The organism is Lactobacillus sp. YT155 (assembly GCF_030504545.1).
Classification (GTDB): domain Bacteria; phylum Bacillota; class Bacilli; order Lactobacillales; family Lactobacillaceae; genus BQUT01.
Map to the genome: position 1 here is coordinate 57,672 of NZ_JAUKWP010000003.1, position 57,671 is coordinate 115,342.

Sequence of the window (57,671 nt, forward strand, 5' to 3'; positions counted from 1 at the left end):
AAGGACCGTATTCAAATGGCAAAAAAAACAGTTGTCGATTTTGCGGCAATCAAAAAAGGATTAGCAGATAATCCAGAACCAATTCAGGTTTTAAACTCAAAATCTGAAGTTGTAAATAAAGAGGTTTTTGAAAGTTTTTCCGATGATCAACTTGTTGAATTCATGGAAAAAATGGTTTGGGAACGTGCATTACATGAACAAACCATGAACTTCTCTCGTCAAGGTAGAATGGGATTCTATGCCCCAACTGCTGGTGAGGAAGCTTCTGAAATGGGAACTGTTTTAGCAATGGAAGCACAAGATTACTTACTTCCTGCCTATCGTGATGTACCTCAATTGATCCAACACGGTGCAACAGTTTCTGAAGCATTTTTGTGGTCAAGAGGGCATGTTGAAGGGAATAAATTCAAAGCTCGTTCATTAATGCCACAAATCATCATTGGTGCTGCTTTTGTTGAAGCTGCTGGTGTTGGTTTAGGACTTAAGATGAACAAAGAAGATGCAATTGCCTTCACTTATACAGGTGATGGTGGTTCATCTCAGGGTGATTCATATGAAGGAATGAACTTTGCTGGAGCTTATCAAGCACCTGTATTGTTCATTATTCAAAATAATGGTTACGCTATTTCTACACCTCGTATCAAGCAAACAGCTGCTCCAACTTTGGCTCAAAAGGGTGTAGCCGCAGGTATTCCTAGTGTGCAAGTTGATGGTATGGATATCTTAGCTTGCTACGCAGTAGCTAAAGCTGCTCGTGAATACATGCTTGCCGGTAATGGACCAGTCTTAATTGAAACTTTGACTTACCGTTACGGCGCTCATTCATCAGCTGGTGACGATCCAAAACGTTACAGAAGTGAAAAAGAAGAAAAACCATGGTTTGATGTAGACCCACTTATTAGAATGAGAAAACTTTTGACTGATAAAGGACTTTGGTCAGAAGAAAAAGAAGAAAAACTTATTGAAGAGTACAAGAACTCTTTCAAGGAAGCTATTAAAGAAGCCGACCAAGTAGCACCTGAAAAAGTTTCTGATATGCTAAAACGTACATTTGAAGTACCAACTCCAAGTATACAAGAGCAAATTAAAGAATTTGAAGCAAAGGAGTCTAACTAATCATGGCAAAGATGACTTATATTCAAGCAATTACAAATGCTTTAGATATTAAATTACAAGAAGATCCCAAGACATTAGTTTTTGGTGAAGATGTTGGTAAAAACGGTGGTGTTTTTAGAACAACTCAAGGACTTCAAGAAAAATATGGTGAAGAACGAGTTTTCGATACTCCACTAGCAGAATCAGGAATTCTAGGTTTAGCAATCGGACTTGGATTGACTGACTGGCGTCCAATTCCTGAAATCCAATTTATGGGATTCAGTTTCGAAGCAGTAGACTCAATCGTTGCTCAAATGGCTAGAATGCGTTCACGTTTTGACGGAACTAAGATTCAACCAATTACAATTAGAACTCCTTATGGTGGTGGAACTCATACTGCCGAAATGCACGCTGATAACTTGGAAAACTACTATGCAAGTACTCCAGGACTACGTGTTGTTATGCCAAGTAACCCTTATGATGCTAAAGGATTGTTAATTTCTTCTATTGAAAATAATGACCCAGTATTATTCATGGAAAACTTGAAGTTATACCGTTCAATGAAGGATGATATTCCTGAAGAAAAATACAGTGTTCCTTTAGATAAAGCTAACGTTGTTACTGAAGGAAATGACATAACTGTCGTTGCCTATGGTGCTGAAGTTAATGAAGCTAAGAAAGTTGCCGAAAAACTTGCTGAAGAAAACATTTCTGTTGAAGTTATCGATTTAAGAACAGTTTCACCAATTGATACTGATACAATTTTCAAATCAATCGAAAAGACACATCGTGTTGTGATTGTTCAAGAAGCTCAAAAAATTGCCGGTGTTGGAGCAACAGTTGCTTCAGAAATCTCTGAGCATGCAGTCTTGAATCTTGATGCACCTATCGGACGAGTAGCAGCTCCAAACTCTGTTTATCCTTTCTCATTAGCTGAAGAAGTATGGATTCCAGGAGCTGACGAAATTGAAGCTAAGGTTCGCGAAATCTTAAATTTCTAAAAAATGAAACCTAAAAGGAAGGACTTTTTAAAATGGCATTTAAATTTAAATTACCCGAATTGGGTGAAGGTATGGCCGAAGGTGAAATTGCTCGTTGGTTAGTAAAAGAAGGCGATACAGTTAAAGAAGACGATTCGATTGTTGAAATTCAAAACGATAAATCGGTTGAAGAATTACCTACACCAGTTTCTGGAACAGTTAAACAAATTGTTGCAGATGAAGGCCAGACCGTTGAAATTGGTGACACCTTAATCGTAATTGATGATGGTTCAGCTGATGATGGCGAAGATGAAGCACCTGCAGCTGCAGAAAAACCAGCTGAAAAAGCTGAAGCTCCTAAAGAAGAAGCAAAAGCTGCTCCAGCTGCTAAGGCAGAAGCAACAGGTAGTGCAAATAGCAACTACTTGGCAATGCCTTCAGTTCGTCAATATGCTCGTGATAAAGGTGTTGATTTGAGCCAAGTAACTCCATCAGGAAAACATGGTCAAATCACTAAAACTGACGTTGATAACTTTGATGGTTCAGCAGCACCTCAAGCTGCAACAACCGAAGCTGCACCCGCAGCTAAGACAGCAAGTGCTGCTCCAATTGCACCATTTAAGTCAGCAACTCCAGAACTAGAAACAAGAGAAAAGATGTCTCTTACAAGAAAAGCTATTGCTAAAGCAATGCGTAACAGTAAAGACATTGCGCCTCACGTTACAAGTTTTGATGATGTTGAAGTATCAGCACTTATGGCTAACCGTAAGAAGTATAAAGAAATTGCTGCTGGTAAAGATATTAAACTTACATTCCTACCATATATCGTTAAAGCCTTGGTAGCGGTAATGAAAGAATATCCAGAATTGAACGCATCAATTGATGATACAACTGAAGAAGTTGTTTACAAGCACTACTACAACGTTGGTATTGCTACAAATACAGAACATGGACTATATGTTCCAAACATCAAGAATGCTGATTCTAAAGGTATGTTCCAAATTGCTAAAGAAATCACTGAAAACTCACAAGCTGCTTATGACAACAAGCTAAGTGGTGACGCTATGAGTGGTGGATCAATTACAATTAGTAACGTTGGTTCAATCGGTGGTGGCTGGTTTACACCAGTTATTAACTACCCTGAAGTGGCTATTTTAGGTGTTGGTAAGATTGCTAAAGAGCCATATGTTGATGAAAATGGAGCTATTCAAGTTGGTAATATGCTCAAACTTTCATTGAGTTATGATCACCGTTTAATTGATGGTGCCTTAGCTCAAAATGCATTAAACAAACTAAAAGAATTATTACATGATCCAGACATGTTACTAATGGAGGGCTAATTTAAGATGGCAGATAATGTAGTAGAAAAAGATACAGTGATTATTGGTTCAGGACCCGGAGGGTATGTAGCTGCCATTAGAGCTGCTGAATTAGGACAAACTGTTACTGTGATTGAAAAATCAGAAACTGTTGGTGGTGTATGTTTGAACGTTGGTTGTGTGCCATCAAAAGCTTTGATTACAGCTGGTCACAGATTACGTGAAGTAAGAGACTCATCAACTTATGGAATTCCTACAAATGATTCCAAGATTGATTTTAAAAAGACTCAACAATGGAAAGACGAACAAGTTGTTGCTCGTATGACTAGTGGAGTTAAGATGTTACTTCAAAAGCACAAAATTGAATTAATTCAAGGTGAAGCTTTTATTGATAACAATACTCAACTAAGAGTTATGCCAACAGGACCAAAACAATTCATGGATAATGGTGGTGGTCAAACAATCAAGTTCAAGAATTTGATTGTGGCAACTGGCAGTCGTCCTATTGAAATTAAAGGATTCAAGTTTAACAAACGTATTATCGATTCAACTGGTGGATTAAATCTAACCGAAGTTCCTAAGGAATTTGTTGTTATCGGTGGAGGATACGTTGGTACTGAATTAGCTGGTGCATATGCTGATTTAGGAGCTCATGTAACAATCCTTGAAGGCTCAGGACAAATCGTTCCTAACTTTGAAAAAGACATGGTAGACATCGTTAAGAAGAGCCTTGAAGCTAAAGGTGTAAAGATTATTACTAATGCCATGGCTAAAGAAGGAAAAGAAACTGATAAAGACGTTACCGTTACTTATGAAGTTGACGGCAAAGAAGAATCAGTTAAAGCTGATTACTGTATGGTAACAGTTGGACGTCGTCCAAATACTGATGACTTTGGTCTAGAAATGACAGATGTTAAGATGACAGACCGTGGATTAGTTGAAGTTGACAAACAAGGTCGTACATCAGTTGATAACATCTGGGCAATTGGTGATATCGTTGCTGGAGCTGCACTAGCTCATAAGGCATTCTTCGAAGCTAAAACTGTTGCCGGTGCAATTTCAGGTAAGAATACTGAAAATGATTATATCGGTATTCCAGCAGTTTGCTTTACCGATCCAGAATTAGCATCTGTAGGATTGACTCAAGCAGAAGCTAAAGAAAAAGGAATTGAAGTTAGTGTAGCTAAATTCCCATTTGCTGGTAACGCACGTGCGGTTACTTTGGATCAACCAGAAGGATTCGTTCGCTTAGTAGCAGAAAAAGACACTAATACATTAATTGGTGCTCAAATTGTTGGACCAGGAGCAAGTGATTTGATTTCAGAATTAAGTTTGGCTATTAACAGTCAAATGAACGCTGAAGATATTTCACTTACAATTCATCCACATCCAACATTAGGAGAACCAATCCAAGAAGCAGCAGATACATTGATGGGATTCCCAACACATATCTAGAGCGTGAGAAGTTGCGTTCAGCAATTGAGTATTAAATAAAAAAAGAGAGCGAATATTAAATTCGACTCTCTTTTTTGTTTAAACGGAAATTGTTGCAACTTCAAACGCGTTTTAGATGTACCGAAGATGCACCCGTTTTAAAAATTTATTCTAGTCAAAATGCAAGAAAAAAAGCGATGCATAGCATCGTTTTTTTGTTACACTTAAATTATTATGAAAAATGAAAAGAACTATCAATACCCATTAGACGAAACATGGTCGAATGAGGAAATAACAACCGTTATTAAATTTTATAACTTAATTGAAGCCGCCTATGAAGTCGGAGTTGATAGAGAAGAGCTATTAGACGGATATCGAGCTTTTCAAAAAATTGTTCCGATGAAGATGGATCAAAATTCATTGTCCAAAGAGTTTGAAAAAGAGTCTGGATATGTTATCTATCAAGTCATTAAGCAGGCCAGAAAAAGTGATAAAACAGTTATAAAAATGTAAAAAAAAACCACGGTTGGGGTCCGTGGTTTCACATTTACTTGGGAGTAAATGTATAAAATGGGATGTTCGTCTTTGGGGAAGACGGTTGATATGAAAAATATCAATGTAGCTAAACTTAAATTGTTTAACTAACAACAATATAATGCACCATATTATTGTTAGTGTCAACCACTTTATGCAAAAAAAAGTTAAAATATTTATAAATAATAACAACTCCATTAAGATTAATATAAATATTTAATTATCATACGAAAAGTAAAAGATTTTTAACTAAAATCTAAACAAACTAGGTGAAAAAATGAATATTGAAAAACTAGCAAATGAAATTGAATGGACTTTAAAAGAAGTTGCCGAAAAATTAAAAAAGAGCTTTTCGACAGAACTATCAATTGATACTAAAAGTGGAAAGAATGATTTAGTGACCAATATGGATCGAGAGATAGAACAATTTATCATCAATCATTTAAAATCAATTTATCCAACTGCACAGTTCATAAGTGAAGAAGGATACGGTGATACAGTCACTGATTTAGGAAAATTAACTTTTTTTATTGATCCAATTGACGGCACCTTAAATTACGTTAAAGAACGAAAAGATTTTGCATCAATGATAGGAGTTTATTATGAGGGTAAACCGGTAATAGGTGCAATCATGAATGTTATGGCCGGTAAAATTTATATCGGTGGACCAGAATTAGGAGTGTTTTGTGGCAAGAATAAGTTGATGACTATTCCTAATCAAGGACTTGATGAATCATTAATCACGGTTAGTTCGCGATTATTACTTCAAGGTGAACCTAAGATGCAAGAAATAATCAAAAAAAGCAGTGGTTTACGAATGTTCGGGAGTGCCGGCATAGTATTTACTAGACTCATAGAAAATCGCCAGAGTGCTTATATAAGCCACTTAAAACCATGGGATTTAGTTGCCGGCAAAATTTTGACTGAGTCACTAGGAATGGAAACGAAGAGCATTGACGAAAGCCCCATAAATGTGCTAAAATCACAATCTGTAATTATTGGAACAAAGCATTTAACCCAAGAGGTTCTAAATATCTTGAATTAGAGCCAATTGAGCTGTGATTTTCCAGATAGATATCACAGCTTTTTTATTGCCTAAGATTAAATAAATCAGGAAAAATTGAAAGGAAGAAAAACCTTGAATTTAAGAGACGATATTAGAAATATTGCAATCATTGCTCACGTTGACCACGGTAAAACAACATTAGTTAATGAAATGCTTAAACAATCAGATACATTAGATAGCCACACTGAAATTGGTGATCGTGCTATGGATACTAATGATATTGAAAAAGAACGTGGAATCACAATTCTTTCAAAAAACACTGCTGTTAAAGTAGGAGACAAACAAATCAACATCTTGGACACACCAGGACATGCTGACTTCGGTGGAGAAGTTGAACGCATCATGACTATGGTTGATGGTGTCTTGTTGGTTGTTGATGCCTATGAAGGAACAATGCCACAAACACGTTTTGTGTTGAAGAAGGCCTTCGAACAACACTTAACACCAATCGTTGTGATTAACAAAATTGACCGTGACGGAGCTCGTCCAGAAGAAGTTGTGGATGAAGTTCTTGAATTATTTATCGAATTAGGTGCAGATGATGATCAATTGGAATTCCCAGTTGTTTACGCTTCAGCTATGAATGGTACTACAAGTATGGATCCTGCTATTGATACTCAAGAACATACAATGCAACCATTATTCGATACAATTTTAAAAACAATTCCTGCACCAATTGATAACTCTGATGAACCATTACAATTCCAAGTTTCAATGCTTGATTATAATGACTTCGTTGGTCGTATTGGTATTGGACGTGTTTTCCGTGGAAAAATTAAAATCGGTGATCAAGTTACTGTTATGAAGCTTGATGGCTCAACGAAGAACTTCCGTGTTACCAAGATGTTTGGTTTCATTGGTTTACAAAAAGTTGAAATCAATGAAGCTAAAGCCGGTGACTTGATTGCATTATCTGGAATGGATGATATTTTTGTTGGGGAAACTGTTACACCAGTTGACCATCAAGAAGCACTTCCAGTTCTTAGAATCGATGAACCAACACTTCAAATGATGTTCTTAGCAAATGATTCTCCATTTGTTGGTCGTGAAGGTGACTTAGTTACTGGTCGTCAAATCGAAGATCGTCTTAAATCACAACTTCACACTGATGTTTCTCTAAAAGTTGAAGATACTGATCAACCAAGTGCTTGGATGGTTTCAGGTCGTGGTGAGTTGCATTTGTCAATCTTAGTTGAAGAAATGCGTCGTGAAGGATTTGAATTACAATTATCACGTCCAGAAGTTATCTACAAAGAAGTAGATGGCAAAGTTTGCGAACCTTTTGAAGATGTTCAAATTGATACACCTGATGAATATGTAGGATCAGTTATTGATTCTATGTCACAAAGAAAAGGTGAAATGAAGAATATGGAAAGTACCGGAAACGGTCAGACCAGATTACAATTCCTTGCACCTTCTCGTGGATTGATTGGTTACTCAAATGAGTTCTTATCAATGACTGGTGGATACGGAATCATGAACCACACCTTTGATTCATACTTGCCAGTTGTTAAGAACTGGGAACCAGGACGTCGTAATGGTGCCTTAGTTTCAATTAACCAAGGACCTACAACAACTTATTCACTTCAATCAGTTGAAGACCGTGGACAATTGTTCCTTGGTGCTCAAGTGGAAGTATATGAAGGAATGATTGTTGGTCAAAGTTCACGTGATCAAGATATTGCTGTTAATGTTACTAAGGGTAAGAACTTAACTAATACTCGTGCCTCAGGTAAAGATCACTCAGCTGCTATTAAGACACCTAAGTCAATGTCACTAGAAGAATCAATTGAATTCTTGAACGAAGACGAATTGTGTGAAGTAACACCAAAGAATGTTCGTTTAAGAAAGAAAATTCTTAACACAGGTGAAAGACAAAAAGCTGATAAGAAAAAGAAAATGGCTGAAAAAGATAACTAATTAGAAAAGTCGATAATATCGGCTTTTTTTATATTCTCGAAGGTTCTTTTTTTAAAAGTAGCTAGGTGCTATAATTATTATTATCAAATTAGGAGTGTGCTAACGTGCCGTCAAAGTTCAAATATCTCGACTATTGGATTTTGATTCCTTACTTGTTACTGATGGGGATTGGAATTGTAATGGTGTATTCAGCCAGTTTTGATACAGTTTTAGTTCATGGGGGTTCGGCTTCCACGTACTTTATTAAACAAGCAGTTTTTGCAACTGTTGGATTATTATTCTGTGTTCTGGTATTCATGTTAAAAATAAGAGTTCTAAAGAATCCTCGAGTGATTCAAGTGTTATTAGTTATTACGATTGGATTGCTTCTTTATCTCTTGGTTAGAAAAATTATCAATCCTAGTTCAGCAATTAATGGGGCGTCAGCTTGGATTTCCTTAAAATTCTTCAATGTGCAACCACTTGAGATTGCTAAATTAACATTAATCATTTATTTTGCGTTTATCTTCAATCGCCGCCAAGAAAGATTAGTACCAGGGAATATCTTGACGGAGCTTTCGGGACCTTTAATTATTGGATTTATCATTTTAATTTTAGTAATTTTACAACCTGATTTTGGTGGAACTGGAATCCTATTTTTTATTGGAATCGTGATGATTTCAACTTCAGGAATTCCTAAGAAGAGTATCGCTTTAATGAACTCAATCTGGATAATTCCCATGAGTATCGTTTACTATATTTTGACTCACAATAACTTTGCTTTTCTAGAAAAATATTATCAATATCGTCGGTTCATGGCGTTCCAAAATCCGTTTAAGTATGAGTCAGGAATTGGTTCGCAATTAGTAAACTCTCTTTATGCAATCAACAACGGAGGCTGGTTTGGGGTTGGACTTGGTAACAGTATTCAAAAACGTGGCTACTTGCCAGAACCTTATACTGACTTTATCTTAGCTATTACTAGTGAAGAATTAGGTTTTGTTGGTGTACTAGTAATTTTGAGTTTGATTTTTATTATCATTTTCCGTTGTGTTCAAATCGGTATTCGTTCAACTGATACTTTCCAATCTTTATTAGTCTTTGGAATTGCAGCCATGATTTTTGCACAGACATTTCTTAATGTCGGTGGATTGTTAGGGTTAATTCCTCTAACGGGTGTTACACTTCCATTCATCAGTTATGGTGGATCAAGTATAATTATCCTATCCATTGCTATTGGAATTATATTAAACGTTGTAGCAACTGAGAAGTATCAAGCAACTCAACAAAATAGGTGATTATTATGATGTTAAATCTTCGAAAAGGTCTAATTGTTTGGATGTATTCCTTACGTGGCCAAAAAGAGTTAAAAAAATTTGGAAATATTTATTACATTTCTAAGCGTATGAAATATGCGGTTATGTATGTCGACATGAAAGATCTCGACAAAGCCGTTGATAAAATTTCACGAATGAAATTTGTCAAAAAAGTGGAATTTTCTTATCGTGATGAAATTGATATGGACTTCGAAGCTCGTATTGGTGCTTCATCAATCAAAGATACTGTATACAGTGAATAGGAGTATTTTATGCGAGTTGTTTCAGGTGAGTTTGGTGGGTTAAATTTAAAACCAGTTCCTGGTGTTAATACTCGACCAACCGCAGCGAAGGTTAAAGAGTCCATTTTTAATATCATTAATCCTTATATGAGCGGTGGCAATTGTTTAGACTTGTTTGCTGGAACTGGCTCTCTGGGGATTGAAGCTGTTTCTCGTGGCTATAATAAGAGCTATTTGGTTGATAAAGATTTCAAGGCAATTGATGTCATTAAGGAAAATATTGCTAAAACGCATATATCAGAGAAGTTTGAAGTCATTGCTGGAAAAGCAACTGATGCCTTGAAGAAACTGCAGGCTGAAGAAGTTAAGTTAGATCTTGTTTTTTTAGATCCACCATATCGAATGCATATTACCGAAGAAATTGTTGAAAACATGATAGCTGACAAATTGTTAAATAATGGCTGCTTAATTGTTATTGAAACTGATTACGAAGTAACTAAGTCGGATTTAGCTAGTTTAAGTGTTCTTCAAGAAAAATCATATGGTGAAACGAAAATTTTGATTTACAAGTATAAGGAGTAATTCCATGTCAGAAAAAATTGCTTTATATGCAGGAAGTTTTGATCCAATTACTAATGGTCACTTAGAAATTATTAAACGAGCTGCTCAAATCTTTGACAAAGTAATTGTGGCGGTTATGACTAATACATCTAAGCACTACTTATTCAGCTATGAAGAAAAACAAGCTTTGATTCTTAATCAAGTACAAGAGTTGAAGAATGTTGAAGTAATTGATGGCAAGAACAAATTAACCGTTGATTTGGCAAAAGAATTAGATGTTCATGTATTAGTGAGATCAATGCGAAATACCAATGACTTCATTTATGAATCAGGAGTGGAACAGATTAATCGTTTGCAGGCAGACGATATTGAAACAGTCTTTCTACTATCTGATCCACAATACAGCAATGTATCTTCTAGCATGATTAAAGAAGTGGCTTCATTTGGCGGTGACATTTCAAAATTAGTAGACCCAGAAGTTGCAAAAAAATTAATTGAAAAATTATCGAAGAATCCATTATCATAATGGATTCTTTTTTCGTAATTTCACTTGGAAGGTGAGATTATGATTGAAACAATTAAAGAGAAATTTTTAGAACGAAAAATTGAATATCTCGTTATTGGTGGATTAATTGTTATTTTAGTAGGAATGTTGATTCTTGGAAAAAGCTCCACCGCAACTAATGATAAGAAGGACGTCTTTGAAAACACTACAACGACAGTCAAACAAGTATCTAAGAAGTCGTCGGCCACTATTTATGTTGATGTTCAAGGAGAAGTCAATAAACCAGGATTTTATCGGTTGAAAACAAATGCACGGGTTTTTGATTTATTACAGCTCGCAGGTGGTTTAACTAAAGATGCTGACCGAAAAAATGTTAATCAAGCAAAGAAACTAAGTGATCAAGAACAGGTTTATATTCCAAAAATTGGTGAGATAAAAGATAATCCAGTATCAACTAGTACCAATGAGAATCAAGAACAAACTGGTAGTGAAGAAAAGATTAATATAAATAAAGCCTCGGTAGATGATTTTCAAAAATTAAATGGAATAGGTGCTAAAAAGGCAGAACAAATTGTGAAATTCCGCAATGAGAACGGTGATTTCCAAAAAGTAGAAGATTTAACCAAAGTAACCGGGATAGGTGATAAGACATTAAAAAGTCTACAAGATCAAATTACGGTTTGATTCTAAATAATCGCTATTTAGTTCTAGCCACTGTCTTAGCACTTCTTACCGGGATCTGGTTTACTAGTAATTACTTACTAATGATATTGCTGGGACTGATTCTTAGTCGCCTGGTATTTTTGAGGCAAGCAAGAATGCTATTGATAGTTACTGGTGCTGTCCTGTTATTCTCAATAAGAATGCAATTCATGCCGAAACATTTAAATACTGACTACCAGCAACTGACGTTAAAAATTGAACCATCCGAATTCCAAGATTCAGGTGATTATTACACAGGAATAGCGCAAAGTAACCAAGAAAAATTCAGTTTCATTATTCCTAAAACCAAAAATAGAATTCACTTGAGTTCAACTCAAAACACTTATTTACAGACGACTGACTTTGAATTAGAGGGTATAAAAGGGCCAACCAATTTTGCTGAAACCAACTTTCAAAAGTATTTCTTTGCAAAAAATATTTATCGCCGATTAAAGATTAATTCTTTTAAACAAGGATATGATAATCCCACAAATTTTGCTGAATGGCTGTCGTTATTGAGATATCGCTTAGAAAAAAGACTACAAAAGTTGCCGCCAACTTTGCGTTTTAACGCACTGAGTTTATTGCTAGGAGCTAAAGAAAATGACGAACAAACCAAAGCTTATCTGAATGACTTTAGTAAATTAGGTATTATTCATTTATTTAGTCTATCCGGGATGCATTTATTACTGATAATTGGTTTTTTAAGGAAGTTATGTAGTTGGACAAGGGTTTGCACAATAGAAACTTTAGAAAGCTTCTTGTTCGCTTTATTGCCGATATATTGCATTCTAGTTGGTTCAAAAACCAGCATCACTAGAGCAACTATCTTAGTTTTAGTGAAAATAGGTTTTTCAAAGCTGAAAATCCGAAAGTCGAGTACCGAGATTTTTGCGATTAGCTTGTTGATTGGTTTAATAATTGATCCGAAATGTTTGTTGTTACTGGGAGGACAGTTAACTTATTTATTGTCATTTGCACTGGTTTACCTACATCGACTAAGTATTTTTAAATTATCAATAGTTATCAATTTGTTGTGTTTACCACTAATTATTTTCAACAATTTTGAAATTAACTTAGCAACTTTTGTAGTTAATATTTTGATTGCTCCAGTCTTTGAATACTTCATTTTACCAAGTACGATATTTGTAGGAATCTTTGGAAATTCAATGCCATCAATCAATAGAATTCTGGAATTTACTAATCGAACTATTTATTCAATTTGTCATCAAATTTCAAGAATACAATTTTTACAACTAGCAACAGGTAAATTTCTGTTACTGACAGTCATTTTATTACTCTGTTGTGGGTTAGTATATATTTCTGATTCTCGTTATAAAAAGAAGTGTTGCCAATGGTTTGTGATTATATTTTGTTTGAATCTTCTTATGAATAAAATTCCCTTAACAGGTCAAGTAACTTTAATTGATGTCGGTCAAGGAGATAGCATACTTATTACCACACCAATACTTCGAAAAACTTTTTTAATTGATACAGGAGGAAAGTTACATTTTGGTCATCAACGAGTCATTAATTATAATGTTGACAAAGCGACTATTCCATATTTGAAAAGTCTAGGAATTGGTCATATTGATGCAGTCTTTTTATCACATCAAGACAGTGATCATATTGGTGATTTGAAGCCATTACTTGAACATTTTCCTGTCAGAAGAGTTTATTTTGGAATTGGAATGGAGCATAATCCTAAGATTAAAAAGGTCTTGCTGCCTTTTGTAAATCAAGTCGCAATGAAAACAGTTCGAGCTGGGGATGTCTTGAATTTTGGTAATTTTCAATTTGAAGTCCTAGCACCATTTAAGCCAGGAATTGGTGAAAACGAAGATTCGATGGTATTGAAGACGACGATTAACCATAAATCCTGGTTGTTCACTGGTGATCTTCCTCGAGATAAAGAATTAGAAGTAGTTAAAAAGTTTCATCCTCAAATTGATTATTTAAAAGTAGGTCACCATGGAAGTAAAACTGCATCGGATCCAGACTTCATCCGGGCTATTCATCCGCAAATTGCCTTTATTTCGGTAGGAAGAAAGAATCGTTATGGTCATCCTAATAAGGAGACAATTGAGACGTTAGAAAAACAGCAGGTCAAGATTTTAAAGACCTCCGAATATGGTATGATTAAATGGAATTATTGGTTCAATGACTACAATATTGAAACCTTCTTAAGGAAATGAAATGAATCTAAAACAATTACAAACACAACTTAAATCTGATATAAAACCCATTTATCTCGTAGTAGGTGATGAGACTAGCTTGAACGATAAGGCTAGAGAAATCTTTAAGGGAATTCTTGATGAACAAGAACTAGAGATGAATTTTTCTAGCTTTGATCTTTTAGAAAGTCCTCTTGAAGATGTGATTAATGAGGCTATTTCGACACCTTTTTTTGGAGAACGTCGCTTAATTTTTGCAGACAATCCAGTATTCTTGACAGGGAGTAAGGAGTCTTCAATCAATCAGAACACTGATATTTTGGCTGACTATTTGAATAATCCAATGCCTACATCAACTCTAGTTTTGTTTGCTAGTTATGAGAAACTTGATTCACGAAAGAAAATTGTCAAAGAATTAAACAAAAAAGTCGAAGTAGTAGATACAGCAAAAATTGGTGCTAATCAAGTGGGCGAGTACGTTAATAAAATGATTACTCAAGCCGGTTATTCAATTGATGATGATGCAATGAATTTATTAATTCAAAAAACCAATGCTAATTTTTCTGAGATTGAGTCGCATTTAGATAAGCTATATACTTATGCTTTGACAACAAAAAAGATCGACTTAAAAGCAGTCGATCAGTTAGTTCCCGATACATTGGAAGATAATGTTTTCAATTTGGTTAATGCAATTTTGGATAAAGATATTGCTGGAGCCGAAAACTTATATCAACAACTGTTAATTCAAAAAGTAGAACCAATTGCACTAAACGGGTTGATTCTGTCGCAATTGCGACTATTAATTCAAATCAGCATCTTAAGTGCGAAGAATTTAACTCAATCAAGCATTGCCTCGGAATTAAAAGTGCATCCATTTAGGGTGAAGATGGCAGCTCAACAAGTTAAACGATTCTCGCCAGAGACTTTAAAACAGATGTATCAATATATTGTGGACATTGATTATCAAATGAAGACTGGGGCAGAGAATAAAGAAATGTTGTTTGATTTGTTCATTGCTAAATTTGCGTAAATAAAAAACCATCAAATAATTGATGGTTTATTTTATTTATTGTTTAGTTTTGATAATCTAGATTTATCGCGAGCAGCTTTGTTTGCTTTGATAAGACCTTTTGACTTAGCCATGTCGATAGCTTTTGATGCTTCTCTAAACAATTGTTCAGCATCTTTACTACCAGAAGCTACAGCAGTTTCAAACTTTTTAATAGTTGAACGCATAGCACTCTTTTGTGAAGTGTTACGTAAGTTTGCACTTGCGATAGTCTTCACTCTTTTCATTGCTGACTTAATTTGTGGCATATCTTTCACCTCCGATAACTCTTAAACTCAATACGTTAAATTATACAAAAACGAACGGCACATTGCAATAATCTTTTTTATCTTGATTTATTATAGAAAATAGAGTAAATTATTAACTTGTAATACCGAGACTCAGTTTGTTGAAACACCGACGCTTACTTAGTTTCTGGTGTAAATAAAATAAAGGTGGAATTTAGCATGGCTATTTCAAAAGAACAAAAGAACGAAATTATCAAAAAATATGCCGTTAAAGAAGGCGACACTGGTTCTCCAGAAGTTCAAATTGCCGTATTAACAGCAGACATTAACGCTTTGAACGAACATTTAGGCGTTCATAAGAAAGATCACCATTCATATGTTGGTCTATTAAAGAAAATCGGTCACCGTCGTAACTTACTTGCATACTTAAGAAACAAAGATGTTACACGTTACCGTAACTTAATCAAATCATTAGGACTACGTCGTTAATCAATCAAACTCGCTTAGGCGAGTTTTTTTATTTGCTTTTCTGGTAATAATAAATGTGATAAACTCTTATTTAGGTGTAGACAAGTTGTCTGATAGACAAAAAGTAATATTACAACAAATTTTCTACAAAAGAATAAAGAGGTTTTTACATGGATAATTTAAAAATTGTCCTCTTGGGTGGAGTACGTGAAAACGGAAAAAACATGTACGCTGTCGAAGTTGACGACGAAATATTTATTTTGGATGCGGGGTTAAAGTATCCTGATAATGAACTGTTGGGTATTGACGTGGTTGTGCCTGACTTAACTTATATAGAAGAAAACATTGATAAAATCGTGGGAATTTTCTTAACTCACGGACATGCTGATGCAATTGGTGCCTTGCCATATATTGTGGCTAACCATGACATTCCGGTCTTCGGTTCCAAACTTACTATTGCTTTGGCAAAAATCACGACTCAAAGTGACAAAACCAGTCGTAAGTTTAATGGTTTTCATGAGATTGATGAGACAACAGCAATTGACTTTAATAATGCGACGGTTTCATTCTTTAAGACTACACATTCAATCCCTGATTCATTAGGAATTGTTGTGAAGACTAGTGCTGGTCAAATTGTTTATACAGGTGATTTTAAGTTCGATCAAGCTGCTATTCCAATGTATCAAACTGACTTCGGTCGTATTGCTGACATTGGTAAGGAAAAAGTATTGGCGTTACTTAGTGATTCCGCAAATGCTGAATCAGTTTATGAAAACTCAAACGAACGTGAAATTGCTGAGTATATTCTTGAGACTTTCAAGTATCAAAAAGGTCGTATTGTAGTGGCTAGTGTTGCTTCTAACATTCAAAGAATGCAACAAATCATCGATGCAGCAAGTACCTTGAATCGAAAAGTTGCGATTGCTGGTAAAGATGCTGAGAAGATTGTTCGAACTGCCATGAAATTAGGCTATTTGAAGGTTCCTGAAGAAATTCTTATTAATGAAAAAGAACTTAAAAATTATGAACCTGAACAAATAGTTTTGATTGAAACCGGTAAAATGGGTGAGCCAATCAAACTGTTACAAAAGATGGCTAATGCCAAACGTGGACCTTTCAAAATTATGAAGGGTGACTTGGTATTCATCGCTACGACACCAACGTATGCAATGGAAACTATCGTTGCTAAGACTCGCGATATGATCTATCGAGCCGATGCAGAAGTTAAAACAGTTAGTGATGGAAATCTTCATCCTTCTGGTCATGCTAACAAGACTGATTTGCAGTTGATGATTAATTTACTTCGTCCAGAGAATATCGTACCAATCCAAGGTGAATATCGTTTACTTGATAAACATGCTGAGTTAGCAAATGAAACAGGACTTTCGTATAAGAATATCTTCTTGACTCAAAAAGGGGATGTCTTAAGTTATGAGAATGGTCAGTTCCACTTTGCCACAGCGGTAACTGCTGGCGATACGATGATTGATGGTATCGGCGTGGGGGATATTGGTTCAATCGTCTTACGTGACCGTCAAATGTTGGCAGAAGATGGTGTCTTCATTGCGGTTGTTACGATTGATCGTAAGAAGAAAAAAATTGTTGCTCGTCCTAAAGTTAATGCTCGTGGATTCATTTATATGCGTGACAACAAACGTCTCCTTAACGAGAGTGTGGATGTGATTGTCAAAGCTATTGAGAATAATCTCGAGAATAAAGACTTTGATTGGGCTAATTTAAAACAAGATGTACGTGAAGATTTGAATAAATATCTTTATGAGCAGACGCGACGTCATCCAATGATTTTGCCTGTTATTATGGAAGTAAATCAAAATCGTCATCGTGCACGTAAATAGTCGGCTAGGCCGGCGCCGGCTTTTTTATTTGAAAGTTGGATAAGAATGAATAATGAACAAGAAGAACTAATTGAGAAGGGTAATGCTGCTTATGATGACCGCAACTGGGTTGAAGCAGTCAATTATTTTGGACAAGCCTCAATCATTTCTAATAATTTTGAAATAAATAAAAAAATCGTTGATAGTTTAGTCCATTTAGGACGATTTGAAGATGGAGTGGAACAAGCTTCAATTTATTTTGATAAATATTTAGAAACAAATGAAGATACGAAATTTTTGTTTGAGTTATTGATTGCGGCTCATGAATTTCTTTTGGCACATCAGTTTCTGGCAGTTATTAAAAGTCATAGTGAATTCGTTTTGGATAGTGAAGATCAACTATTAATTTCTCAAAACTTACAACAAGAAGAAAATGCTTTTGAACATGAACACAGTGAGGAACTAGCTAATCAAGCCAAAGAACTAATGTCTTTAGTAACGATGCAAGAAGGTGTTCAAGCTAATAAAATTCAAAATATGAAACAATTGCCAATAAAAATTTATTTGGAAGTTGTACCTAATATTTTGTTGAATCCATATCTGCATCCGTTATTTAAAACAGAAATTATTGAGAATTTAGTGAAACTAAAATTAGAGGATACTTATTCAATGAGTTTTTATGGTGAACTCAGAGAATTTATGCCTAGTAAATTAAAGACATTAATGTTTTCACCGGAGTTTTTACAGGCCAGAAATCTTTTACAAGAGAAATTAACTGACTATGACGATTATGAGTCGGGATTGATTCTGAATGAATTTTTGTTATATTTATCTTTAACTTATCCATTTACCAGTGAAATTATCACTAATATGGATGAGTGGATTGAAGTTTATTTGGATATGCGTGAGGGACAAACCGTTGCAAACAGCGGAGAAAATGAAGAAATTGTTACTTGGATTAACCGGTTTAATCAACTATTAGAAAATTTTGGTGGTTAATTAAATCTTTTCCAAGAAATGTATTTACTTTTCAAGTTTCTCTACGTATAATTTGAAGAGTATATTTTTGGGTTATTTTATTGCATAAAAACCTAAAAGTAGTATAATTTAGCATTGAAGAGTGAGCTGCAAGACTCTTTTTATTTTTGCAGTAGAATTCTTACGAAAGCATAATTAGGAGGAATCTTTTAATGGCTGAAAAAGAACATTATGAGAGAACAAAACCCCATGTAAATATTGGGACAATTGGTCACGTTGACCATGGTAAAACAACTTTGACAGCAGCTATCACTAAAGTATTGGCTGACCAAGGCTTAGCTAAGTCTATGGACTATGCAAATATTGATAATGCTCCAGAGGAAAAAGAACGTGGTATTACAATTAATACAGCTCACGTTGAATATGAAACAAAAGCACGTCACTATGCACATATTGATGCTCCAGGACATGCTGACTATGTTAAGAATATGATTACTGGTGCTGCACAAATGGATGGTGCCATCCTTGTTGTTGCTGCAACTGATGGTCCTATGCCACAAACTCGTGAACATATCTTACTTGCTCGCCAAGTTGGTGTTGAATACATCGTTGTATTCTTGAACAAGACTGACTTAGTTGATGATGACGAATTAGTTGACTTGGTTGAGATGGAAGTTCGTGAATTATTATCAGAATACGATTATCCTGGTGATGATGTACCTGTAGTACGTGGTTCAGCACTTAAAGCTCTTGAAGGCGATGCTGAACAAGTTGCTAATGTACAAAAACTTCTTGATATCGTTGACGAATACGTTCCAACACCAGAACGTGAAACAGACAAACCATTCTTGATGCCTATCGAAGACGTATTTACGATCACTGGTCGTGGTACAGTTGCTTCAGGACGTGTTGACCGTGGTACTGTTCATGTTGGTGATGAAGTTGAAATCATCGGTTTAAAACCGGAAATTAAGAAAACAACAGTTACAGGACTAGAAATGTTCCGTAAGACACTAGATTCAGGTGAAGCTGGTGATAACATCGGTGCACTTCTACGTGGTGTTGATCGTGATGAAGTTGAACGTGGACAAGTTCTTGCTGCTCCTGGTTCAATCCAAACTCATACTAAATTCAAGTCTGAAGTTTATATCATGACAAAAGAAGAAGGTGGACGTCATACTCCATTCTTCTCAAACTACCGTCCTCAATTCTATTTCCATACAACTGACGTTACAGGTGTTATCGAACTACCTTCAGGGGTAGAAATGGTTATGCCTGGTGACCAAGTTACTTTTGAAGTTGACTTGATCGCTCCAGTTGCTATCGAAAAAGGTACAAAATTCACTGTTCGTGAAGGTGGACGTACTGTTGGTGCCGGAACTGTTACAGAAATCTTGGACTAACATATAAGTTTAATAATTAAAGCTAGGACAATTGTCCCTAGCTTTTTTATTTTACCCAATAAAAAGTTGCCAAATGTTTACAACCACGCTTATTTAATGTAGAATTATCGAGTATGAGATTTACAGAATTTTAGATATAACTGGAGGATTTTTTCATGGCTTCAAAAGCTAAGTGGACAAAAAAAGGAAAAACAGATGGAGAATTATCATTCAAAATCGATCGAGATAAAATCAATGAAGGACTAGACATCGCATTTAAAAAAGTTCGTAAGAATTTAAATGCTCCTGGATTCCGTAAGGGTAAAATGCCTCGTCAAATCTTTAACAAAATGTACGGTGAATCTTCACTATATGAAGAAGCACTAAATGCTATTTTGCCAGAAGCATACAATAATGCGGTTGAAGAAACCAAAATCGAACCAGTTGATCAACCTAAAATTGATGTTGAATCATTATCAGAAACTGATCCTTGGGTTCTAAAAGCTCTTGTAACAGTTAAACCTGAAGTTAAATTAGGTAAATATAAAGATCTTGAAGTTAAAAAACAAAAGAGAACTGTAACTAAAAAAGCTGTTGATGATGAAATTGAAAACAAACGTAACCAACAAGCAGAATTAGTTCTTAAAGAAGATCAACCTGCAAAAGACGGCGACACAGTAGTTATTGACTATACTGGAACTGTTGACGGTACAGAATTTGACGGTGGTTCAGCTAAGAACTACTCACTAGAATTAGGCTCAAATTCATTCATTCCTGGTTTTGAAGAACAATTAGTTGGTCACAAAGCTGGTGAAGATGTAGTTGTTAAAGTAACATTCCCAGAAGAATACCATGCTAAAGACTTAGCTGGAAAAGCTGCTGAGTTTGCTACAACAATTCATGAAGTTAAAGAAAAACAACTTCCTAAGCTAGATGATGAATTTGCTAAAGATGTTGATGACAGCGTAGAAACACTTGATGAGCTTAAAGAAAAGATCAAAGCTGATTTGAAGAAACAAAAAGAATCAGAAGCAGATGCTGCAATTCAAGATGAAGCACTACAAAAAGCTGTTGCCGATGCTAAAATCGATGACATTCCTGAAGCAATGATTGATACCGAAGTTGATAACCAAATGAACCAATACATGAATACTATTCAATCACAAGGTATGAATCCAGAAATGTACTTCCAATTAACAGGTACAACTGAAGAAGATTTGCGTAACCAATTCAAATCAGAAGCAGACAACCGTGTTAAAACTGACTTAGTATTGGAAACAGTTGTTAAAGAAGAAAAAATCAAACCAACTAAAAAAGAAGTTGAAGACGAAATCAAGTCATTAGCTGCTCAATACAACATGGATGAAAAAGTTGTTCGCCAATCATTGACTGACGAAATGCTAAAACATGATATTGCAGTTAAAAAAGCTCTTGATATCATCGTTGATTCAGCAGTTGAAAAATAATAAAAAACAGCTCTTCGGAGCTTTTTTTTGAATCAAAATTCTTTACGAAATAAAGAAACGATGATAAGCTATCCTACGCTAAGATATAGGGGGTTTTAAGAATTGGAAACAACAGAAATAAATGGATCTATTAAATGTTCTTTTTGTGGAAAAACGCAAGACCAAGTAAAGAAAATTGTTGCTGGTCCTGGGGTTTATATTTGTAATGAATGTATTGAACTATGTAAAGATATCATTGAAGAAGATCTAGCTCATGAATCAACAGTTAATAATGTTCTAGAAGACATTCCTAAGCCAGTTGAAATTGACAAAATTCTAAATGAATATGTAATTGGTCAATCAGCTGCTAAACGTGCTTTGTCAGTGGCTGTTTATAATCACTACAAACGTGTTAACAAGATGAACAGTGCTAGTGAAGAAGACACTGAATTACAAAAGAGTAATATTGCGATGATTGGACCAACAGGTTCAGGTAAAACATTCTTGGCACAAACTTTGGCAAGAATTCTTGATGTGCCATTCGCTATTGCTGATGCCACTACTTTGACTGAAGCAGGTTATGTTGGTGAAGACGTTGAAAATATTCTACTTAAACTCTTACAAAACGCTGATTATGACGTTGAAAGAGCTGAACGTGGAATTGTCTACATCGATGAAATTGATAAGATTGCTAAGAAGAGTGAGAATGTTTCAATTACTCGTGATGTTTCAGGTGAAGGTGTTCAACAAGCACTCTTGAAGATACTTGAAGGAACCATTGCCTCAGTACCGCCTCAAGGTGGACGTAAGCATCCTCAACAAGAACTAATTCAAATTGATACGACTAACATTTTGTTCATTGTTGGTGGAGCTTTTGACGGCATTGAAGAGATTATTAAGAATCGTCTCGGTGAAAAAACTATTGGCTTTGGCTCAAATCAAGAAGATATCGATTTTGAAGAAGATGATAGTTTAATGCAACGAGTAATTCCGGAAGACTTAATGAAATTCGGAATTATTCCTGAGTTTATCGGACGTATTCCAATCATCACTGCTCTAGAGAAACTAACTGAAGATGATTTAGTTGAAATCTTGACTAAACCAAAGAATGCTCTAGTAAAACAATATCAAGAGCTATTAGCGCTTGATGATGTTTTATTAGAATTCAAGGATGATGCTTTAAGAGCAATCGCTCAAACAGCTATCGAACGTGACACTGGAGCACGTGGACTACGGTCAATCGTTGAAGAATCAATGCTTGATACTATGTTTGAAGTTCCAAGTCGCAAAGATGTCAAAAAAGTTATCGTAACTAAAGAAGCAGTTTTACAAACTGCCAAACCTGAACTACTCCTAAAAAATGGAAAAGTTGCTTAAAGACGCTTACGCGTCTTTTTTTTGTAAGCTAATTATTTCAAAAAATTGAGAGATAAGACTATGATTACATTTGTAACTAATTATTAGGAGGAATTAATAATGGCAGAAATGATCAATGCATCCGATGCGATGTTGAAAGTTATGGAAGATTGGGGGATTGATCACATTTTTGGTCTACCAGGTGGCTCATTTGATTCGACAATGAACGCCTTACATAATCGTCAAGATACCATGCGTTATATCCAAGTTCGTCATGAAGAAGTTGGTGCTCTAGCAGCTTCAGGGGAAGCAAAAATTACTGGAAAGATTGCAGCAACTTTTGGTTCTGCAGGACCAGGTGCAGTACATTTGTTAAATGGATTGTATGATGCCAAGCATGATAATGTACCAGTTTTAGCTTTAGTTGGACAAGTTGGGACTCAAGTAATGAATACTGACTACTTCCAAGAGTTAGATGAAAATCCAATTTTTGCAGATGTGGCCGTCTACAACCGGACAGTGATGACCGCTGAATCATTACCACACGTTGTTGATCAAGCTATTAAGCAAGCATATAAATACAATGGAGTTGCTGTAGTAACTATTCCTACAAGCATTGGTTGGGAACAAATTCCTGATACATTCCAATCAACGGCTAACTTGTTTAGTGTCGGTAATTATCAATTACCAAATAATGAGGACATCACTAAGACCTTGGACTTAATTAAAGAAGCCAAGCGTCCAATAATTTACTTTGGCCAAGGTGCAAAAAAAGCCGGTCAAGAATTGAAAGAACTATCTGATAAATTAAGTATTCCACTCATGTCTAGTGCCTTAGGAAAGGGTATTATTGCTGATGATGACCCAGCTTATATGGTATCAGCTGGACGTGTTGCTACTAAACCGGGTGTGGATCTAGCTAAAGCTGCTGACTTAATTTTGTTTGTCGGTAGTAACTATGAGTTCGGACAATTCTTCTTTGATCCAAAGGCTAAGTTCATCCAAATAGATATTGATCCAAGTAAATTCGGTCACCGTCATGCAACTGATGTTGCCATTCTAGCCGATGCTAAAGTTGCTCTTAGAACTTTGATTGACGAAAGTACTGCTGTGAGTGAAAAGACAGGATTCTATCAAGCAAGTCTTGAAAATAAGCAGAATTGGAAAGATTGGGTTCAAAGTAAAGAAAATGATACCAATTCGCCACTTCGTGTTGAACCAATCTTCAAAGAAATCAATGCTCATGCTACCAAAGATGCTATTTTTAACGTCGATGTTGGGAACGTAACAATTGATGGTGTGAGATTCTTGAACATGGTGCCAACACAAGGATTCGAAACTTCTGCGTGGTATGCAACGATGGGAAATGCCTTACCAGGTGCTATTGGTAATCAAGTTAAGTATCCAGAACGTCAAGTATGGTCAATCAGTGGTGACGGTGGATTCTCAATGGTAATGCAAGATATTATTACGCAAGTTAAATATGACTTACCAATCATCAATGTGATTTTGAATAACGGTTCCTTAGGATTCATTGAAGCTGAGCAAGATGATAAACAACAACCTCATTCAGGTGTTGATTTGATTAAATCAGACTTTGCTAAAGCTGCTGAGGGAATGGGAGCTACTGGAATTAAAGTAACTAACATTGATGAGTTAAAAGCTGCTTTTGCCAAAGTAGATGATCTTAAAGGACCAATTGTAATTGATGTTGATATTGAAAATGCACGTCCATTACCAGTTGAACAATTGCGATTAGATGATCCAGAATTTGTTAAGAATTATCAAGCTGAAGATTTAATTCCGTTTGAAAAGACTCTAGAAAAATATAATGCTTAAAAAGACCTGCGGGTCTTTTTTTATTACAATTAGTTTAGGGGGTATTGCTTTACGGTGAAAATAGTGCTAAATTAATACTCAGTACTTTGAAAGAAGGAAAAAATACAAAATGAAAATTTTAAAACGTGTGTTACTTAGTTTGCTAGCATTAATCTTGATAGTAGTTGCTGGTATTGGGTTTATGTTCAGAAATGAAATTTCTACAATCAGCAATATTAAACAAGTTGATAAATATCCATTCTATGAAATGACTTATAAAGGCGATTATGGGTTTGATGATTTCTTAAAAGAAGGAGCTAGTAACGATACTGAACTAGTTCAATTCGTCTCCAAGAAATTGTTGAAGGGATTGCCACTAAATATCAAAGTTCCAGATTTAGGTTGTGCAACTTTTACAGCACGAACACCTGATAATCAAAAAGTATTTGGACGTAACTTTGATCTTGATTACTCACCATCAATGTTAGTTCACACTAATCCCGATAAGGGTTACAAGAGTATTTCGATGGTTAACTTAGCCTTTCTAGGGTTTAAAAAGGAAACCATGAATAACTATCAAAAGAGAATCCTTGCTCTAGCGGCTCCATATATTCCACTTGATGGAGTTAATGAAAAAGGATTGAGTGTTGGAGTCTTATTGTTAGATGACAAACCAACTGATCAAAAAACCAGCAAAGTCGATATCAATACTACGACCGCTATTCGTTTGATGCTTGATAAAGCAAAGAACGTTGACGAAGCTGTGAAATTATTGAAGAAGTACGATATGCATTCATCTGCTAATTCGACTTATCATTTCCATATTGCTGACGCTAGTGGAAAATCAGTCGTTGTAGAGTATGTGAATAATAAAATGAAATTAGTTCAACCAACTAAGAATTATCAATACGCAACTAACTTCTATCTATCTCCAGAGAAGAACAAGATGGGTAAAGGATTCGATCGTTACGCAGTTTTAGAAAAAACTTTGGATGAGAAAAAAGGTATCATGACATCTAAAGATAGTATGAACTTATTAGAATCAGTGCATGTTACTCCTGAAATCCGTAAAAAAGGTATCTTTAAGAGCAAATCTGATACTCAATGGAGTGGAGTTTACAATTTGACTAAGAAGTCCTTAAACGTCTCCATAGATGGTAATTACAAGAAAGTTTATCACTTCAAAGTGAAATAAAAAGCCGAAAGGCTTTTTTTATTGTGGTAAACTTAATTGACTAAGGAGTTAACTATGAAAGTAAATAATGTATCTATGAATTTAAGTGCAGTTAGTTCAGCACAATATCCCGATGATGGTTATCCAGAAATTGCTCTAGCGGGCCGTTCAAATGTTGGTAAGTCATCATTAATTAATACTCTAATTAACCGCAATGCGTTTGCGAGAACTTCTAGCAAACCCGGTAAGACTCAGACACTTAATTTTTATAATATCGAAGATCAATTATATCTAGTGGATGTTCCGGGTTATGGTTATGCAAAAGTATCGAAGAAACAACGTGAAGAATTCGGCGTGATGATTGAAGAGTATCTAACAACTAGAAAACCACTAAAAGGGGTTATTATTCTTGTTGATGGACGTCATGAACCAAGTGAAGATGATATTTCAATGTATGAATTTGTCAGATACTATAATATTCCAGTCTTAATCGTGGCAACGAAGATGGACAAGGTTAAAGGTAACCAGTGGAATAAGAGTGAGAGTATCATTCGCAAGACTCTTGAAATTGACGATCAAACAGATTTTCAAATCTTTAGTTCTGAGACTAAATATGGTAAAGATGAAGTTTGGAAGTGGATTGAAGAGCACATGTAAGAACTGATTTAAAAATTGGGAATGGGGATTTCTATGAAAAATATAGTAAAAATTATTACTGTGGGAGTATTAGTTTTTATCTTAGCTGGTTGTCAAAAAAAGGCTGAAAATGAAACAAGTCATGCTGATAATACTGAACAAACTCAACCACTTAAGAAACAGTTAGCAGCAGTAGCAAGAGTACCAATGGATCAAAAGATTAGTTTGTCACAAGAAGTGAAGATTGCGGCAGCCAATAATGATGTTGTAGAGACACGTGGACTAGGTTTTGAGCAAGTTACTTATTATAAGAATTTTTATTTGCCATTTAACTGGTTGGAATTACAAAAAGAAAGTAAAGAAGTATTATATAAACTTCCTAGAGCAGATAACGGTGACGCAATGTTAAATGTCTATTTGCTTAATGCATATGACAAAAGTCCGCTAGACGATGGGAAGTTGTTGTCAGGAAAAAAACTTGCTCAAGCAATAAAAGATGATGGTAATAAATTAAGTAATACCACCACCACAAAAATTGGTGCACATACTTGGCATTTGGGTATTGAAAAAGTTCCAGACAAGAAGATGATGAAATATACCTTCTATCGAGTTGAAGACACAGGGAATTTTTATGACTCGCTGATTGTAGTTAATTATGTAGAAGGAATAAATGCATATAAAAACGACAGTGAGCAAGTAAAGAGCAATATTGCTAAGGTAAAAGCAGTTATTAATAGTTTTACTGAAACAAAGAAGAATTAAAAAGCAGCTACCGGAAAGGTAGCTGCTTTTTTTTAATTTTTTTCTACTTCATTATACGGTGGAAAATCAAAAAATTCTTGAACTGAAATTCCTAAACCGGAGCAAATAGCTCGAATTGTTGTTATTGTTGGACGTTTGCTAGATCCATCATACAGTGCATTTAAAGTGGACTGGTTTATTCCTGAAAGAACTGCCAGCCTATTAATGGTAATGTTTCGCTCATTAATTAAAGTAATTAAATGATCCGCAATTAATTGTCCGTCATTTTTCAATATAAAATCTCTCCTAACAATATATCGTTAAAAATACTTTAAATGAAATGTGTCTGAAGCATTAACAATACATCGTTGATTGTTACCGATATATCGGTTATAAACGGGGATGTAAATAATAATTTAATTATCTAATAGATTAGCTAATATGTGCAAGCGTTTTGCTCTTTTATCGATAAAGTTATTTATATAAGGTGTAAATTGTTAATCATGAAAATAATTACCGATATATTGTTGACTATTTTTCAATAATCCAGTACAATCTTGGTTGTTACCAATGTATTGGTAATTACATGATTATTAACAAGTATATTTGGGGAAATATATGGTTATAAATCAGGTGTTCAATATAAGGGGGATTTTATGAAGAAAAATATAAAAAAAGTAACTTATGGAGCATTGGCTGTAACAATGATGCTTCCACTAGGTAGTACTTCTATTAAGGCTGCCGTTGAAAACAATTCTGCATCACATGTTGAATTGAGTAAGTTACAAAATAAGAAAGTTTCAACAAGCACAAATCAACAAAACAGCAACGCTGCTTCTCAAAGTAACGTGGATGCACCTTCATTAACTTTTGCACAATTTGAAGCTGATGCAAATGGTGCGCAACAATACTTCTCTAAGAGTTTATGGGAGACTGTTGCTTCGTATGTAGGTAATTATAGATATAACAACGATGTAATTCCCCAATCTGCGTTCGATAAAATTTATATGTTGAATCAAACTATAAGTAGAATAGATTCAACAAAGGGTGTTGAATATTTGCACGGTTTAGCACAAGTTGATTTGAGAAATGGTAATACTGATACTCTTACTCAAGAAGACTTTGACCGCTTCGCTGAAGTACCCACAATTAGTTATTTTACTGCCTCAGGCAATGTTAATCTTGAAAACATTGATTTCTTAAAAGGTATGGACGGCCTTACGAGTGTTGATATTGACAATACTAGTGTCAGCGATTTGTCACCACTTGCTGAGTCGGGATTGAAATCCAGTAAACATGCAACATTATATGCATCCCATTTGAATCAATTTGATAAAGATGGTGATGGGTTCGCTGACGGTAATGGTGTTGATGAATCATCACTAAAGAATATTTTAGGAATTCATTTTGTAACGCTTAATTTGAATTATGACAATATTACTGATAATGGAGTGGAGATTTTAAGCGGTTTAACTCCATTACTTGTTGGTGTCACTTATCCGGAATTTAGTTTAGGTTTAAACGGAAATAATATTTATGATGTCTCTCCACTAGGCAAAATTGCCTTTGACAAGGAGAAGATGAACAAAATAAATGTATACGTTCAAGATAACCACATCTTAGATATTTCACCATTGACTAACTTTACAACTGATGCATCTCTAAATCACGTTGATGGAAGAAATCAATATATTAATCTAAACGATCCACATTTCAATGGTAAGTATGACGAATATATCAACCATAAATACGTATTTCCAACAATAACAGAACTAGATGGAAAAACAATTATGGAGTCAACAAACGAGCCAACAAATACCTTTAGAAAAACAAGTAATAGTGATGGAACACATTCATATGAATGGTTCACTCAAGGTAAAAAGACCTTCCAATTTCAATCTGACGCTGGTGATACAAGCGGTTCTGATTTACAGTTCGATGGAAGTATTGAACAAACTATTGGTGATAAACCAGCAGCAGACAAGAACAGCGTAACAGCACACTTTGTTTTAAATGATAAAAATGGTGAGAAGTTGTCTGATGACAAGATTACTACTGGTCAAACTGGAGACTCATATTCACTAGATTATGGAACTTCAATGAAGACAATTGCTAAAGATGGCAAAGTATATGATTTGAAATCAATTGATGGTAAAGAGAGTGGAACATTTACTGATGTTAACCAAGATGTTTACTATATTTACTCATTAAGAGATGATGGCACACCAGCAGAAGATGCAGCACCAGTGCATGTTGTCTATGTCGATGAAGCTGGAAACAAAATTTCTGATGGATACGATATTACTGGAAAAGTCGGTGATAAGAAGTCAGCTGATAAGAAAAATATTTCTGGTTATACCTTTAAGGAATTCCAAGATGCTGATGACAAAGACGGTAATGTAACACTTGGCGATAAAGAAAGAACAATCAAGGTTGTTTATACGAAATCATCAGATGACAATAATAACGGTGGCAATGGTGATGACAATGGTAACGGACAAAAACCAGGTGATAATGGAAATAATAACGGCAAGAATACTGATCCAAAAACAAATAATAATGTAACTAAAAACGTTACACAAAATCTATCAAGAAGATTGCCACAAACTGGCGAAAATCTTCGTAATGCTGGATTCTTAACTTTAATTGGAATTGGATTAGTTTCATTAGCTGGATATTACGTTCTAAACAAAAAGAAAAGTGTTAAATAGGTTTTAAAATGCAAAAAAGATTTGATAGTTATGAAGATGTTTTTGATTGGTATTCAACTAACTCAAGTATCGTGCAAAAACTAGAAGGAGTGACACGAAAATCAGGGATTAGTTTCATGCAGTATTGCTGTTTACTTACTATTGATGGATCTGATTGTGCAACTCCAACAAGTATTGCAGAAAGTCTTTCATTATCAAAATCGTCAGTTTCTAGAACTTTGAAATCTTTAAACCATAAAGATCTCATCCAAAAAAGATATGGAGAAAGTTCGGATCAACGAATAATCAAAATGTTTGTGACTGAAGAAGGATCGAAAGTAATTAAAGATGTCAATTCGAAACTAATTAAGAAAGAAGTTTAATTCTTTCTTTTTTTGTAATTGAATTAATGTACTTAGAGGTGAAGAAATGAACAAAACAAAGGGGATTATATATAGTAGTTTAATTTTGTTACTACTATTACCGACTAAAAGTAACTCTTCCGCTGTAGCAGCAACCAGTCAAAATAGTTCGGATAAACATATAGAACTTGCTCAAGACTTAAGTAAAAGTGCGGAGACACCAACAGTTCCAGCTTTAACCTATGATCAGTTTGAGGCTAATTCGTATCAAGAAGATGGCTATTTTTCACGCGCGGTTTGGTCAATAATTAGTGAGCACTTACGTGATTACAAAGGAAAGAACATAGTAATTCCACAATCAGCTTTTGATGAAATTAAAACTTTTCGTTTACAAGGTAATGAAAAAGCTGGAGTTTATGGTTTAAAGGGTGTCGAGTATTTACATGGACTTGTAACGGTCGACTTAGGTGATCAAATTCACAGTACAGATGCGGTTGCAGTTGGTCAAGAAGAAATTGATAGATTCTCTGAGATAACTTCCATTCAAAAATTTACTAGCGTAAATGATTGGGCATTAAATAATATCAATTTTATGAGAAAAATGAATTTGATATATATAAATATTGATGGTTCTGATGTTTTTGATTTGTCACCACTAGCAGATATAGCTAGGAATAATAGTGAAATAGATGGGATTGAATTGAATGCTTCGAACATGGGTATATATGGAAAGCATAAAGGAATTTCTGATGAGTCATTAGAGAAAATTACTAATGTTCCTTTCAAGACTCTTAATTTGAATTATGACAAGATAACAGATAATGGAGTCGAAAATTTAAGTAAGTTAGTACCTCCAAATATAAACGGAGAAAAATACCCAGAATTCAATTTAGGCTTAGAAGGCAACGAAATTTATGATGTTATTCCATTAAGTAAACTAATTTTTGACAATAAGAGAATGGATAAAACTTTCATAAATATTCAACATAATCATATCTTGGACATTTCACCATTGATTAATTTTTCAAATGAAAAAACTCGGGAACATGTTAATGGGAAGTCACAGAATATTTATTTGAATGACTCACATTTTGCTAGGAAGTATGATGTAAAAACCTATCAAAAATATGTTTTTCCAAATATTACCGATTTAGATGGAGAAAAACTAATTGAGACAACTGATCAACCCAAAGATACCTATATAGAAACAAATAATGAAGATGGTACACACTCGTACGAGTGGACTACAGATAGGAAAAAAGTTTTTCATTTTCAATCAATTGCTACAAACAACAAACATTATTTATTTGATGGAACTATTGTTCAGATGATTGGAAAGGGTAATCCTGTGCAAAGAACCAATATTACGGCTCACTTTGTTTTAAAAGAAAAGAATGGTGAGAAATTGTCAGAAGATAAAGTATCTTCTGGGGAAATTGGTGATTCTTACTTATTAAAATATAGTAGTTCAATGAAAGAAATCATTAAGAACGGAAAAGCCTATGATTTAAAGGCAATCATCGACGGCAAAGAAAAAGGATTATTTAGTGATAGTAATCAAGACATTTACTATATATATGAAGTGAGAAGCAATTTAAATAATAGTCAAAAACCTAATGATAGCAGGCACAATAAAGCAATAAAAAAAGCACTTCCAAGAACCGGAGAGCAAGCATTTAGCAATGAATATTTATTTTTTATTGGAATTGGAATTATTATGACTGCTGGGTATTTTGTACTTAGTAAGAAACGCATTAATTAGGAGGAAAATATGAATAAATTAAAGGCAATCTTTATGCTGGTATTGCTTTCAATAGGTACTTTTATACAAGCAGGAACTGCCGTCGCCGAAAGTACAAGCAATAACTCAGTACCAGAAGAGATTCTCTCAAGTAAAGTGATTTTAAAGGATGGGGATTCTTCACAGGTAAAACCTGGAGAACAGAAAACGGTATTTGAAAATCTGGTTATTCAACCAGAAGTAACCATACCGGATACTGTTTATTCAATTATCAGTTTACCTAAGGATAAGTTTTTACAACCAACTGAAAATGATTTAACAAGAACAGATGATAATGTTGAAAAGGCAGAAATTTTAAATGAAGATGCCAATAATTATCAAGTTAAATATACCTATAAGAACTTACATGTGGGTTCAGAGATAAGTATTCCATTGATAGTTCACTTAAAAGACAATATGAAACCAGGAACAGTTTATCCGGTTTCAGATAAGACTTATTCTGGTGATGGCGAAGTCATGAGTAATGGGGGTAAACTAGATCTTATTTATCCTGATACGTTGCAAAAACTAGTTTTACCGAAAAAAATGGATAAAATTAATCGTAGCTTAGTTAATGAGAATGATGAACTTCTAAATGATTATAAGATGTCTGGAAAGGTCACAACTACTGGGGGAGGAACTATTGATCCAGGCACTTTTGTAGTTACCGTTACAATTCCGGAACCACTGGAATTTGATACCTCAGTTAAAAATTCTTGGACATATGATGCTACTACTAGAACGGCTACTCTTATAAGTAAACCTAATGAAGAAGGGTACCATGGAGTAGACGCATCATTACCAATTATTATTAAAAAAGGCTCGAAAGTTGATGTAAAATATCCTATTCATGGGACATTAGCTTACGATACAGATACTAACAATCCATTTTCGACTGATGATGGCTATTTTGGGGTTACTGTTCCTGAAGAAATTCCAGTTGAAGGTGAAGCTTCTAAGGAAGCTATGGTAGATGCAAATAATGACAATAATTATTCTAGTTATGATAATTACACACCAACATCAAAAGGAATTGGGTTATGGTCGCGTCTTTATCCGGCCAGTGGAACTGAAAACAACATAAAACCTGAGAACCAAATCAATTCAACTGTAAAATCAATTGAAGATACTATGGATAATTCAATCGAGGTTGATAACGATAGTTTTAACCAAGTTGACACTATCAATGCTGATTATGGTGTTTATACTGAATTATTCCCAACTGCGACTGGCTCAAAAGACACGCAAGAAAAATTAAGCCATAATAGATTAACAATTAACTATATTGATGGCACTTCAGAAGAGCTAGTAGATATTAATTTCAGAAGTACATCTTCAACAACCACTTATTTTAATAAAGAAAAAAAAGTTGTAAAAAGTATTAAATTAGTTTTTGATACACCGGTAACTTTAACCTCACAGGACGGTGGGTATTTGTGCTTAAATCTTCAAGGTTCGGTTAGTGAAGATGTGCTTAAGCAAATTAGATCAAATATGAAGGGACAGCGTTTCTACTTCAAGGATAACTTACATGTTGATTATGTCAGTGATAATCCTGAAAAATCACAGGTAGATGTTACTGCTGCTGCTCAAGTTAGAAAAGATATTCCTAATGTCAGTGGTGCTGGTTTAGAATATAGTTCCAATAAATTATTAGCTGGAAATACAATCACAGCAAAAAGTACATTTGGTATAAGAAATTCAGAGGTCTTAAAGGATAAGAACCTTAAAAATGGAAAAATAGTTTATCTTCTTCCTGATGGAGTGAGTCTCAGCAAAGACGGAACTACGGAGAATATGAAGAATGTTCAAGAAATTAAGAACTATCGAAATACTGGTTATACGGCCGTAATAGGTGATATTACTAACGGAGATATCACTAAAGATGATTTTATAACTTATTCAATTCCTATCACTGCCAATGAAACACTAAATCGTGATTCGTATAACGTTAAGGCAATGTTGGTGTTTGACAATGACAAGTCCACATATAATATGGATGAACAAAAAAACGAGGGTTATTACATTGGAACCGCTAGTGATAGTAAACCTAACTATGGATTATATGCTGGTACAGACTCACCAGACGGTCTTTGCCAAGTTGAAAATTCTTTCCAATATGAGCCAGCAGCCAAACTAGCTGTAACCAAAAAAGTTTCTCAAAAAGGAACTGACAATTGGTTAAGTGATACTGGTAAAGTTGCAGCAGCACCAGGGGAACAATATTCATACAAATTAAGAATTGCTAACTACAGTTTGAACAATGACTTTACTAATATTGATGCTGTAGAGATATTGCCATATGTTAACGACAAAATGATTACTAATGGTGAATCAACCTTACCATACCGTGATCGTGGTTCGGAATTTTCTATGAAGCTAACTGGTCCAATTGAAAAAACTCCAGCTAAATTTACGATTCTTTATTCAACAAGTGCTGTTTCTGAAGCTCAAGGATTAGATGCTAATATTGAAAATTCAGAATGGTTAACTGCTGATGAGATTACTGATTGGTCAAAAGTAACTATGGTTCGTTTTAAAGCAGATGAAGATTATACCTTAAAACGTAACCAAGCAGTTGAATTTCAATTAGATGTTCAAACACCAGCAGGAATTGATTACAATACTGATTTAGTATCGAATAATACTTTTGCAACTCGTGCTATTGATACTAATGGTACCTTGCAATCAGCAATTGAATCTAATATTGCTTCAATTAGAACAATTGGTGAAGACCCAGTTATTCCAACGGGTCAAGGTGCTGTAAAGATTATCAAGCAAGACGTAGATGACAAGACAAAAAATTTAGCCGGAGCTGAATTTAAACTAACTGATTCTGAAGGTAAAGAATACACCGGAGTTACGAATGATAATGGTGTATTGATGATACCTAATTTACCGGTTGGTGAGTATAAACTACAAGAAACAAAAGCACCAGAAGATTATGAGTTAGATCCAACAGTTCATAAAGTAACAGTAAAAGATGGTGAAGTAACTACTGTAAATGTCTATGACAAGAAAGTTATTAAACAAGGTGCTGTAAAAGTTATTAAGCAAGATGCGGATGATAAAACAAAAACATTAGCAGGGGCCGAATTTAAATTAACTGATTCTGAAGGTAAAGAGTATACAGGAGTTACAGATGATAAAGGTGTGTTAATAGTACCTAATTTGCTAGTTGGTGAGTATCAACTACAAGAAACAAAAGCACCAAAAGGTTACGAATTAGATTCAACAATTCACAAAGTGATAGTGAGAGATGGTGAAGTAACTACTGTAAATGTTTACGATAAGAAAGTTACTGAGCCAGACCCTGATCCAAGTGATCCTAATACACCTGAGTTACCTCCGCATAATAATGGAAATAATAATAGCAACAAACCAAATAATAACCATAAACCAGATAATTCAGCAAAAGCTAAATTACCAAAAACCGGTGATGAAGTTGCAATGACTGCTGCATTGTCACTAGTGGGTATTATGCTTATTACTTCAATTGTTTTTGTTATTTCAAAAAAGAAAACTAATTAGAATGTAGGGGAACAAAGTGAAGAATAAACTAAAAAAAATAAGTTATTTGGTATTGACTGGTGGCTTGTTAATTACTACAACTGTTCCAACAGTACTGGCCGCTGACAATCAAGTATCAGTACCACAAGCGGATAATAAATTGAATTCAACTAAGTCTACAAAAGAACAAACTTTTGATTGGTTAGGAATTGAACTCACTTTAGATTCAAATGGAACGTTGCATATTCCAGGTGGAAAAATTAGTAAGCCAACAAATGATGTTTCTGACTCAGAAATTGCTTATGTTCTAGGAAAAGATGCAAGTCTAGTTCGAAAAATCACTATTGAAGGCGACCTTGATTTGAATTCTTTAGAAGAAGGCGATTATTCTCCTGCTATTTTTAGTAACTTTCCAAAACTCGTTTCAATAGAAGGACTTTCAAGAGTTAATGTCTCTAAGCTAACTAGTATGTCATGGATGTTTGCATATAATCCATCCCTAACAAGTATAGACTTAAGTAGTTTTGATACTGCTAACGTACTAGGTATGTCATACATGTTTGCTGGAGATTATAATCTTGCAAATATAAATTTAAAGGGACTTAATACTTCAAATGTAGAATCCACGGAAAAAATGTTTCTCAATAATAAATCCTTATCAACACTTGATTTGAGTAGTTTTGATACTGGAAAAATGTCCAATAAAAAGCATATGTTTCTTGATACACCTAATCTTCGAGTTCTAAAACTAGGCAAGAATTTTACATTTAGTGGTGAAGAATACCTGAAGAATCATGGAAATATAAACCAATACACGGGCAAATGGCAAAACATTGGTACGGGGACTGAGATCAATCCTAATGGTAAGAATGTTTGGACTTCAGAAGAATTTATGAGTAACTACAATGGTGCAACAGACGCTGATACTTATGTTTGGCAACCTAAAGAAGTAGTTCCAGTTACTTCAAAAGTTAACGTTATATACCAAAGTACATCTGGTGAAACACTAGCACCTACACAAACTGTATCTGGAGATGTTGGTGAAAGGTATGACGTCACAAATTACCAAAAAGATATCAAAGGATACACACTTAAAGAAATAAAAGGTAATGTGACAGGAGTGTTTACTAATGAAATCCAGACAGTAACTTACATATATACTGCGGATAAAGAAGGTATAACACCACCTGATAAGAGTCATAATGATGGCAATTCTGACAAAACAAATGACAACAGTAAACCCAATGGTAATCATAAATCTGGCATTTCAGCGAAAACTAAATTACCAAAAACTGGAGAAGAAGTTGCAATTAATACTGCAATATCAATAATAGGAGCTATGCTTATTGTTTCACTTACATTTGTTATTTCAAAAAAGAAAACAAGCTAGGATTTAAAAGGGGAATAAAGTGAAAAATAAATTAAAGAAAGCAACATATGCAGTTCTGACTACGAGTTTGTTAACTACTTCGACCGCATCAACAGTATTTGCCACAAGTAAGAATAATGACAATCAAACTTTATTGTCACAGACGGATAGTAAATTGAATTCAATCAAATCCACAAAGGATCAAACTTTTGATTGGCAAGGATTGAAAATTACTTTAGACTCAAGTGGAACTTTACACATTCCTGGTGGAACTCTTGACGGTTCTAATGCACTTTCAATTTCTTTTGATATTGGCGAAAATAATGCAGATTTAGTCAAAAGAATTAATATCGAAGGTAAATTGATTTTAAACAAGAACGCTGAAAGGATGTTTGGATCATTTCATAATCTTGAGTCAATCGATGGATTGGCTAATCTTGATACTTCAAAAGTGGTGAATATGAAGAATATGTTTGCATATAATGGTTCACTAAAAAGTTTAGATGTAAAAAATCTTAACACTGCTAATGTGACAAGTATGACAGGAATGTTTTATTTTGATGATTCACTAGTTAATCTAGATTTAAGTGGGTTTAATACTACTAACGTTCAAAGTATGGAATCAATGTTTGAAAGAGATGAATCATTATCAGTTCTCAACTTAGAGAGTTTTAATACTGAGAATACAACTGATATGCTAAGAACATTTTCACTTGATAGAAAACTTCGTGTTTTGGTTTTGGGAAAAAAATTTAAATTTGATATTGAATCAGACTTAAATGAAATTAGTGGTAATGAAGATGAATATACGGGTAAATGGCAAAACGTTGGTACCGGAACGCAATCTAGTCCCGACGGGAAGAATGTTTGGACTTCGTCTGAGCTCATACAAAATTATAACGGTGCAACAGATGCCGATACTTATGTTTGGCAACCCAAGGAAGTAATTCCTACAACTTCAGAAGTTAATGTCAAATATCAAACTGCTTTTGGTGAAACACTAGCATCAACACAGATTATATCTGGAAATATTGGTGAAAGTTATGATGCTACTAATCTTCAAAAAGACATTGAAGGCTATCATCTTGTCTTCCTTCCGGATAACGTAAAAGGGGTCTTTTCTAATACTAATAGCGATGTTATTTTTGTTTACGAAAAAGACGAAGTAAAGCCAGTTGAAGGTGGCAATATTACTGTGAAGTATGTTGATGAAGCAGGCAATAGCATTGCTGATGATGTAATAAAGTCCGGAAATATTGGTGAGAAGTATACAACCGAACAAAAAGACATCACAGGATATTCCTTTAAAGAAGTGAAGGGAAATGCGGTTGGACAGTTTACTGACGAAGAGCAAACCGTAACATATATTTATACAGCTGATAAATCGAGTGTCACACCACCTGATAAAGGTCATAATGATGACAATTCTGACAAAACAAATGATAACAGTAAACCCAATAGTAATCATAAATCTGACAACTCAGTGAAAACTAAATTACCAAAAACTGGTGAAACAACCTACGCTGCTGGATTGCAAATTGCTGGATTAGGTGTTTTATCACTAGTAACTGGTGTCAATTTTCTACAGAAAAAAAGAAGTGAATAGAATCCTTCTCATTGACAACCACTTCTTTATTCGTTAGTATTTTTCTGTAAGCAAGTAGATGATTAACTCAGTGTTCAGAGAAATAGCGGTTGGTGTGAGCTATGCAGGTTAATTATTGAAATACTAAAATTAAATAACAAGAGTGCAGGTACTATGTGCCTGAATCTGGGTGGTACCGCGATAAAATCGTCCCTGTTTATAACAGGGACTTTTTTTGTACAGAAAGGGAATATTATGAATATTATTGAAGAATTGAAATGGCGTGGAGCTATTAATCAACAAACCGATGAAGAAGGATTGGAAAAATTAGTTTCATCAAAATCAATCTCACTCTACTGTGGAGTTGATCCAACTGGTGATAGCATGCATATTGGTCACTTATTACCATTTATGATGATGAAACGTTTTGAATTAATGGGACATCATCCATATATCGTAATTGGTGGGGGAACAGGTAGTATCGGTGATCCATCAGGACGTAAGACTGAACGCCAATTACAAACAATGGAACAAGTTCAACATAATGTGGATGCTTTATCAGCCCAAGCTAAGAAAATTTTTGCTAGTGAAAATATCTCAATGGTTAATAACTACGATTGGCTTTCAAAAATTTCACTATTAGATTTTCTTCGTGATTACGGTAAATTGTTCAATATTAATACTATGTTAGCTAAGGATGTCGTAGCTAGTCGTTTGGAATCGGGAATTTCTTTCACCGAATTCACTTACCAAATTTTGCAATCCGTTGATTACTACCAACTACACAAGAATCATGATATTCAATTACAAGTCGGTGGTGGCGACCAGTGGGGTAATATCACTGCCGGAATCGATATGATTCACCGAATTGAAGGGCAAGACACTGAAGTTTACGGACTAACAATTCCATTATTATTAAAAGCTGACGGAACTAAGTTTGGTAAGACGGCTGGTGGTGCTGTTTGGTTAGATCCAGAAAAAACTTCACCATATGAATTCTATCAATTTTGGTTAAATCAAGACGACCGCGATGTTATCAAGTACATGAAGTTATTTACCTTCATGACACAAGAAGAGATTGGTGAATACGAACAAAAACTCGCAGCCGCACCAGAAAAACGTGAAGCACATCATAAATTAGCCGCTGAAGTAACTAAGTTTGTTCATGGTGAAGAAGGACTAAAATCAGCCGAAAAGATCACCGAAGTATTATTCTCAGGTGAGATTAAAGCACTTTCTGTAGATGAAGTTCAACAAGCCTTCAACTCGGTACCATCTGCTGAAATTAGTAGTGAGCCAATTAATATTGTTGAGTTGTTAATTGAAGCTAAGGTTGACTCTTCTAAACGTCAAGCTCGTGAAGATGTGACTAACGGTGCTATTTCCATTAACGGTGAGAAGGTAAGGGATGTTCAAACAACAATCAATCCAAGTGACTCATTTGACGGGAAATTCATTGTTATTCGTCGAGGAAAGAAAAATTACTTCCTTGCAAAAGTAAACTAGTTCACCCTGTGGATAACTCTTGAAATCCTTCATATTTTCTTAATATTTACCAAGTCAATTATTTAAAGTGATGACGAATGAATAAAGCAAGATATGTAAAAAAATATTTGATTTATATGTGCGGAAGTCTTCGAGAAATGAAATTAAAAAAATGAATATTACTATGGTATGATAATAATGTAAGGGTTTTAGCAAATACTAAATCTCTGAAATAAAAGGTTGAGGTGTATTACATGGAAAACGATAATAACTTAGAAGCAGCAATGGGCTTAATTGTAAATGGTGGAAATGCTAAAAGCATGGCATTTGAAGCTATCAAAGCAGCTAAGAAAGGTGACTTTGACTTAGCTGATGAAAAACTAAAAGAATCAGATAAGGCGCTTTCAGAAGCTCATAATGCTCAAACTGATATGTTAACTAAAGAAGCACAAGGTGAACATACAGAAGTTTCATTATTGATGGTTCACGCTCAGGATCATATGATGAATGCCATCACATTCAGAGATTTAGCTGGTGAAGTTGTTGATTTATATAAAAAATTAGATAATAAGTAATAATTTAATTTTCACACAAAAAAAGCTAGTAGCGTAACCGCTACTAGCTTTTCATTTAGGGGAAAATATATAATATCAATCAAGTGTTAAAAGGGGAACACTGAGTATTATATTATGTTATAAATATTGAGGAAAAAGGGGGACCTCAAGTATTTACTCTCTAATTATATCCATTAGCGAATTTTAATGCAAGGGATTTTCGTAAAATAATTAAAAACTTTTTAAATTAATTCGAATTATGAGTAGGAAATATTAAATTATCTATAATTATAACGTGAGGTGAAGAAAATGAAATCAATCCTATTTGTCTGCTTAGGGAACATATGTCGCTCTCCGATGGCAGAAATGATGATGAAAGATTTAGTAAACAATAAAAATCTTGAAAATGAGATTAAAGTTAATTCGAAGGCGACTTCAACGTATGAAATTGGCAATTCTCCCCATCCTTTAGCTATCCAAAAGCTGAAAGAAAAGAAGGTTCCAACTATAAATCATACTGCTCAACAGATAACTGAGAATGACTATAAAGAGTACGATTATATTCTGGGTATGGACGAACAAAATATTATTGATTTAAAACAAATGGCTCCGGATTCTGAAACTGAAGCAAAGATATATTTAGCGACTTCGGTATTAGAAAAGCCATATTCAATTAAAGATCCTTGGTACGATGAAAATTTTGAAAGAACTTATAATGATTTAGTAGGAATTTTGCCAATTTGGTTGGAGAAGATGACTAAATAAAAAGACTAGCAAATTGCTAGTCTTTTTTGGTGGAAATAATTGGATCTAAGATTTTTAATTCAATACAATCGGTAAGTCCGACATCAGTAATTGCAATATCAGGGATTGCGGTAACCGAAAGAAAGGACATATAAAACATGGGATCGGGAAGATTACTCCCTAATTCTTTTTCACTATCAAAGAAGTCTTGTTCGTATTCGGCAATTTTTTGTGGAGACTCATCTGAAGTTATCCCAGCAACTGGAAGTCTTAGTAGATTAATTATTTTACCGTCAACGACGATGACTTGTCCGCCGCCATTTTCAATTAGAGTATTAACTGCTAATGACATATCGGCTGAATTGGTTCCAAGAGCAATAATGTTGTTGTCATCGGCTGCAGAAGAAGAAGCCATGGCTCCTTTTTTAAGACCCCAACCGGTAGCAAAGGCGAGAGCTTTATTGCCGTTCTTGCCATATCTTTCTAAAACAGCCACCATTGCCAAATCATTTTCTGAATTAGGTTGTACGATATGATTTTTAACCATTGCGTTCATTTCTTGTTTGTGACGAACGAACGGACCAACACTCTTGATTGCTGTTACTTGAGCAGTTCCATCATCAATATCTACTGTATATTCAAAATCTTTAGCCGTAGTTAATTCGGCTTGAATACTACCGGCAAGGTTTTGTGAACGAGTAGGAGCAACGTTTGCTTGATCCATTTCGTAATTAGTTGCTTGATGAGTTCCTTTAGCAAACACATCGGTAATTGATAATTCGTTTAAGTCATCTACTAATAATATATCTGCATCTCTACCCGGACTAACTGAACCAACTTGGCTTTCGATTTGATAAGCTTGAGCACTGTTGATAGTTGCCATTTGAATAGCAGTAATTGGATCAACACCATGTTTGATAGCAAGTCTAACGATGTGATCGATGTGCCCTTTAGTTAGCAAGTCGCTGGCGGTAACGTCGTCAGAACAAAAACTGACGAAACGTGCTGCTTCAGGACAATCTTCGGTGATAGTTTTAATGTTTTCTTCAAGAAAATGAGTAACTGAAGATTCACGGATAATTACGTACAGCCCTTTACGAACTTTTTCAAGCATTTCCTTATGATCGTAACTTTCGTGGTCTAAGCGAACACCACTAGCTAGATATTGGTTAAGAGCAACACCTTGAGCCATAGGAGAACAACCGAAAATTGGTTGATGATTCTTTTGTGCTTCAAGAAGAGTCTTTAGAGTATCTTCGTCTTGAGTCATGACTGCTTCTCTAACTAATTCCCATACACCATAACAATTTTCGTTAGTTAAGGTTTGGGCTTGAATAGATGAATCTATGTTAAAGGCAACCGTTGATTTAGGCATTGTGTAGGGAGTCTTATATGGTGAACCCCAGAAAGTTTTGAGTGGGAGATTGTCATTTTCCGCAAAGATTTCTTCTAAACCATCAGTACCAACTACTGAGATATATTCATCTAATCCAGAAACGATACTGGTAGTTCCATGAGGAATTACGGCGTTTGAAAAGCTAGTCATACTTAATTTGCTGCATTCGACATGAATGTGACCATCAATGAAACCAGGGAGGATATATTTATTCTGAGCATCAAAAATTTTAGTGTTGTCGTCGATATAGTCGGACACATCTTCGTCAACAGCAACAATTTTGTTTTGATAGATAGCCACTTGAGTGGGGTAGATTTCTTTAGTCATGACGTTGACTAATTGACCGTTTTTGATAACTAAATCAGCTGGAATTTTTGCACCAGCAGCGTCGATTAAATTCTTGAAGTTTTGTAGATCCATATTATATTAGTTCTCCTTTTATTTTGGTAAAACGTTAATTACATAAAGTAATAAAACAAAGACAAAGAATAATCCATACATGACCGGACTAACTTTTTTAGCTTTTCCTGAAGCGATCATTGTTAATGGATAAATGATGAAGCCAAAGGCAATTCCGTAGGAAATGTTATAAGTTAAAGGCATACAGATAACGGTCAAAAATGCTGGTAAAGCAATTTCAAATTTTTCCCAATGAATGTCTTTAAGAGATGAGGCCATTAATACACCAACGATAATCAGAATTGGAGCGGTAACTTGAGAAGTAATGATTTCTAGTAATGGTGAAAAGATAAGAGAAACAAAGAATAATAATCCAGTTACGAACGATGTAAGTCCAGTTTTACCACCAACCGCAATTCCGGTAGAAGATTCTACGTAAGCGGCAGTAGGAGTGGTTCCCAAAATAGCACCACTTACCATAGAAACTGAATCAGCCATCAAGGCTTTACCAATGCGAGGCATTTTGTTGTTTTTAATAAAGCCAGCTTGTTGAGCTAAACCAATTAAGGTTCCGGCAGTATCAAAGAATGCGACTAATAAGAAAATTAGCACCACCGACCACAATTGGGGCGAACTAATATCACCTAAATGACGAATGCTGACAGCAAAGGTGTTATCCATACTTGGAGCAAAAGAAATTATTTTTGATGGTAGTGGAATTATCTTAGTGATTAATCCTAAGATTGTTGTCAAGATCATTCCTAGAAAAATTGCTCCGGGAACTTTTTTAGCCATCAAGAAACCAATAATGAATAGACCAATAATTGTTAACCAAGTAGAAGGAACGGTCAAAGGTCCCATGGCAACAAGTGAAGATTTGTCGCTAACAATCAAACCGCCACCTTGTAATCCAACAAAAGCTACAAAAATTCCGATTCCTGCGGCCATGGCCAATTTCAAATCATTAGGAATCGCATCAATTACAATTTCACGAATTTTGAAGACCGAAATAAGTAAGAATAATATCGAAGCAATTAACACCCCGGCCATCGCTGTTTGCCAAGGAATACCCATAACTAGCACAACTGAGAAGGTAAAGAATGCATTATCACCCATACCTGGAGCGATTGCAATGGGGTAGTTCGCATAAAATGCCATTAAGAAACAACCGATAATGGATGAAATGATAGTTGCCGTGAAGACAGCGCCTTTATCCATTCCAGCTTGGCCCAAGATTGTCGGATTAACGAACAAAATATAAGCCATTGAAGCAAAAGTGGTAATACCAGCAGTCACCTCTGTTTTGATAGTGGAATTATTTTTTGAAATTTCAAAAAAATTGTCCACGTTATTTGAAAAACCAGATTCTGTAGTAGTTTTCATAATATCCTCCCTTTTGTAGTATTATAATTGCAGAAAATTATGAACATTTCAAGAATTATTTTTAATTAAGTTCGTGAATTGATGAAATATATAAATTAAAACAAATTTAATATGTCTTATTTCTTGTAAAAGCGAACAAAATTCGATAAGATAATTTTAAAGTTAATAAAGGAGAAATTATATGCTACCAACTAAACCCACAAGAGAATTTGTTACTGGATTACCAAAAGCTGAGTTACATTTGCACATTGAAGGAACTTTAGAACCCGAACTTAAATTGAAATTGGCGAAAAAAAATAACATCGATATCGGTCAATCAACCATTGAAGATGTTAAAAAGAGTTTAGAATTTAATGACCTGGTATCATTCTTAAATGTTTATTATCCAGCTATGGAAGTCTTACAAGATGAATCGGACTTTTATGAATTAGCAATGGCATATCTAAAAAAGGCTCATCAAAATGGAATTAAACATACTGAAATCTTCTTTGACCCACAAGCCCATACTGCACGAGGAATTAGTTTTGAAACGGTAATTATGGGACTTAGTTCGGCAGTTCAAGATGCTCGAGCATTCGGTGTCGATGCAAGTTTAATTATGTGTTTCTTACGTGATTTAACTTCTGAATCAGCTCGTCAAACATTAGAGGAAGCATTACCATTTGCTGATTTGATTAATGGAGTTGGTTTAGACTCAGATGAACATCACAATCCTCCAATGAAATTTGCTCAGGAATTTCATACTGCTGCATCATACGGATTCAATTTAACGATGCATGCTGACGTTGACCAAGTTCATTCAATTGACCACATTCGAGAAGCTTTGGAAGTTATTGGGGTGCAACGTTTGGATCACGGAACCAATATTCTTGAAGATCCTGATTTAGTTGACTTTGTAGTCCAAAAAAATATCGGGTTAACCTCGTGTCCATTATCTAATTCACTAGTAACCAAGAATAATGGAATTAGTGATAACAAAGGGAAAGAATTAATTGAATTGTTGAATAAAGGGGTTAAGATGACGGTTAATTCAGATGACCCAGCATATTTTGGTGGCTATGTAGTCGATAACTTTATGGAATTAATTGATAATAACGGATTAACCTCTGAACAGGTGGTTCAATTAGCTAAAAACTCCTTTGAAATTTCTTGGATTTCAGACAATCAGAAAGAATTATATCTAGAACAAATTGAAGCATATATAAATGATTTTATAGAATAAACTAATAAATCTAATAAAAGTCGAAAATTGCGTTAGAAATGCCTGTTATTCAAGGGTATAAATTAGATAAAAGTTAATTTGCTAATGTATATTTATGGTGTTAGATTAGGCTTTGGAAAGAGAAATAGTATCCAATCTAATACAAACAGGAGGGTGACATTATGATGTTACTTATCGGCGCTAGCTTGTTAGTTTTAGTTGAATATGCGGTATATATCAAAAACATTAACAAGTTAAACTTTAAATTCTAAAAAAACCTTACTTAGCAGAAGTAAGGTTTTTTTATTTCCAAAATTTTATGTAAAAAGGGGAGATTATGGATACTAAAAAAGGAATAATTTTAAATGTTTTGTCGGTTGCTATTATGGCTGTTAATCCAGTTTTAAATAAGTTTTCGTTGAGCGTTTTATCGCCACTTCAAGCTAGTTTCCTGAACGCCTTGTTTTCAACAGTTATCACGTACATAGCTATAAAGATAACTAAGAAAAACGTTCCATTACTCTTTAAAGATAAGAAGTTGTGGATTCTTGGAATTACAAATACATTAGGTATTGTCCTGCAATACTTGAGTGTTTCGTTTTTAGATCCGGTAAGTGTCGGTTTATTTGGAAGATTTTATATTGTTTTCGCTATTTTATTATCAGTAGTTGTGCTACATGAACGAATCAACAAATATGACTTAGTTCCTATTATTCTGACGATTTTAGGAACCATTCTCGTTACAGACCTCAATGGCAATATTAATAGTCTGCTCGGTGTAATAACAGCAATTTCATATACATTCTTTTTTGCGTTAACGAATATGTTAGCCAAGAAAATTGTCGGAACCTTAGATTCAAAAATTCTGCTTTTCTATAATCAGATAATGTCAGCTATCTTGTTGTTTCTCATTTTGATAGGCAGTAATCAAGAGAAAATGAATTTATTAAATTATGGTACATTGTATATCTTAGCTGTAGCATTCTTTGGCGGCTTTCTAGGATTGTATCTATTTTATGAAGGTCTCAAATTTACGTCATTTCGTAATGCCAATATTATCAGGTCGCTAAATCCAATTTTTGTCTTTCTTTTCTCAATTCCGTTCTTTGAAATTCCACTCACGATAAGTTTTGTTTGTGGCGGACTACTGATTATTGCTTCGGTTATCTGGATGAGTTTAGTTAAAAATTAAATAAAAAACCTTACTCGATTGAGTAAGGCTTTTTTATTTGTCTTCAGATTTTTTATTATCTTCAATTTTCTTTTCGGTGTTCTTGACACGATCGACGTTTTTTTTCACATCATCGGGTAATGAAGCATATTTATCAAATAAGTCACCAAAATCGTTTTCTCTTTTTACTGTTAATGCCATATTTGTTAACCTCTCTTTGTGAGATAATCATACTAAATATTATTTCAAATCGCAATTCTTGAATCTATAGTAAAATATATTAGAATGAAGAGATGTATAAAAGACTGGGGAGTATCGAATGGCAAGTGAACATATTGAACAAAAATTAGCATTATTGCCAGCTCGTCCTGGTTGTTATCTGATGAAAGATATTAACGCCAAGATTATTTACGTTGGTAAAGCTAAGAATTTAAAAAATCGGGTTCGTTCTTATTTCAAGAGCGCTCATGAGGGGAAAACCGCGCGATTAGTTTCGGAAATAGTCGACTTTGAAACGATTATTACTGAAAGTGATAAAGAAGCTTTTCTTCTTGAAATTACCTTAATTCAAAAACATCAACCTTACTATAATATTAAATTGAAAAAAGGTACTGGGTATCCATACATTAAGATTACTAAAGAACGTGATCCAATGATGATGATTACCGGCCAGATAAAAAAAGATGGTGCCTATTATTTTGGACCATATCCTAATGTTTATGCTGCTGAAGAAACGTTACATTTCTTACAAAAAGTTTATCCACTGAGAAGATGCCAGGGTCATATGAAGAGACCTTGTTTGTACTATCATTTGGGACAATGTCTGGGAGCTTGTTTCAAAGAAGTTCCTGAGGAAGTATATGCTGAACAGATTTCCAAGATTACTAGTTTCTTGAATGGTAATGTAGGTGAAGTTAAGCGTGAGTTAAATAATCAAATGCAAGAAGCTTCTAAGAATCTTCAATTTGAGCGGGCAGCCGAAATCCGTGATCAAATTCATTACATTGAGACTACCGTTGAGAAACAAAAAATTATTTCTAATGACAATACACCACGTGATATCTTCAATTATTATGTGGAAAAAGGTTGGATTTCAATTCAGGTATTCTTTATTCGACAAGCTCGATTAATGAAACGTGAAAAACGAGTCTTTCCTTGTATTAATACTGCTGAAGAAGAAATGCAGACGTTTATTCTTCAATTCTATAATCGAAAGAATAATGTTTTACCTAAAGAAGTACTGGTGCCTAAGAGTATTGATACCAGTGTGATGGCTGACATTCTGGGAGTCCCTTTTAGAACCCCACAACGAGGACAGAAAAGGTCACTACTTGATATGGCTTACGAGAACTCTAAGTTGGTGCTTGAAGAGAAGTTCCGGTTGATGGAATTAGATAATCGTAAAACCTTTGGTGCTCAAGAAGAAATTTTTTCAGCATTGGGCCTACCTTACGGACATATTATTGAAGCGTTTGACCACTCGCATACGCAGGGAACTAATCCAGTTTCAGCTATGGTGGTCTTTAAAGACGGTCATCCTTATAAAACCGACTATCGGAAATATAAAATCAAAGGTGAGGTTGAACATCAACAAGGATCAGATGAAGCGGCCAATACTCGAGAAGTTATTTATCGTCGTTACTCACGTTTGATTAAAGAAGAAAAACCACTACCTGACTTAATCCTAATGGATGGTGGAATTATTGAGTTGCGTGCGGCAATGGATGTCTTAGAAAACGAATTAGGTGTCAAGATCCCTGTTGCTGGGATGGTTAAAAATGATAAGCATAGTACTTCTCATTTAATCTATGGTGAAGAAGGTAGGACAATTGACTTAGAAGTTAAGAGCCAAGGGTTCTATCTATTACAAAGAATTCAAGATGAAGTCCACCGTTTTGCGATTACTTTCCATCGTCAAACTAGAAGTAAGAATGCTTTGTCATCACAACTGGAAAGTATCAAGGGTGTGGGACCGAAGACGAGAACCAAACTCTTGAAGAAGTTTGGTTCAGTTAAGAAAATCAAAGAAACTTCAGTTGAGGACTTAATGTCCTTAGGTGTTTCTAAAGATGTGGCCCAAACCATTAAATTATCGTTATCAACAACTACTAATAAGAGGAAATAAGTATGAAGACCTTAGTTATTGTCAGTCATCCACAAATTGATGAATCTGGAACGCAGAATTTCTTAAAAGCTAGTTTTCCTCAAAGTGATGAGGTTGCTTGGCATGAACTCAGTGCGGATTTCAAAGTAGATGAAGAAAGACAATTATTACTCGACTATCAACGGATTATTTTTCAATTTCCGTTGTATTGGTACTCAATGCCAGCTTTGTTTAAGAAGTGGGTTGATGAAGTGTTTGACGGTGATTTCGTATTTGCTGGTGAAACTCCCTTGGCCAATAAAGAACTTGGGTTAGTGGTATCAACGGGAATTGCTCAAAAACAATTCCAAGCTGGTAATGGTGAAGCATTTACGATATCAGAAATGTTGCGTCCATTTGAAATGATGGCTAATAAGTTGGGAATGAACTACTTAGTACCATTGATGATTTATCAGTTTGAATACTATACTAATGAGCAAAAGCAAGGTTTGGTAGTTGAGTATCAACAATACTTAATGTTAAAGAAGTTCACTTTTGATGATAAATTACAGTGGTTCATTGAAGAACTAAATCAACAAGAACAAACTTTGTTGGCTGAATCATTAGCAGCAAAAAAAGTAGAACTAGAAAACCTCAGTTGGCAAGTGCAAGTTATGCGTGAAGATGATGGTGAAGGATAATGGAAGATATTCAATGGATTAAAGAAACTGCTTTGAAGTTAGAAACCGAAGCGAATGCCTACGAAAACAGAGCGTTCTATCATGAACTTGCTAAAGTTACTGATGAGTTGGCTACTCGCTTAGAGCAAAAGCAAGCCGAACTAGATGGTCGTATTTGGAATCATCAAGGTTGGTAAATAAAAAAAGACTCGATACTAAGATTTAGTATTGGAGTCTTTTTTTATTTCCGGAACAATTCCAGCTTTCGAAAGAATTTCTAATGATTCAGTCATTAATGAATTAAGTCGCTGACGATCTTCAATCGGCAGGCTACTCAAGGTGTTATCGAGTTTTTCCACGACGTTTTCAAATTGTTCGTGCACCAAGTTAGTTCCTGATTCAATCGGATAGACATTAACAATTCGTCGGTTTTCTTGATTATGGCGACGTTCAACTAAATTCATTTCTTCTAATTTGCTAACACTGCGACTTAATTGGGGTTTGGAGATACCAATTCTTGTTGCTAAGTCGGACATAGAAATACCTGGTGACATAAACGAATTAGAGACTATAATGAAGTTCAAAGGCGTGAGAGAAATTTCTTCGCTATTGAAATATTTAATCACGGTTTGAGCTAATGTACCAAAGAGAAGTGCGGTAGCACGAAGATTCTCAGGAAGTAACTCGAAATGCTCAGGGTAATTATTTTTATTCATATGATCACCTCAATAAGTATTCTGTAAGAGATATTATAGCATATATTTTATTTTTGTTAATAGTTGACAAATGATAACTATTATTTATAATAGGCATATCAATTCAGAAAAGGAAGTAAAAGAATGCTCGAATTAAAGAACTTGAAAAAGTATTATACCGTTGGTGGAACAACTACCAAAGCATTAGATGATGTATCGGTATCATTTCGAAAGAAAGAATTTGTGGCCATTTTAGGTCCCTCAGGTTCAGGGAAGACCACTTTATTAAATATGATTGGTGGTTTGGATCGCTATGATTCGGGTGACTTAGTCATTGAAGGTAAATCAACCGATGATTTTAAGGATTCGGATTGGGATGCTTATCGTAACAACTCAATCGGTTTTATCTTCCAGTCTTACAACATTATTGGTCATTTATCGATTCTAGATAACGTTGAGATGGGAATGACACTTTCTGGTGTTAGTTCAGAAGAAAAGAAACAAAGAGCTAGTGATGCTTTAATTCGAGTGGGATTAAAGGAACATATGCACAAACAGCCTAACCAATTATCTGGTGGTCAGATGCAACGTGTGGCGATTGCTCGCGCAATTGCTAATGACCCCGAAATTTTGTTAGCTGATGAACCAACTGGAGCTTTAGACTCAGAAACTTCAGATGAAATCATGCAATTAATTGAAGAGTTATCCAATGAACGCTTGGTTATCATGGTTACTCATAATCCTGACTTAGCTCATAAGTATGCTAACAGAATTATCAATTTTGCTGATGGTAAGATTCAGGATGACTCAAATCCATATGATGGACATGACACAGCAACTGATTTTAAACTCAAACATACCAAGATGAGTTACTGGACTGCATTGAAACTTTCATTTAAGAACATTATGACCAAAAAAGGCCGTACCTTCTTGACTGTTTTAGCTTCATCGATTGGTATTATCAGTATCGGAGTTGTTTTGGCGCTATCAAATGGTTTCCAAAAACAAATTGATCAAACTCAAAGTGATGCTATGGCTTCGATGCCAATCACAATTGGGTCAGTTGCTTCGGATACAACCAGTGCAATGTCTGAAACTACACAAAATACTGATTTTTCTAAACATAAATATGTGACCGCTGACCTCAGCCAAATGGAAAAATCTCAACATGTAAATAAGATTGATGATAAGTACCTTGATTATGTCAACAAGCTTCCTAAAAAGGACGCTAAGAATATTGCTGTTACTTATAGTACCGGGATGAATTTGATTGCAAAAAAAGACAATAAGTGGAATACAGTTAAGTTTAGTAATGCTGACCCAGATGCCAAGACAATTGATGCACAAGCGATGATGTCATCAATGACCGGTGTTGGTGGTTCCGTATATCCAATCGATCGTGACGGAAAACAGAGTTTCTTGAAAGAAAACTACAAGGTGTTGTCAGGAAGCTACCCAACTAAGTCGACTGAGGTAGTATTAATTGCTGATCGTGATAATAAAATTAATCTTTCAGCACTTAAAAACCTGGGAATTACCGCTAAAGCTAATCAAAAATTTGATTACAAACAGTTAATTGGTAAAGATTTCAAGTTAGTAACAAATAATGACTTTTACCAAGCATTACCAACTGGTAACTATATTCCAAGCAATGACTATGAAAAGATGTCGAATGCCAAAGATACTAAGACACTAAAAATAGTGGGAATTTTACGAGTTAAATCAAAGAATAGTGATGGATTATTAGCAAACGGACTTGCTTATAGTGACCAACTTACTAAAGAAGTCTACGAAACTAACAAAGATTCAGCGATTGTCAAAGCTCAAAGTGCTAGCTCACAAAACGTAATGACTGGTGCCACCATGGATAACACAACTAGAACTCAAATGTTAACCATGTTGGGTGGTGAGAAGACACCAAATACTATTCAAATTTATCCAAGTAACTTTAAGAAAAAAGATCGCGTATTAGATTACTTAGACAAATATAACAAGGGTAAGAAGAAGTCAGACCAAATTATCTATACTGATATGGCGGGAAGTGTTTCTAAGCTAACTGGTGGAATGATGGATGCGATTACTTATGTTCTAGTTGCATTCGCTGGTATCTCACTAGTAACTTCAATGATAATGATTTCAATTATTACTTATACTTCAGTTATTGAGAGAACTAAAGAAATTGGGGTACTCAAAGCTCTTGGTGCTCGTAAGAAAGATATTACTCGAGTATTTGATGCTGAAACAGCAATTCTTGGAGCAGGGTCAGGTATTTTTGGTATTATCGTGGCTTGGCTATGTACATTCCCAATTAATGTCGTACTCGAAAGTATGACAGGATTGAGTGGGGTTTCACAATTGAATCCAATGCATGGTGTTATTTTGATAATTGTCAGCACTGTCTTAACTATTCTAGGTGGACATATTCCAGCCAGAATGGCCGCTAAGAAAGATGCTGCAATTGCTTTAAGAACTGAATAATTAATTAAAAGCATTCCTTGTTGAATGCTTTTTTTGTGCGGTAAATTGGGTTTTTTTGAACTAATGTAAAAAAGATGTTGCATTATTTGTATGAGTGTATTAGTATAATAGTACACCAAGGAGGTGCGATATGGAATTCAAAGATAACACGCCAATCTATCTTCAGATTGAAGAGGTGATCAACAATCGCATCATTTCTGAAGAATATAAGATCGGTGAGAAGATTCCCTCGGTTCGTGAGCTTTCCCTTGATTTAGGAGTTAATATCAATACAGTACAGAAGTCATTGAATGAACTGGTAGATGAAGGAATTTTGATTACGCAACGAGGTCGTGGGAATTTTGTCGCTGACGATTTAAAGGTGATTTTGAAAATTAAACAAGAATTAGTTAATAACATCATCAATGAAATGTATGACAAGTTGTCTAACATGGGCTTATCAAAGTCAGAAATTGTTGATGCAGTAACTGAATTTTTGAAGGGTAGAAAGGAATAACTATGACAGATTTATTAAAAGTAAACGACATCACATACAAAAAGAATCATCATGTGATTCTAGAAAATACTAATTTAACGCTTGGTAGTGGACACTTGGTAGGACTAGTAGGAATCAACGGATCAGGTAAAACTACTTTGATGAGAATTATCACCCAACTAAATAAGAATTATCGAGGTGATATTACAGTAGCAGGAGAAACAGCCGTTGATAAGATTAAAAGCAAGGTTAGTTTCTCAGATGATTTAGCATCGTTTAGCAATTCAACAAAAGTAGATAATATCAGGAAATTTTACTGCAAAGTATATCCAGATTTCTCGATGTCGAAGTTCTTAGAGTTAATTAACTTCTTAGACATCAGTTTGAATTCTAAGCTAGGAAGTCTATCTAAAGGTATGCGTGAAAAATTAGTTATTGCCTTATGCCTAAGCCGTGAGACTTCATTATACTTGCTTGATGAACCATTCAGCGGAGTGGATTCAATGGCGCGGAAGCAAATTATCAAGAGTTTATTATCATGGATTGATGAGAATTCAAGTTTAATCATCAGTAGTCATCATATCTCTGAAATCTCAGAGATTCTCGATGAAATCGTGGTAATTAAAGATAATACAATTATTAAACACGAAGCAACCGAAGACATCAGAAGTCAAAATCTCTCACTAGAAGAGTACTTCGAAAATCTTTATCAAAAGGAGATTAAATAATGCAAGCATTCAAAATTATGTTCAAAGAACGATTCAAAGTAATGAATCTATTGTTACTTTTAGAATTAGGAATTACCTTAATAACATTTATTATTCAATTATTTACATCAGGAAGTTTAGATATAAATAAGATTTGGATTGGATTAGGTGGAAGTTTTGCCCTATGGTTAGGAATTTTCTTCTTTGTTTATCCGATTGCATTAGCCATTTTGACAATTAGGCAATTTTTCTTTAATCGTTTCCGAATGATTCCGATTTCGGAGATGAAATTATACTTAAGCAGTATTTTCGCAACTTTTCTTAATATGATTTATGTCTTTATAGTTCAAATAATTATTGGGACAGCCTCAGCTTTGATTATTATCAAAGGTAGTATTCAAGCACAATCACTTTTAGACTTTGTTAAAACAAGAATTGATTTCAGCTTTGCAGATTACGAAAACATTGCCGTTTCGTTTGTACTAATATTGTTTGCATTTATAGTTATGACATTGTTAGTAAATTGTGGTGTTTTCTTAGGGCAAATTGTTGCCGATGTACTTCCATTTGGAAGATCAAGATGGGTAAAGGTTGTTATCTATATAATTACAATCATTATCTTAATCTACATTTCAAATTTTGTTGATATCAATAATTTGGATAATATCTGGTTAGCAATGTTAGTACCAATAGTAGAAGCTGCTGTATTAATTGGAATTAATCAATATCTACTTAGATTTATTGAAACTTCAAAATAAATAAAAAGCATCCTTAATGGATGCTTTTTTTGTGCACTAAAATTAAGCTTTCTTTGGTTTCCATATACCGTAAATAATTCCGGCAATGATTGCACCAATCACTACTGATAGTAAGTAGAAGAGTGGGCTATTTGCTAAGGGACTAACGAATATTCCTCCGTGTGGTGCAGGAATATTAACTTTCCATAATTGAGTTAATCCACCACCGATTGCCGAACCAATCACACTTGATACGATGACACGTAATGGATCACCAGCAGCAAATGGGATAGCTCCTTCGGTGATGAAAGCAGCTCCTAGAATGTAGTTACTGAAACCAGCTTGTCTTTCTTGGTCGGTAAATTTGTTTTTCCAGAAGGTAGTAGCAATGGCGATTGCTAGTGGTGGAATCATACCACCAACCATTACTGCAGCCATCAAAGCACCATCATGAGTAGTTGTGAAAGCTCCGATAGCAAATGTATAAGCAGCCTTGTTGAATGGGCCACCCATATCAAGAGCCATCATTCCGGCAAGTAATGCTCCTAAGATAACGGCGTTACCAGTTCCCATATTTTCTAGGAAGTCGGTAATTGCATGGTTAACAACGGCAAAGACTGGATCAATTGCGAAGTACATGATTGCACCAACAATTAATAATCCAAGAATAGGGTAAATCAACATTGGTTTAAGACCTTCAAGGTTCTTAGGTAAGTTCTTGAAGACACGTTTTAACCAGTTGACTACCACACCGGCAATGAATCCGGCGAAGAGTCCACCGATGAAGCCAGCAGGACTTTTTGAAGCAATGAAACTAGCACTTGCTTGTGAGGCCATAAATCCACCAACAAAACCAGGCATTAGAGCAGGTTTGTCACCAATTGCTTCAGCAATATATGCTGCCAGAACTGGAATTAAGAATTGGAAAGCATAGTTTCCTAAGTTATTGAAGAATAGAAATGCTTGGGACTTGTCTCCGAGTGAACTTTCAAGTAAGAAGGAGATAGCCATTAAGATACCACCACCGACAACGAAAGGTAACATATTGGAGATGCCATTCATTAAGTCGGCATAGATTCTTGAACCAAATGATTTTTGATCGTCATCCGCTTCGGTATCGTTACCAGTAGCATGGTAGACATTTCCTTTACCATCAAGCGCGTTTCGAATTAATTCTTCAGCGTTATTAATTCCGTCAATTACTGGACGATTTTGTAATTTCTTACCGTCAAATCTGTCCATGGCAACTTTTTTATCAGCTGTGATAATAACTCCATCAGCTTTTTCAATCTCATCTTTAGTAAGTTTGTGTTTAATTCCTTCGGAGCCGTTGGTTTCAACTTTGATATTGACACCCAACTTATCAGCGGCTTTTTTCAAGTTTTCTTCAGCCATATATGTGTGGGCAATTCCATTAGGACAAGCTGAAACAGCAACTAGGAAAGGCTTAGAGTCATCGGTAACTTGTTGCTCTGATTGTTGTTCTTCAGCAACTTTTGCTGCTTGAGCTTCTTTGAAGAGTTTCAATACACCGTTTGTTGAACGAGCAGCTTTTAACTTCTTAATTAATTCTGGATTAACCAAGAGGGTGGATAGTTGAGCTAGAGCTTGCAAATGAACTGTGTCTGCACCTTCTGGAGCAGCAATCATGAAGAACAGGTTAACTGGTTGATTGTCTAACGCATCGAAATCAACGCCTTGTTTGCTTTTAGCAAAAAGAACTGTAGCACGATTAACTGCTTTATCATGAGCATGAGGCATAGCAATTCCATCACCAATACCGGTACTGGTTTCTGCCTCACGAGCTAAGATATCTTTCTTATATAACTTCTTATCATTAATTACATCAACTTCAGCGAGCTTGTCGATCATTTCATCAATTGCTGCTTCTTTAGTTGTTGCTTGTAAATCCAAAATCATGGCATCTTTTAGTAATAATTCATTTAACTCCATAATCTTTCTCCTTATATTTCACTAACAGTTATCTGTTGATAAACTTCGTCAATTTTTTCTTTTGTGGCCAAGTCCTCACTGAAAGCCGTGGCACTTCCACAGGCAGCACCGGTTTGGAAGCTTTTAATAATATCATTGGTTTGCATGTAAGTTCCTACAAAACCAGCTATCATTGAATCTCCAGCACCAACTGAATTGATGACTGTGCCTTTAGGTGCATTACAGCGGTAATTCTTATCTGGTGTTACCAAGATTGCACCATCACCAGCCATAGAAACCAAAACATTCTTAGCCCCTAAATCAATCAATTTCTTAGCGTAGGTGATGATATCTTGTTCGTTGTTCAAAGTGACATCGAATAATTCCGTTAATTCATGGTGATTTGGTTTGATAACAAAAGGCTGGTACTGCAAGGTATCAAGTAGAGCTTGTCCAGTTGTATCGATCACAAATTCGGCATTTTGTTGATTGGCAATTTTAGCAATTTCCAAGTAATAATCAGGACTGAGATTCTTAGCCAAGCTTCCCGATACTATTACGGTATCGGTGAAATTTAGATGACGAATTTGATCTAATAATTGATCTTGTTCTAGTTTAGAAATTTCTGGACCAGTACCATTGATTTCTGTTTCATTATCGCTGGCCTTAACTTTGACATTAATTCTTGTGTCATCATGTACATGAACAAAATCTGTTTGTACCTGGTGAGCTTCCAGTAATTTCTCGAACATCACTCCAGTTGCATTTCCTACAAAACCAAGAGCGGTGGATGCCGAACCTAGCTCATTTAGAATTCGGGTAACATTGATACCTTTACCACCCGGTAATTTAGCATCATAATTTGAACGATTAATTTCGCCAACTGTTAATTGATCAATTTGAACAATGTAGTCAATTGAAGGGTTGGCTGTAACTGTATAAATCATTCTTTAACCTCCAAGATATTTAGTTGAGTTTGTTTAGCGAGTTCTTCGCTTAAATGATTCGTGATTAAAGTTGCTTCTTGCATTTTGGCAAATTGACAGAAGGCAATTTCGTTACATTTGGTTTCATCAGCTAGCACAAATGCTTGTTTACTGTGAGTAATCGCTAAATTCTTAACCGCTGCTTCTTCGGGGTCGGGAGTTGTATAACCAGCTTTGAGATCAAAACCATTGGTTCCTAGAAAAGCCGTGTCAAAACTATAGTGTTCCAGATTCTGAATAAGAGCAGCGCCGACAAGTGCTTTGGTTGAGTTCTTCAAAACTCCACCGGGTAGGTAAGTTTTGATTTGAAAAT

Annotated in this window: 51 protein-coding genes (1 of these 51 only partly in view); 42 read left to right on the forward strand and 9 right to left on the reverse strand. The window is 34.9% G+C overall.

Annotated features, from left to right (window positions below; translation table 11 throughout):
* The first annotated feature begins 15 nt into the window (after window positions 1-15).
* From pdhA to holA, 14 genes are all read left to right on the forward strand, one after another.
* Window positions 16-1,116, forward strand: a complete 1,101-nt coding sequence (gene pdhA, locus Q2T76_RS04405) for a pyruvate dehydrogenase (acetyl-transferring) E1 component subunit alpha (protein WP_302084312.1) — start codon at window positions 16-18, stop codon at window positions 1,114-1,116.
* 2 nt (window positions 1,117-1,118) lie between these two features.
* On the forward strand, window positions 1,119-2,096 hold the full coding sequence (locus Q2T76_RS04410) for an alpha-ketoacid dehydrogenase subunit beta (RefSeq protein ID WP_302084313.1): 978 nt from the start codon (window positions 1,119-1,121) through the stop codon (window positions 2,094-2,096).
* A gap of 32 nt (window positions 2,097-2,128) precedes the next feature.
* Window positions 2,129-3,415: a 2-oxo acid dehydrogenase subunit E2 gene (locus tag Q2T76_RS04415; RefSeq protein ID WP_302084314.1), complete on the forward strand. Its 1,287-nt coding sequence runs from the start codon at window positions 2,129-2,131 to the stop codon at window positions 3,413-3,415.
* Window positions 3,416-3,421: 6 nt separating this feature from the next.
* Complete coding sequence (gene lpdA / locus Q2T76_RS04420; RefSeq protein ID WP_302084315.1) at window positions 3,422-4,849, forward strand: dihydrolipoyl dehydrogenase; 1,428 nt, start codon at window positions 3,422-3,424, stop codon at window positions 4,847-4,849.
* 213 nt (window positions 4,850-5,062) lie between these two features.
* Window positions 5,063-5,341: a UPF0223 family protein gene (locus Q2T76_RS04425; RefSeq protein WP_302084316.1), complete on the forward strand. Its 279-nt coding sequence runs from the start codon at window positions 5,063-5,065 to the stop codon at window positions 5,339-5,341.
* Window positions 5,342-5,639: 298 nt separating this feature from the next.
* Window positions 5,640-6,407, forward strand: coding sequence for an inositol monophosphatase family protein (locus Q2T76_RS04430; protein ID WP_302084317.1), 768 nt, complete (start codon window positions 5,640-5,642; stop codon window positions 6,405-6,407).
* Between the two features lie 93 nt (window positions 6,408-6,500).
* Window positions 6,501-8,348: a translational GTPase TypA gene (gene typA, locus Q2T76_RS04435; RefSeq protein WP_302084318.1), complete on the forward strand. Its 1,848-nt coding sequence runs from the start codon at window positions 6,501-6,503 to the stop codon at window positions 8,346-8,348.
* A gap of 104 nt (window positions 8,349-8,452) precedes the next feature.
* Entirely contained in the window at window positions 8,453-9,625 is a 1,173-nt protein-coding gene (locus tag Q2T76_RS04440) for an FtsW/RodA/SpoVE family cell cycle protein (protein ID WP_302084319.1), read from the forward strand.
* A 5-nt stretch (window positions 9,626-9,630) separates the two neighbouring features.
* Window positions 9,631-9,906 (forward strand): YlbG family protein, encoded by a 276-nt coding sequence (locus Q2T76_RS04445; protein WP_302084320.1) that lies wholly within the window; start codon window positions 9,631-9,633, stop codon window positions 9,904-9,906.
* Window positions 9,907-9,915: 9 nt separating this feature from the next.
* Entirely contained in the window at window positions 9,916-10,467 is a 552-nt protein-coding gene (gene rsmD / locus Q2T76_RS04450; RefSeq protein WP_302084321.1) for a 16S rRNA (guanine(966)-N(2))-methyltransferase RsmD, read from the forward strand.
* A gap of 4 nt (window positions 10,468-10,471) precedes the next feature.
* Window positions 10,472-10,972 carry a pantetheine-phosphate adenylyltransferase gene (coaD, locus tag Q2T76_RS04455; protein WP_302084322.1) on the forward strand — a complete coding sequence of 167 codons (501 nt, stop codon included), beginning with the start codon at window positions 10,472-10,474 and terminating at the stop codon, window positions 10,970-10,972.
* Window positions 10,973-11,011: 39 nt separating this feature from the next.
* A complete protein-coding gene (locus Q2T76_RS04460; protein ID WP_302084323.1) occupies window positions 11,012-11,635 on the forward strand; it encodes a helix-hairpin-helix domain-containing protein in 624 nt (207 codons plus the stop codon).
* 134 nt (window positions 11,636-11,769) lie between these two features.
* Window positions 11,770-13,848 (forward strand): DNA internalization-related competence protein ComEC/Rec2, encoded by a 2,079-nt coding sequence (locus tag Q2T76_RS04465; protein ID WP_302084324.1) that lies wholly within the window; start codon window positions 11,770-11,772, stop codon window positions 13,846-13,848.
* Between the two features lies 1 nt (window position 13,849).
* Entirely contained in the window at window positions 13,850-14,857 is a 1,008-nt protein-coding gene (gene holA, locus Q2T76_RS04470) for a DNA polymerase III subunit delta (RefSeq protein WP_302084325.1), read from the forward strand.
* A gap of 32 nt (window positions 14,858-14,889) precedes the next feature.
* Here the strand turns inward: holA and rpsT are convergent, their stop codons facing one another.
* A complete protein-coding gene (gene rpsT, locus Q2T76_RS04475; RefSeq protein WP_302084326.1) occupies window positions 14,890-15,144 on the reverse strand; it encodes a 30S ribosomal protein S20 in 255 nt (84 codons plus the stop codon).
* Window positions 15,145-15,342: 198 nt separating this feature from the next.
* Here rpsT and rpsO point away from each other — a divergent pair, with 198 nt between their 5' ends.
* From rpsO to Q2T76_RS04525, 10 genes are all read left to right on the forward strand, one after another.
* Entirely contained in the window at window positions 15,343-15,612 is a 270-nt protein-coding gene (gene rpsO, locus Q2T76_RS04480) for a 30S ribosomal protein S15 (protein ID WP_302084327.1), read from the forward strand.
* Window positions 15,613-15,761: 149 nt separating this feature from the next.
* Window positions 15,762-17,447, forward strand: a complete 1,686-nt coding sequence (locus tag Q2T76_RS04485; RefSeq protein ID WP_302084328.1) for a ribonuclease J — start codon at window positions 15,762-15,764, stop codon at window positions 17,445-17,447.
* Window positions 17,448-17,492: 45 nt separating this feature from the next.
* Window positions 17,493-18,425 carry a hypothetical protein gene (locus Q2T76_RS04490; RefSeq protein ID WP_302084329.1) on the forward strand — a complete coding sequence of 311 codons (933 nt, stop codon included), beginning with the start codon at window positions 17,493-17,495 and terminating at the stop codon, window positions 18,423-18,425.
* A 191-nt stretch (window positions 18,426-18,616) separates the two neighbouring features.
* On the forward strand, window positions 18,617-19,807 hold the full coding sequence (gene tuf / locus Q2T76_RS04495; RefSeq protein WP_302084330.1) for an elongation factor Tu: 1,191 nt from the start codon (window positions 18,617-18,619) through the stop codon (window positions 19,805-19,807).
* Window positions 19,808-19,962: 155 nt separating this feature from the next.
* The gene (tig, locus tag Q2T76_RS04500) at window positions 19,963-21,252 is read left to right on the forward strand and encodes a trigger factor (protein ID WP_302084331.1); all 1,290 of its coding nucleotides are present in this window, start codon (window positions 19,963-19,965) and stop codon (window positions 21,250-21,252) included.
* Between the two features lie 102 nt (window positions 21,253-21,354).
* Window positions 21,355-22,608 carry an ATP-dependent Clp protease ATP-binding subunit ClpX gene (gene clpX / locus Q2T76_RS04505; protein WP_302084332.1) on the forward strand — a complete coding sequence of 418 codons (1,254 nt, stop codon included), beginning with the start codon at window positions 21,355-21,357 and terminating at the stop codon, window positions 22,606-22,608.
* 99 nt (window positions 22,609-22,707) lie between these two features.
* Window positions 22,708-24,426, forward strand: a complete 1,719-nt coding sequence (gene spxB, locus Q2T76_RS04510) for a pyruvate oxidase (protein ID WP_302084333.1) — start codon at window positions 22,708-22,710, stop codon at window positions 24,424-24,426.
* 109 nt (window positions 24,427-24,535) lie between these two features.
* Window positions 24,536-25,600 (forward strand): C45 family peptidase, encoded by a 1,065-nt coding sequence (locus Q2T76_RS04515; RefSeq protein WP_302084334.1) that lies wholly within the window; start codon window positions 24,536-24,538, stop codon window positions 25,598-25,600.
* Window positions 25,601-25,654: 54 nt separating this feature from the next.
* The gene (yihA, locus tag Q2T76_RS04520; protein ID WP_302084335.1) at window positions 25,655-26,236 is read left to right on the forward strand and encodes a ribosome biogenesis GTP-binding protein YihA/YsxC; all 582 of its coding nucleotides are present in this window, start codon (window positions 25,655-25,657) and stop codon (window positions 26,234-26,236) included.
* A 33-nt stretch (window positions 26,237-26,269) separates the two neighbouring features.
* Window positions 26,270-26,977, forward strand: coding sequence for a hypothetical protein (locus tag Q2T76_RS04525; RefSeq protein ID WP_302084336.1), 708 nt, complete (start codon window positions 26,270-26,272; stop codon window positions 26,975-26,977).
* Window positions 26,978-27,009: 32 nt separating this feature from the next.
* Here the strand turns inward: Q2T76_RS04525 and Q2T76_RS04530 are convergent, their stop codons facing one another.
* Entirely contained in the window at window positions 27,010-27,249 is a 240-nt protein-coding gene (locus Q2T76_RS04530) for a helix-turn-helix transcriptional regulator (RefSeq protein ID WP_302084337.1), read from the reverse strand.
* A gap of 363 nt (window positions 27,250-27,612) precedes the next feature.
* On the opposite strand from Q2T76_RS04530, the gene Q2T76_RS04535 reads away from it, so the two are divergent.
* The 9 genes from Q2T76_RS04535 to Q2T76_RS04575 all read left to right on the forward strand — a co-directional run bounded on the left by Q2T76_RS04535 (window position 27,613) and on the right by Q2T76_RS04575 (window position 41,056).
* On the forward strand, window positions 27,613-29,667 hold the full coding sequence (locus Q2T76_RS04535; protein ID WP_302084338.1) for a MucBP domain-containing protein: 2,055 nt from the start codon (window positions 27,613-27,615) through the stop codon (window positions 29,665-29,667).
* Between the two features lie 8 nt (window positions 29,668-29,675).
* A complete protein-coding gene (locus Q2T76_RS04540; protein ID WP_302084339.1) occupies window positions 29,676-30,029 on the forward strand; it encodes a MarR family transcriptional regulator in 354 nt (117 codons plus the stop codon).
* Window positions 30,030-30,075: 46 nt separating this feature from the next.
* Window positions 30,076-31,770 (forward strand): LPXTG cell wall anchor domain-containing protein, encoded by a 1,695-nt coding sequence (locus Q2T76_RS04545; protein WP_302084340.1) that lies wholly within the window; start codon window positions 30,076-30,078, stop codon window positions 31,768-31,770.
* 9 nt (window positions 31,771-31,779) lie between these two features.
* Window positions 31,780-35,319 (forward strand): SpaA isopeptide-forming pilin-related protein, encoded by a 3,540-nt coding sequence (locus tag Q2T76_RS04550; RefSeq protein ID WP_302084341.1) that lies wholly within the window; start codon window positions 31,780-31,782, stop codon window positions 35,317-35,319.
* Between the two features lie 16 nt (window positions 35,320-35,335).
* Window positions 35,336-36,688 (forward strand): MucBP domain-containing protein, encoded by a 1,353-nt coding sequence (locus tag Q2T76_RS04555; RefSeq protein WP_302084342.1) that lies wholly within the window; start codon window positions 35,336-35,338, stop codon window positions 36,686-36,688.
* Window positions 36,689-36,707: 19 nt separating this feature from the next.
* The gene (locus tag Q2T76_RS04560; RefSeq protein WP_302084343.1) at window positions 36,708-38,273 is read left to right on the forward strand and encodes a MucBP domain-containing protein; all 1,566 of its coding nucleotides are present in this window, start codon (window positions 36,708-36,710) and stop codon (window positions 38,271-38,273) included.
* A gap of 234 nt (window positions 38,274-38,507) precedes the next feature.
* Entirely contained in the window at window positions 38,508-39,758 is a 1,251-nt protein-coding gene (gene tyrS, locus Q2T76_RS04565; protein WP_302084344.1) for a tyrosine--tRNA ligase, read from the forward strand.
* Window positions 39,759-39,991: 233 nt separating this feature from the next.
* Window positions 39,992-40,312, forward strand: coding sequence for a PTS lactose/cellobiose transporter subunit IIA (locus Q2T76_RS04570; protein WP_302084345.1), 321 nt, complete (start codon window positions 39,992-39,994; stop codon window positions 40,310-40,312).
* A gap of 288 nt (window positions 40,313-40,600) precedes the next feature.
* Entirely contained in the window at window positions 40,601-41,056 is a 456-nt protein-coding gene (locus tag Q2T76_RS04575) for a low molecular weight protein-tyrosine-phosphatase (RefSeq protein ID WP_302084346.1), read from the forward strand.
* A 16-nt stretch (window positions 41,057-41,072) separates the two neighbouring features.
* Here the strand turns inward: Q2T76_RS04575 and Q2T76_RS04580 are convergent, their stop codons facing one another.
* Window positions 41,073-42,851, reverse strand: a complete 1,779-nt coding sequence (locus Q2T76_RS04580; RefSeq protein WP_302084347.1) for an adenine deaminase C-terminal domain-containing protein — start codon at window positions 42,849-42,851, stop codon at window positions 41,073-41,075.
* Window positions 42,852-42,869: 18 nt separating this feature from the next.
* Window positions 42,870-44,213 carry an NCS2 family permease gene (locus tag Q2T76_RS04585; protein WP_302084348.1) on the reverse strand — a complete coding sequence of 448 codons (1,344 nt, stop codon included), beginning with the start codon at window positions 44,211-44,213 and terminating at the stop codon, window positions 42,870-42,872.
* 181 nt (window positions 44,214-44,394) lie between these two features.
* Between Q2T76_RS04585 and add the strand changes: the two genes are divergently transcribed.
* A complete protein-coding gene (gene add, locus Q2T76_RS04590; RefSeq protein WP_302084349.1) occupies window positions 44,395-45,435 on the forward strand; it encodes an adenosine deaminase in 1,041 nt (346 codons plus the stop codon).
* A gap of 313 nt (window positions 45,436-45,748) precedes the next feature.
* On the forward strand, window positions 45,749-46,606 hold the full coding sequence (locus Q2T76_RS04595; RefSeq protein ID WP_302084482.1) for a DMT family transporter: 858 nt from the start codon (window positions 45,749-45,751) through the stop codon (window positions 46,604-46,606).
* 33 nt (window positions 46,607-46,639) lie between these two features.
* Here Q2T76_RS04595 and Q2T76_RS04600 read toward each other — a convergent pair whose 3' ends face one another.
* On the reverse strand, window positions 46,640-46,786 hold the full coding sequence (locus Q2T76_RS04600; protein WP_302084350.1) for an SPJ_0845 family protein: 147 nt from the start codon (window positions 46,784-46,786) through the stop codon (window positions 46,640-46,642).
* A gap of 118 nt (window positions 46,787-46,904) precedes the next feature.
* Here Q2T76_RS04600 and uvrC point away from each other — a divergent pair, with 118 nt between their 5' ends.
* Genes uvrC through Q2T76_RS04615 form a run of 3 tightly spaced genes read left to right on the forward strand, consistent with a single transcriptional unit; the run spans window position 46,905 to window position 49,545 of the window.
* On the forward strand, window positions 46,905-48,710 hold the full coding sequence (gene uvrC / locus Q2T76_RS04605; protein WP_302084351.1) for an excinuclease ABC subunit UvrC: 1,806 nt from the start codon (window positions 46,905-46,907) through the stop codon (window positions 48,708-48,710).
* Between the two features lie 2 nt (window positions 48,711-48,712).
* Window positions 48,713-49,369 (forward strand): NAD(P)H-dependent oxidoreductase, encoded by a 657-nt coding sequence (locus tag Q2T76_RS04610; protein ID WP_302084352.1) that lies wholly within the window; start codon window positions 48,713-48,715, stop codon window positions 49,367-49,369.
* Window positions 49,369-49,545 (forward strand): hypothetical protein, encoded by a 177-nt coding sequence (locus Q2T76_RS04615; protein ID WP_302084353.1) that lies wholly within the window; start codon window positions 49,369-49,371, stop codon window positions 49,543-49,545. Before Q2T76_RS04610 ends, Q2T76_RS04615 begins: the two co-directional genes overlap by 1 nt.
* Window positions 49,546-49,563: 18 nt before the next feature.
* Here the strand turns inward: Q2T76_RS04615 and Q2T76_RS04620 are convergent, their stop codons facing one another.
* Entirely contained in the window at window positions 49,564-50,064 is a 501-nt protein-coding gene (locus Q2T76_RS04620) for a MarR family winged helix-turn-helix transcriptional regulator (protein WP_302084354.1), read from the reverse strand.
* 123 nt (window positions 50,065-50,187) lie between these two features.
* On the opposite strand from Q2T76_RS04620, the gene Q2T76_RS04625 reads away from it, so the two are divergent.
* From Q2T76_RS04625 to Q2T76_RS04640, 4 genes are all read left to right on the forward strand, one after another.
* Entirely contained in the window at window positions 50,188-52,521 is a 2,334-nt protein-coding gene (locus tag Q2T76_RS04625) for an ATP-binding cassette domain-containing protein (RefSeq protein ID WP_302084355.1), read from the forward strand.
* A 130-nt stretch (window positions 52,522-52,651) separates the two neighbouring features.
* A complete protein-coding gene (locus Q2T76_RS04630) occupies window positions 52,652-53,017 on the forward strand; it encodes a GntR family transcriptional regulator (RefSeq protein ID WP_302084356.1) in 366 nt (121 codons plus the stop codon).
* 2 nt (window positions 53,018-53,019) lie between these two features.
* On the forward strand, window positions 53,020-53,724 hold the full coding sequence (locus Q2T76_RS04635; RefSeq protein ID WP_302084357.1) for an ABC transporter ATP-binding protein: 705 nt from the start codon (window positions 53,020-53,022) through the stop codon (window positions 53,722-53,724).
* Window positions 53,724-54,461, forward strand: coding sequence for a hypothetical protein (locus tag Q2T76_RS04640; RefSeq protein WP_302084358.1), 738 nt, complete (start codon window positions 53,724-53,726; stop codon window positions 54,459-54,461). The genes Q2T76_RS04635 and Q2T76_RS04640 overlap by 1 nt, the downstream gene beginning before the upstream one ends.
* A gap of 42 nt (window positions 54,462-54,503) precedes the next feature.
* On the opposite strand, the gene Q2T76_RS04645 is transcribed toward Q2T76_RS04640, so the two are convergent.
* The 3 genes in view from Q2T76_RS04645 to Q2T76_RS04655 are tightly spaced (at most 11 nt apart) and all read right to left on the reverse strand, a layout consistent with a single transcriptional unit that may run on beyond the window.
* The gene (locus tag Q2T76_RS04645; protein ID WP_302084359.1) at window positions 54,504-56,393 is read right to left on the reverse strand and encodes a fructose-specific PTS transporter subunit EIIC; all 1,890 of its coding nucleotides are present in this window, start codon (window positions 56,391-56,393) and stop codon (window positions 54,504-54,506) included.
* An 11-nt stretch (window positions 56,394-56,404) separates the two neighbouring features.
* Window positions 56,405-57,319, reverse strand: coding sequence for a 1-phosphofructokinase (gene pfkB / locus Q2T76_RS04650; protein ID WP_302084360.1), 915 nt, complete (start codon window positions 57,317-57,319; stop codon window positions 56,405-56,407).
* Window positions 57,316-57,671, reverse strand: partial view of a DeoR/GlpR family DNA-binding transcription regulator gene (locus Q2T76_RS04655; protein ID WP_302084361.1) — the 3' end only. The gene runs 394 nt beyond the window's last position; the window shows 356 of its 750 coding nt (coding positions 395-750); its start codon lies off the right edge, out of view — the gene reads right to left on this strand; its stop codon occupies window positions 57,316-57,318. Before Q2T76_RS04655 ends, pfkB begins: the two co-directional genes overlap by 4 nt.

What these genes read in the sequence shown, in the direction of transcription:
- pdhA (WP_302084312.1), top strand. Translation starts at nt 16, where the DNA reads ATGGCAAAAAAAACAGTTGTCGATTTTGCGGCAATCAAAAAAGGATTA.
- Q2T76_RS04410 (WP_302084313.1), top strand. Translation starts at nt 1,119, where the DNA reads ATGGCAAAGATGACTTATATTCAAGCAATTACAAATGCTTTAGATATT.
- Q2T76_RS04415 (WP_302084314.1), top strand. Translation starts at nt 2,129, where the DNA reads ATGGCATTTAAATTTAAATTACCCGAATTGGGTGAAGGTATGGCCGAA.
- lpdA (WP_302084315.1), top strand. Translation starts at nt 3,422, where the DNA reads ATGGCAGATAATGTAGTAGAAAAAGATACAGTGATTATTGGTTCAGGA.
- Q2T76_RS04425 (WP_302084316.1), top strand. Translation starts at nt 5,063, where the DNA reads ATGAAAAATGAAAAGAACTATCAATACCCATTAGACGAAACATGGTCG.
- Q2T76_RS04430 (WP_302084317.1), top strand. Translation starts at nt 5,640, where the DNA reads ATGAATATTGAAAAACTAGCAAATGAAATTGAATGGACTTTAAAAGAA.
- Q2T76_RS04445 (WP_302084320.1), top strand. Translation starts at nt 9,631, where the DNA reads ATGATGTTAAATCTTCGAAAAGGTCTAATTGTTTGGATGTATTCCTTA.
- rsmD (WP_302084321.1), top strand. Translation starts at nt 9,916, where the DNA reads ATGCGAGTTGTTTCAGGTGAGTTTGGTGGGTTAAATTTAAAACCAGTT.
- coaD (WP_302084322.1), top strand. Translation starts at nt 10,472, where the DNA reads ATGTCAGAAAAAATTGCTTTATATGCAGGAAGTTTTGATCCAATTACT.
- Q2T76_RS04460 (WP_302084323.1), top strand. Translation starts at nt 11,012, where the DNA reads ATGATTGAAACAATTAAAGAGAAATTTTTAGAACGAAAAATTGAATAT.
- Q2T76_RS04465 (WP_302084324.1), top strand. Translation starts at nt 11,770, where the DNA reads ATGCTATTGATAGTTACTGGTGCTGTCCTGTTATTCTCAATAAGAATG.
- holA (WP_302084325.1), top strand. Translation starts at nt 13,850, where the DNA reads ATGAATCTAAAACAATTACAAACACAACTTAAATCTGATATAAAACCC.
- rpsT (WP_302084326.1), bottom strand. Translation starts at nt 15,144, where the DNA reads ATGCCACAAATTAAGTCAGCAATGAAAAGAGTGAAGACTATCGCAAGT.
- rpsO (WP_302084327.1), top strand. Translation starts at nt 15,343, where the DNA reads ATGGCTATTTCAAAAGAACAAAAGAACGAAATTATCAAAAAATATGCC.
- Q2T76_RS04485 (WP_302084328.1), top strand. Translation starts at nt 15,762, where the DNA reads ATGGATAATTTAAAAATTGTCCTCTTGGGTGGAGTACGTGAAAACGGA.
- Q2T76_RS04490 (WP_302084329.1), top strand. Translation starts at nt 17,493, where the DNA reads ATGAATAATGAACAAGAAGAACTAATTGAGAAGGGTAATGCTGCTTAT.
- tuf (WP_302084330.1), top strand. Translation starts at nt 18,617, where the DNA reads ATGGCTGAAAAAGAACATTATGAGAGAACAAAACCCCATGTAAATATT.
- tig (WP_302084331.1), top strand. Translation starts at nt 19,963, where the DNA reads ATGGCTTCAAAAGCTAAGTGGACAAAAAAAGGAAAAACAGATGGAGAA.
- spxB (WP_302084333.1), top strand. Translation starts at nt 22,708, where the DNA reads ATGGCAGAAATGATCAATGCATCCGATGCGATGTTGAAAGTTATGGAA.
- Q2T76_RS04515 (WP_302084334.1), top strand. Translation starts at nt 24,536, where the DNA reads ATGAAAATTTTAAAACGTGTGTTACTTAGTTTGCTAGCATTAATCTTG.
- yihA (WP_302084335.1), top strand. Translation starts at nt 25,655, where the DNA reads ATGAAAGTAAATAATGTATCTATGAATTTAAGTGCAGTTAGTTCAGCA.
- Q2T76_RS04525 (WP_302084336.1), top strand. Translation starts at nt 26,270, where the DNA reads ATGAAAAATATAGTAAAAATTATTACTGTGGGAGTATTAGTTTTTATC.
- Q2T76_RS04535 (WP_302084338.1), top strand. Translation starts at nt 27,613, where the DNA reads ATGAAGAAAAATATAAAAAAAGTAACTTATGGAGCATTGGCTGTAACA.
- Q2T76_RS04540 (WP_302084339.1), top strand. Translation starts at nt 29,676, where the DNA reads ATGCAAAAAAGATTTGATAGTTATGAAGATGTTTTTGATTGGTATTCA.
- Q2T76_RS04545 (WP_302084340.1), top strand. Translation starts at nt 30,076, where the DNA reads ATGAACAAAACAAAGGGGATTATATATAGTAGTTTAATTTTGTTACTA.
- Q2T76_RS04550 (WP_302084341.1), top strand. Translation starts at nt 31,780, where the DNA reads ATGAATAAATTAAAGGCAATCTTTATGCTGGTATTGCTTTCAATAGGT.
- tyrS (WP_302084344.1), top strand. Translation starts at nt 38,508, where the DNA reads ATGAATATTATTGAAGAATTGAAATGGCGTGGAGCTATTAATCAACAA.
- Q2T76_RS04570 (WP_302084345.1), top strand. Translation starts at nt 39,992, where the DNA reads ATGGAAAACGATAATAACTTAGAAGCAGCAATGGGCTTAATTGTAAAT.
- Q2T76_RS04575 (WP_302084346.1), top strand. Translation starts at nt 40,601, where the DNA reads ATGAAATCAATCCTATTTGTCTGCTTAGGGAACATATGTCGCTCTCCG.
- Q2T76_RS04580 (WP_302084347.1), bottom strand. Translation starts at nt 42,851, where the DNA reads ATGGATCTACAAAACTTCAAGAATTTAATCGACGCTGCTGGTGCAAAA.
- Q2T76_RS04585 (WP_302084348.1), bottom strand. Translation starts at nt 44,213, where the DNA reads ATGAAAACTACTACAGAATCTGGTTTTTCAAATAACGTGGACAATTTT.
- add (WP_302084349.1), top strand. Translation starts at nt 44,395, where the DNA reads ATGCTACCAACTAAACCCACAAGAGAATTTGTTACTGGATTACCAAAA.
- Q2T76_RS04600 (WP_302084350.1), bottom strand. Translation starts at nt 46,786, where the DNA reads ATGGCATTAACAGTAAAAAGAGAAAACGATTTTGGTGACTTATTTGAT.
- uvrC (WP_302084351.1), top strand. Translation starts at nt 46,905, where the DNA reads ATGGCAAGTGAACATATTGAACAAAAATTAGCATTATTGCCAGCTCGT.
- Q2T76_RS04610 (WP_302084352.1), top strand. Translation starts at nt 48,713, where the DNA reads ATGAAGACCTTAGTTATTGTCAGTCATCCACAAATTGATGAATCTGGA.
- Q2T76_RS04615 (WP_302084353.1), top strand. Translation starts at nt 49,369, where the DNA reads ATGGAAGATATTCAATGGATTAAAGAAACTGCTTTGAAGTTAGAAACC.
- Q2T76_RS04620 (WP_302084354.1), bottom strand. Translation starts at nt 50,064, where the DNA reads ATGAATAAAAATAATTACCCTGAGCATTTCGAGTTACTTCCTGAGAAT.
- Q2T76_RS04625 (WP_302084355.1), top strand. Translation starts at nt 50,188, where the DNA reads ATGCTCGAATTAAAGAACTTGAAAAAGTATTATACCGTTGGTGGAACA.
- Q2T76_RS04630 (WP_302084356.1), top strand. Translation starts at nt 52,652, where the DNA reads ATGGAATTCAAAGATAACACGCCAATCTATCTTCAGATTGAAGAGGTG.
- Q2T76_RS04635 (WP_302084357.1), top strand. Translation starts at nt 53,020, where the DNA reads ATGACAGATTTATTAAAAGTAAACGACATCACATACAAAAAGAATCAT.
- Q2T76_RS04640 (WP_302084358.1), top strand. Translation starts at nt 53,724, where the DNA reads ATGCAAGCATTCAAAATTATGTTCAAAGAACGATTCAAAGTAATGAAT.
- Q2T76_RS04645 (WP_302084359.1), bottom strand. Translation starts at nt 56,393, where the DNA reads ATGGAGTTAAATGAATTATTACTAAAAGATGCCATGATTTTGGATTTA.
- pfkB (WP_302084360.1), bottom strand. Translation starts at nt 57,319, where the DNA reads ATGATTTATACAGTTACAGCCAACCCTTCAATTGACTACATTGTTCAA.